Annotated in this window: 52 protein-coding genes (2 of these 52 only partly in view); 37 read left to right on the top strand and 15 right to left on the bottom strand. The window is 72.4% G+C overall.

The annotated features are described in order from the left end of the window. Positions 1–389: the 5' portion of an SIMPL domain-containing protein gene (locus ABL310_RS23145; RefSeq protein ID WP_349369349.1), read on the bottom strand. The gene continues 346 nt to the left of window position 1, outside the view; the window shows 389 of its 735 coding nt (coding positions 1–389); it begins with the start codon at positions 387–389; its stop codon lies beyond the left edge, outside the window. 260 nt (positions 390–649) lie between these two features. Here ABL310_RS23145 and ABL310_RS23140 point away from each other — a divergent pair, with 260 nt between their 5' ends. The 5 genes from ABL310_RS23140 (at position 650) to ABL310_RS23120 (ending at position 6,974) form a co-directional block, all read left to right on the top strand. Then, positions 650–3,157, top strand: a complete 2,508-nt coding sequence (locus ABL310_RS23140) for a PAS-domain containing protein (RefSeq protein ID WP_349369348.1) — start codon at positions 650–652, stop codon at positions 3,155–3,157. Positions 3,158–3,195: 38 nt separating this feature from the next. After that, a complete protein-coding gene (tsaE, locus tag ABL310_RS23135) occupies positions 3,196–4,785 on the top strand; it encodes a tRNA (adenosine(37)-N6)-threonylcarbamoyltransferase complex ATPase subunit type 1 TsaE (RefSeq protein ID WP_349369347.1) in 1,590 nt (529 codons plus the stop codon). Beyond that, positions 4,782–5,504 (top strand): nucleotidyltransferase family protein, encoded by a 723-nt coding sequence (locus ABL310_RS23130; RefSeq protein ID WP_349369346.1) that lies wholly within the window; start codon positions 4,782–4,784, stop codon positions 5,502–5,504. Before tsaE ends, ABL310_RS23130 begins: the two co-directional genes overlap by 4 nt. 105 nt (positions 5,505–5,609) lie before the next feature. Then, positions 5,610–6,521 carry a diguanylate cyclase domain-containing protein gene (locus tag ABL310_RS23125; RefSeq protein ID WP_349369345.1) on the top strand — a complete coding sequence of 304 codons (912 nt, stop codon included), beginning with the start codon at positions 5,610–5,612 and terminating at the stop codon, positions 6,519–6,521. Positions 6,522–6,620: 99 nt separating this feature from the next. Further along, positions 6,621–6,974 (top strand): RidA family protein, encoded by a 354-nt coding sequence (locus tag ABL310_RS23120; protein ID WP_349369344.1) that lies wholly within the window; start codon positions 6,621–6,623, stop codon positions 6,972–6,974. 38 nt (positions 6,975–7,012) lie between these two features. Here ABL310_RS23120 and ABL310_RS23115 read toward each other — a convergent pair whose 3' ends face one another. Next, positions 7,013–7,276, bottom strand: coding sequence for a DUF465 domain-containing protein (locus ABL310_RS23115; protein ID WP_349369343.1), 264 nt, complete (start codon positions 7,274–7,276; stop codon positions 7,013–7,015). Positions 7,277–7,417: 141 nt separating this feature from the next. Here ABL310_RS23115 and ABL310_RS23110 point away from each other — a divergent pair, with 141 nt between their 5' ends. The 9 genes from ABL310_RS23110 to ABL310_RS23070 all read left to right on the top strand — a co-directional run bounded on the left by ABL310_RS23110 (position 7,418) and on the right by ABL310_RS23070 (position 14,167). Continuing rightward, positions 7,418–7,672, top strand: a complete 255-nt coding sequence (locus ABL310_RS23110) for an AbrB/MazE/SpoVT family DNA-binding domain-containing protein (RefSeq protein WP_349369342.1) — start codon at positions 7,418–7,420, stop codon at positions 7,670–7,672. Positions 7,673–7,676: 4 nt separating this feature from the next. After that, the gene (locus ABL310_RS23105) at positions 7,677–8,084 is read left to right on the top strand and encodes a type II toxin-antitoxin system VapC family toxin (RefSeq protein WP_349369341.1); all 408 of its coding nucleotides are present in this window, start codon (positions 7,677–7,679) and stop codon (positions 8,082–8,084) included. A 198-nt stretch (positions 8,085–8,282) separates the two neighbouring features. After that, positions 8,283–8,507: a glutathione S-transferase gene (locus tag ABL310_RS23100; protein WP_349369340.1), complete on the top strand. Its 225-nt coding sequence runs from the start codon at positions 8,283–8,285 to the stop codon at positions 8,505–8,507. A 2-nt stretch (positions 8,508–8,509) separates the two neighbouring features. Then, the gene (ffh, locus tag ABL310_RS23095) at positions 8,510–10,087 is read left to right on the top strand and encodes a signal recognition particle protein (RefSeq protein WP_349372109.1); all 1,578 of its coding nucleotides are present in this window, start codon (positions 8,510–8,512) and stop codon (positions 10,085–10,087) included. Then, complete coding sequence (locus ABL310_RS23090) at positions 10,084–10,653, top strand: GNAT family N-acetyltransferase (RefSeq protein WP_349369339.1); 570 nt, start codon at positions 10,084–10,086, stop codon at positions 10,651–10,653. Before ffh ends, ABL310_RS23090 begins: the two co-directional genes overlap by 4 nt. Positions 10,654–10,676: 23 nt before the next feature. Further along, positions 10,677–11,051: a 30S ribosomal protein S16 gene (gene rpsP, locus ABL310_RS23085; RefSeq protein WP_349369338.1), complete on the top strand. Its 375-nt coding sequence runs from the start codon at positions 10,677–10,679 to the stop codon at positions 11,049–11,051. A gap of 7 nt (positions 11,052–11,058) precedes the next feature. Then, positions 11,059–11,784 (top strand): ribosome maturation factor RimM, encoded by a 726-nt coding sequence (gene rimM / locus ABL310_RS23080; RefSeq protein WP_349369337.1) that lies wholly within the window; start codon positions 11,059–11,061, stop codon positions 11,782–11,784. Further along, positions 11,781–12,518: a tRNA (guanosine(37)-N1)-methyltransferase TrmD gene (gene trmD, locus ABL310_RS23075; RefSeq protein WP_349369336.1), complete on the top strand. Its 738-nt coding sequence runs from the start codon at positions 11,781–11,783 to the stop codon at positions 12,516–12,518. The genes rimM and trmD overlap by 4 nt, the downstream gene beginning before the upstream one ends. 167 nt (positions 12,519–12,685) lie before the next feature. Further along, positions 12,686–14,167, top strand: a complete 1,482-nt coding sequence (locus tag ABL310_RS23070; protein ID WP_349369335.1) for a methyl-accepting chemotaxis protein — start codon at positions 12,686–12,688, stop codon at positions 14,165–14,167. A gap of 229 nt (positions 14,168–14,396) precedes the next feature. On the opposite strand, the gene rsmB is transcribed toward ABL310_RS23070, so the two are convergent. From rsmB to ABL310_RS23055, 3 genes are all read right to left on the bottom strand, one after another. Beyond that, a complete protein-coding gene (gene rsmB / locus ABL310_RS23065) occupies positions 14,397–15,710 on the bottom strand; it encodes a 16S rRNA (cytosine(967)-C(5))-methyltransferase RsmB (RefSeq protein WP_349369334.1) in 1,314 nt (437 codons plus the stop codon). Positions 15,711–16,019: 309 nt separating this feature from the next. Further along, positions 16,020–17,003 carry a D-erythronate dehydrogenase gene (gene denD / locus ABL310_RS23060; RefSeq protein WP_349369333.1) on the bottom strand — a complete coding sequence of 328 codons (984 nt, stop codon included), beginning with the start codon at positions 17,001–17,003 and terminating at the stop codon, positions 16,020–16,022. A 26-nt stretch (positions 17,004–17,029) separates the two neighbouring features. Then, a complete protein-coding gene (locus tag ABL310_RS23055; protein ID WP_349369332.1) occupies positions 17,030–17,785 on the bottom strand; it encodes an SDR family oxidoreductase in 756 nt (251 codons plus the stop codon). 280 nt (positions 17,786–18,065) lie between these two features. Here ABL310_RS23055 and ABL310_RS23050 point away from each other — a divergent pair, with 280 nt between their 5' ends. The 5 genes from ABL310_RS23050 to ABL310_RS23030 all read left to right on the top strand — a co-directional run bounded on the left by ABL310_RS23050 (position 18,066) and on the right by ABL310_RS23030 (position 26,736). Continuing rightward, positions 18,066–19,040: a TAXI family TRAP transporter solute-binding subunit gene (locus tag ABL310_RS23050; RefSeq protein WP_349369331.1), complete on the top strand. Its 975-nt coding sequence runs from the start codon at positions 18,066–18,068 to the stop codon at positions 19,038–19,040. 138 nt (positions 19,041–19,178) lie between these two features. Continuing rightward, the gene (locus tag ABL310_RS23045) at positions 19,179–21,893 is read left to right on the top strand and encodes a TRAP transporter permease (protein WP_349369330.1); all 2,715 of its coding nucleotides are present in this window, start codon (positions 19,179–19,181) and stop codon (positions 21,891–21,893) included. 35 nt (positions 21,894–21,928) lie between these two features. Further along, positions 21,929–22,366, top strand: a complete 438-nt coding sequence (locus tag ABL310_RS23040) for a universal stress protein (protein ID WP_349369329.1) — start codon at positions 21,929–21,931, stop codon at positions 22,364–22,366. A gap of 67 nt (positions 22,367–22,433) precedes the next feature. Beyond that, on the top strand, positions 22,434–23,585 hold the full coding sequence (locus tag ABL310_RS23035) for an efflux RND transporter periplasmic adaptor subunit (protein ID WP_349369328.1): 1,152 nt from the start codon (positions 22,434–22,436) through the stop codon (positions 23,583–23,585). Between the two features lie 4 nt (positions 23,586–23,589). Beyond that, entirely contained in the window at positions 23,590–26,736 is a 3,147-nt protein-coding gene (locus ABL310_RS23030; protein WP_349369327.1) for an efflux RND transporter permease subunit, read from the top strand. 251 nt (positions 26,737–26,987) lie between these two features. On the opposite strand, the gene ABL310_RS23025 is transcribed toward ABL310_RS23030, so the two are convergent. Next, positions 26,988–27,869 (bottom strand): methyltransferase domain-containing protein, encoded by an 882-nt coding sequence (locus ABL310_RS23025; RefSeq protein ID WP_349369326.1) that lies wholly within the window; start codon positions 27,867–27,869, stop codon positions 26,988–26,990. Positions 27,870–28,134: 265 nt separating this feature from the next. Between ABL310_RS23025 and ABL310_RS23020 the strand changes: the two genes are divergently transcribed. The 8 genes from ABL310_RS23020 to ABL310_RS22985 all read left to right on the top strand — a co-directional run bounded on the left by ABL310_RS23020 (position 28,135) and on the right by ABL310_RS22985 (position 33,075). Then, entirely contained in the window at positions 28,135–28,431 is a 297-nt protein-coding gene (locus ABL310_RS23020; protein ID WP_349369325.1) for an acyl carrier protein, read from the top strand. Between the two features lie 26 nt (positions 28,432–28,457). Beyond that, positions 28,458–28,919 (top strand): 3-hydroxyacyl-ACP dehydratase FabZ family protein, encoded by a 462-nt coding sequence (locus ABL310_RS23015; RefSeq protein WP_349369324.1) that lies wholly within the window; start codon positions 28,458–28,460, stop codon positions 28,917–28,919. Continuing rightward, on the top strand, positions 28,916–30,046 hold the full coding sequence (locus tag ABL310_RS23010; protein ID WP_349369323.1) for a beta-ketoacyl-ACP synthase: 1,131 nt from the start codon (positions 28,916–28,918) through the stop codon (positions 30,044–30,046). Before ABL310_RS23015 ends, ABL310_RS23010 begins: the two co-directional genes overlap by 4 nt. A 31-nt stretch (positions 30,047–30,077) precedes the next feature. Next, on the top strand, positions 30,078–31,361 hold the full coding sequence (locus tag ABL310_RS23005) for a beta-ketoacyl-ACP synthase (protein WP_349369322.1): 1,284 nt from the start codon (positions 30,078–30,080) through the stop codon (positions 31,359–31,361). A gap of 16 nt (positions 31,362–31,377) precedes the next feature. Next, positions 31,378–32,133: an SDR family NAD(P)-dependent oxidoreductase gene (locus ABL310_RS23000; RefSeq protein ID WP_349369321.1), complete on the top strand. Its 756-nt coding sequence runs from the start codon at positions 31,378–31,380 to the stop codon at positions 32,131–32,133. A gap of 120 nt (positions 32,134–32,253) precedes the next feature. Further along, on the top strand, positions 32,254–32,406 hold the full coding sequence (locus ABL310_RS22995) for a hypothetical protein (RefSeq protein WP_349369320.1): 153 nt from the start codon (positions 32,254–32,256) through the stop codon (positions 32,404–32,406). Further along, the gene (locus ABL310_RS22990) at positions 32,397–32,774 is read left to right on the top strand and encodes a hypothetical protein (protein ID WP_349369319.1); all 378 of its coding nucleotides are present in this window, start codon (positions 32,397–32,399) and stop codon (positions 32,772–32,774) included. Before ABL310_RS22995 ends, ABL310_RS22990 begins: the two co-directional genes overlap by 10 nt. Beyond that, positions 32,761–33,075, top strand: a complete 315-nt coding sequence (locus ABL310_RS22985; RefSeq protein ID WP_349369318.1) for a hypothetical protein — start codon at positions 32,761–32,763, stop codon at positions 33,073–33,075. The genes ABL310_RS22990 and ABL310_RS22985 overlap by 14 nt, the downstream gene beginning before the upstream one ends. A 4-nt stretch (positions 33,076–33,079) precedes the next feature. Here ABL310_RS22985 and ABL310_RS22980 read toward each other — a convergent pair whose 3' ends face one another. Together ABL310_RS22980 and ABL310_RS22975 are read right to left on the bottom strand one after the other, a co-directional pair. Then, a complete protein-coding gene (locus ABL310_RS22980) occupies positions 33,080–35,329 on the bottom strand; it encodes an EAL domain-containing protein (protein ID WP_349369317.1) in 2,250 nt (749 codons plus the stop codon). Positions 35,330–35,355: 26 nt separating this feature from the next. Next, positions 35,356–36,621, bottom strand: coding sequence for a methyl-accepting chemotaxis protein (locus tag ABL310_RS22975; RefSeq protein ID WP_349369316.1), 1,266 nt, complete (start codon positions 36,619–36,621; stop codon positions 35,356–35,358). A 387-nt stretch (positions 36,622–37,008) separates the two neighbouring features. Here ABL310_RS22975 and ABL310_RS22970 point away from each other — a divergent pair, with 387 nt between their 5' ends. Together ABL310_RS22970 and ABL310_RS22965 are read left to right on the top strand one after the other, a co-directional pair. Further along, a complete protein-coding gene (locus ABL310_RS22970) occupies positions 37,009–37,374 on the top strand; it encodes a hypothetical protein (protein ID WP_349369315.1) in 366 nt (121 codons plus the stop codon). Positions 37,375–37,440: 66 nt separating this feature from the next. Continuing rightward, complete coding sequence (locus ABL310_RS22965; protein ID WP_349369314.1) at positions 37,441–37,983, top strand: VIT1/CCC1 transporter family protein; 543 nt, start codon at positions 37,441–37,443, stop codon at positions 37,981–37,983. A 3-nt stretch (positions 37,984–37,986) separates the two neighbouring features. Here ABL310_RS22965 and ABL310_RS22960 read toward each other — a convergent pair whose 3' ends face one another. Further along, a complete protein-coding gene (locus ABL310_RS22960; protein WP_349369313.1) occupies positions 37,987–39,129 on the bottom strand; it encodes an iron-containing alcohol dehydrogenase in 1,143 nt (380 codons plus the stop codon). Between ABL310_RS22960 and ABL310_RS22955 the strand changes: the two genes are divergently transcribed. Continuing rightward, positions 39,128–40,909 (top strand): GMC family oxidoreductase N-terminal domain-containing protein, encoded by a 1,782-nt coding sequence (locus ABL310_RS22955; protein WP_349369312.1) that lies wholly within the window; start codon positions 39,128–39,130, stop codon positions 40,907–40,909. The genes ABL310_RS22960 and ABL310_RS22955 overlap by 2 nt on opposite strands. Before the next feature lie 43 nt (positions 40,910–40,952). Here the strand turns inward: ABL310_RS22955 and ABL310_RS22950 are convergent, their stop codons facing one another. Continuing rightward, complete coding sequence (locus ABL310_RS22950) at positions 40,953–44,411, bottom strand: indolepyruvate ferredoxin oxidoreductase family protein (RefSeq protein ID WP_349369311.1); 3,459 nt, start codon at positions 44,409–44,411, stop codon at positions 40,953–40,955. A gap of 151 nt (positions 44,412–44,562) precedes the next feature. Between ABL310_RS22950 and ABL310_RS22945 the strand changes: the two genes are divergently transcribed. Then, entirely contained in the window at positions 44,563–45,030 is a 468-nt protein-coding gene (locus tag ABL310_RS22945; RefSeq protein WP_349369310.1) for an Lrp/AsnC family transcriptional regulator, read from the top strand. A 55-nt stretch (positions 45,031–45,085) separates the two neighbouring features. Here the strand turns inward: ABL310_RS22945 and phbB are convergent, their stop codons facing one another. Together phbB and ABL310_RS22935 are read right to left on the bottom strand one after the other, a co-directional pair. Further along, positions 45,086–45,811, bottom strand: coding sequence for an acetoacetyl-CoA reductase (phbB, locus tag ABL310_RS22940; protein WP_349369309.1), 726 nt, complete (start codon positions 45,809–45,811; stop codon positions 45,086–45,088). A gap of 84 nt (positions 45,812–45,895) precedes the next feature. After that, positions 45,896–47,071, bottom strand: a complete 1,176-nt coding sequence (locus ABL310_RS22935; RefSeq protein ID WP_349369308.1) for an acetyl-CoA C-acetyltransferase — start codon at positions 47,069–47,071, stop codon at positions 45,896–45,898. Positions 47,072–47,348: 277 nt separating this feature from the next. On the opposite strand from ABL310_RS22935, the gene phaR reads away from it, so the two are divergent. The 5 genes from phaR to lptB all read left to right on the top strand — a co-directional run bounded on the left by phaR (position 47,349) and on the right by lptB (position 51,301). Further along, complete coding sequence (gene phaR, locus ABL310_RS22930) at positions 47,349–47,963, top strand: polyhydroxyalkanoate synthesis repressor PhaR (protein WP_349369307.1); 615 nt, start codon at positions 47,349–47,351, stop codon at positions 47,961–47,963. Between the two features lie 100 nt (positions 47,964–48,063). After that, positions 48,064–48,678, top strand: coding sequence for a ribonuclease H-like domain-containing protein (locus tag ABL310_RS22925; protein WP_349369306.1), 615 nt, complete (start codon positions 48,064–48,066; stop codon positions 48,676–48,678). Positions 48,679–48,830: 152 nt separating this feature from the next. Then, positions 48,831–49,523, top strand: coding sequence for an LPS export ABC transporter periplasmic protein LptC (lptC, locus tag ABL310_RS22920; protein WP_349369305.1), 693 nt, complete (start codon positions 48,831–48,833; stop codon positions 49,521–49,523). A gap of 38 nt (positions 49,524–49,561) precedes the next feature. After that, positions 49,562–50,113: an LptA/OstA family protein gene (locus ABL310_RS22915; protein ID WP_349369304.1), complete on the top strand. Its 552-nt coding sequence runs from the start codon at positions 49,562–49,564 to the stop codon at positions 50,111–50,113. Positions 50,114–50,440: 327 nt separating this feature from the next. Beyond that, positions 50,441–51,301: an LPS export ABC transporter ATP-binding protein gene (gene lptB, locus ABL310_RS22910; RefSeq protein WP_374730416.1), complete on the top strand. Its 861-nt coding sequence runs from the start codon at positions 50,441–50,443 to the stop codon at positions 51,299–51,301. A gap of 10 nt (positions 51,302–51,311) precedes the next feature. Here lptB and ABL310_RS22905 read toward each other — a convergent pair whose 3' ends face one another. Next, positions 51,312–51,941, bottom strand: a complete 630-nt coding sequence (locus ABL310_RS22905; RefSeq protein ID WP_349369303.1) for a DNA-3-methyladenine glycosylase 2 family protein — start codon at positions 51,939–51,941, stop codon at positions 51,312–51,314. A gap of 53 nt (positions 51,942–51,994) precedes the next feature. Here ABL310_RS22905 and gluQRS point away from each other — a divergent pair, with 53 nt between their 5' ends. After that, a complete protein-coding gene (gene gluQRS / locus ABL310_RS22900; RefSeq protein ID WP_349369302.1) occupies positions 51,995–52,888 on the top strand; it encodes a tRNA glutamyl-Q(34) synthetase GluQRS in 894 nt (297 codons plus the stop codon). A 10-nt stretch (positions 52,889–52,898) separates the two neighbouring features. On the opposite strand, the gene ABL310_RS22895 is transcribed toward gluQRS, so the two are convergent. Next, positions 52,899–53,813: an AEC family transporter gene (locus ABL310_RS22895; RefSeq protein WP_349369301.1), complete on the bottom strand. Its 915-nt coding sequence runs from the start codon at positions 53,811–53,813 to the stop codon at positions 52,899–52,901. Between the two features lie 15 nt (positions 53,814–53,828). Next, a protein-coding gene (locus tag ABL310_RS22890; RefSeq protein ID WP_349369300.1) for a M23 family metallopeptidase crosses the window boundary here: on the bottom strand, positions 53,829–55,353 show its 3' portion. It continues 692 nt past the right edge of the window; only the last 1,525 of its 2,217 coding nucleotides appear in the window; its start codon lies beyond the right edge, outside the window; its stop codon occupies positions 53,829–53,831.

Here is a 55,353-nt window from a genome sequence, read left to right as displayed (position 1 = left end):
CGCAGCACGATCTGCAGCTGGTGCGTCGCCGTGTAGGGCGGCACGGCGCGGGGCTCGCCGTCGCGATCGAATTCCTGCGGGGTCTCGTAGACCTGGAAATTGGCGGTGAGCACGTCCTCGCGCGCCACGCCGCGGGCTTCGATGGCGGCGAGCGCCTCCTCGGTGGCGACGCGATTGGCCTCGACCACCGCGGCGACGGTCTCGCCCCGGTTCGTCACCGAGACGAAGACGCGCGCGAAGTCCGGCGCGCGCTCGACCTCGCCCATCCCGGTCACGGCGATGCGCCCGGGCGCGGTCGCGTCCTGCGCGCGAGCCGGACCCGCGAGCGGCGCGAGGGCGAGGGACGCCGCCACGAGAGCGGCGAGGGCGGGGAGGGTGATGAAGCGCATGACGGGCCTTTCTCGACGAGACGCTGCGACATCCTGGCCGGCTTTGTGGCCGATGCGAGGCGCGCCGGCGGTGCGTGCGGTTGCGGCAGCTGCGTCCTACCGCGTGAGTCCTTCCGGCGACAGTCGGCTTAATCCGCTCTTAACCCTCTTCCTGGCGGAGTCGAGGGACGGTTAAACTGCGTGCGAATCGTGCAGCGTCGCCCCGATCGCCCGGCTTTCCGGGAGGGCGCGCGCGTGGACGGACGGGGGCGATGCGGCGGATGGACGAGGGTCACGGGCATAACGGGCGAGAGCGCGCGCGCGGCGGCGCCCCGGCGCGACGCGCGGCGCTCGCGACCACCGCCCTCGCCGGCGCGCTGGCGAGCCCGTTCCTGGCCACGCCCGCGGCCGCCCTCGACCTCGGCGGCCTCGCGGCCCGGCTCGACCCGCAGAACGCCATCAGCTTCGCCTTCGTCGCCGGCTCCCTGATCTTCGCGCTGACCACGGCCCTGTTCCACCGGGTCGAGCAGCGCCGCTGGACCGCGCGCGAAGCCGGCCTGCGCGCCGAGCTCGCCGACCTGCGCGCCGCCGCCGACCGGGCCGAGACCGTGATCGGGGCCGAGAGCCAGATCGTCGTCTCCTGGGACGGTCGCGACGCCGAGCCGCGCGTCGACGGCGACCCGAACGCGCTCGGCGCCGCCGCCGCCGGCCGGCGGCTCCTCGCCTTCGGCTCCTGGCTCGGCCCCGCCGACGCCGGCGCCCTCGACAACGCGCTGGCCCGCCTGCGCGAGCGGGGCGAGGCCTTCCGGATGACGCTGCGCACGCAGCGCGACCGGTTCGTCGACGCGCAGGGCCGCGCGCTCGGCGGCCAGGCGATCCTGCGCCTGCGCGACGTCACCGGCGATAGGCTCGAGCTCCTGCGCGCCCGCGAGACGCTGGTGCGCCAGAACGACGACCTGCGGAACCTGCGCGCGCTGCTCGAAGGCATGACCCAGCCGGTCTGGCTGCGCGACGGCGACGGCCGCATCGCCTGGGCCAACCCCGCCTGGCTCGCCGCCGTGGAGGCGCAGGACCTCGACGACGCCCGCGCCCGCGGGCTGGAGCTGCTCGATCGCGCCGAGCGCGACGAGGCCGCGCAGGCGCGCGCGGCGCGCACGCCGTTCGCCAGTCGCGCGACCGCCATCGTCGCCGGCGCGCGCCGCACGCTGGACGTGGCCGAGACGCCCTCGCCCGGCGGCTTCGTCGGCATCGCGGTGGACGTCACCGAGCTCGAGGAGGTGAAGAGCGACCTCCAGCGCCAGATGCAGGCGCACGTGCGCACCCTCGACCACCTGCCGAACGCGGTCGCCATCTTCGACGCGCGCCAGAAGCTCGTCTTCCACAATTCCGCCTATCGCGCGCTCTGGGGCCTCGACCGCGCCTTCCTGGAGAGCGGCCCCTCGGAGGGCGAGATCCTCGATCGGCTGCGCGCCGAGCGCCGCCTGCCCGAGCAGGCGGACTGGCGGCGCTGGAAGGCGGACGTGCTCGCGAGCTACCGCGCCATCGAGCCTCAGGAGACCTGGTGGCACCTGCCCGACCGGCGCACCCTCCACGTCGTCGCCAACCCCAACCCGCAGGGCGGGCTGACCTATCTGTTCGACGACGTCTCCGAGCACATCTCGCTCGAGAGCCGATACAACGCCCTCATGCGCGTTCAGGGCGAGACGCTCGACGCGCTGGAGGAGGGCGTCGCCGTCTTCGGCTCCGACGGCCGGCTCAAGCTCGCCAACCGCGCCTTCCGCGCGCTCTGGCGCCTGCCCGAGCCCGAGGCCGGCGACGAGCCGCATCTGGAGAGCGTCGTCCAGACCTGCCGCGCGCTCGCGCCCGACGACGAAGCCTGGTCGCGCATCCGCGGGGCGATCGCCGGCGACGCCGAGGCGCGCACCGAGCTCGCGCTGCGGCTCGCGCGCCGCGACGGCCTGCACCTCGACTGCGCCGTCCAGCCGCTGCCGGACGGCGCGACGCTGATCGCCTTCGTCGACGTCACGGCGAGCGTCAACGTCGAGCGGGCGCTCATCGAGAAGAACGAGGCCCTCGAGGTCGCCGCGCGCCTGCGCGAGGACTTCGTCCACCACGTCTCCTACGAGCTGCGCTCGCCGCTCACGACGATCATCGGCTTCGCCCAGCTCCTCGGCGACGAGACGGTGGGCGGCCTCAACGAGCGCCAGCGCGAATATGCCGGGCTGATCATGCGCTCCTCGGGTGCGCTGCTCGCCATCATCAACGACATTCTCGACCTCGCCTCCATCGACACGGGCTCGCTCGAGATCTCGCCCGGGGCGGTCGACATCCGCGAGACCATCGAGGCCGCGGTGCGCGGGCTCGACGACCGCATCGCCGAGCAGAAGCTCGTCCTCGACGTCGACGCGCCGGACGACATCGGCTCCTTCGTCGCCGACGGCAAGCGCGTGCGGCAGGTGCTGTTCAACCTCCTGTCCAATGCGGTGGGCTTCTCCGAGACGGGCCAGACCGTGCGGCTCGCCGCGCGCAAGCGCCCCGGCGAGGTGGTGTTCGAGGTCTCGGACGAGGGGCGCGGCATCCCGCCGGAGGTGGTCGAGCGGGTCTTCGACCGATTCGAGAGCCACACGCTCGGGACCCGCCATCGCGGCGTCGGCCTCGGGCTGTCCATCGTGCGCTCCTTCGTCGAGCTGCACGGGGGACGCGTGTCCTTGACGTCGCGGCCCGGATCGGGAACGACGGTGACCTGCGTCTTTCCCGCGGACGGCCCGCAGCGCCTCGCCGCGGAATGACGGCGCTCGCGCGCGGGGCGCGCTCGAACGAGGACACGATGCCCGACACCGGCCTGATGGGGCTCCCCCCGGGACCCGACCCGCGGCTACCCGTCTGGGAGATGCTGCTCGAGGACGAGCAGGCGACGCGCGACATGGCGCGCTTCATCGCCGACGAGCTCAAGCCCGGCGATCTCGTCACGCTCTCGGGCGGGCTCGGCGCGGGCAAGACGACGCTCGCCCGCGCCATCGTCCGCGCGCTCGCCGGCGATCCCGCGCTCGAGGTGCCGAGCCCGACCTTCACCCTGATGCAGACCTACGAGACGCCGAAGGCGCCCGTGGTCCACGCCGACTTCTATCGCCTCGGCTCCTCGGACGAGCTGATCGAGATGGGCTGGGACGAGGCGATCGACGGCGCCGTCGCGCTGGTGGAGTGGCCGGACCGCGCCGCGGCGGCGCTCGGCTCCTCGCGGCTCGACATCACCCTCGACGTGGTCTCCGCCGACGGGGCGCAGGCGCGGGTGGCGATCCTCGTCGGCGTCGGCGCTTTCGGCGAGCGGCTGGTGCGGGCGCGCGCGCTGAAGGCGCTGCTCGAGCGCGCCGGCTGGACCGGCGCGCGCCGCACGCCCATGACCGGCGACGCCTCGACCCGCGCCTACGAGCGGCTGTCGAAGCCCGGCGGCGAGACGGCCGTCCTGATGATCTCCCCGCGCCGCCCCGACGGCCCGCCGATCCGGCAGGGGCGCTCCTACAGCGCCATCGCGCGGCTCGCCGAGAGCGTGCACGCCTTCGTCGCCATGGATCGCGGCCTGCGGGCGCTCGGGCTTTCCGCGCCGAAGATCTACGGCGAGGCCCTCGACGAGGGCCTGCTCCTCCTCGAGGATCTCGGCTCCGAGCCGGTGGTCGACGCGGCCGGCCCGATGCCGGAGCGCTACGCCGAGGCCGCGCGGCTCCTCACCCGTATCCACACGACGACGCTGCCGCAGGTGCTCCCCGTCGCCGACGAGATCGAGCACGTCATCCCGCCCTACGACCTGCAGGCGCTCTCCATCGAGGTCGAGCTCTTCATCGACTGGTACGCCCGCTTCCATGCCGGCCACGAGGTCTCCGGCTCGGCGCGCGCCGAGTTCCTCGCCGCCTGGAAGGAGGCGCTCGAGCCGGTCGTCGCCGCGCCGGCGACTTGGTGCCTGCGCGACTACCATTCGCCGAACCTGATCTGGCTGCCCGAACGCGAGGGCGTCGCCCGGGTGGGGCTGATCGACTTCCAGGACGCGACGCTGGGCCATCCGGCCTACGACCTCGTCTCGCTCGCGCAGGACGCCCGCGTCGACGTGCCGCCGGCGCTCGAGCTCAAGCTGCTCTCGCTCTACGCGCGCGAACGCAAGGCGCGCGAGCCGGATTTCGACGTCGCCGGCTTCGCCCGCGACTACGCCGTGCTCGGCGCGCAGCGGGCGACGAAGATCCTCGGCATCTTCGTGCGGCTGGAGCGGCGCGACCGCAAGCCCGCCTATCTCGCCCACGTGCCGCGGATCGAGGCCTATCTCGCCCGCAATCTCGCCCACCCGGCGCTGGCGCGCCTGAAGGCGTGGTTCTCCGCGCACGCGCCCGCCTTCGCGCAACCCGACCCCGCCGGCCCCGACCCGTCATGACGCCCCGCCCCGCCACCGCGATGGTCCTCTCCGCCGGCTACGGCCGGCGCATGCGCCCGCTCACCACGACGACGCCCAAGCCCCTGATCCGGGTGGGCGGCAAGGCCTTGATCGATCACGCCCTCGACCGGCTCGCCGCCGCCGGCGTCGAGAAGGCGGTCGTGAACGTGCATTACCTCGCCGACCTGGTGGAGGCGCATTGCGCGCGTCGCGAGGGCGCGCCGGCCCTCGTGATCTCCGACGAGCGCGAGCGGCTGCTCGACACCGGCGGCGGCGCCAAGGCGGCGCTGGCCCATCTCGGGCCCGGGCCGTTCCTGGTGCACAACACCGATTCCGTCTGGCTGGAGGGGCCGGCGAGCCAGATCGGCCGGCTCGTCGATTTCTACGACCCGGCCCGCATGGACGTGGCGCTCCTCCTCGCGCCGACGGCGACCTCCATCGGCTTCGACGGGCCCGGCGATTTCGAGATGGACGCCGACGGGCGTCTCGCGCGCCGCGGCGAGCGGCGCGTCGCGCCCTTCGCCTATGCCGGCGTCGCGGTGGTCTCCCCGGACCTGTTCGCGGATACGCCGGACGGGCCGTTCTCGCTCAACCCGGTCTTCGACCGGGCGTCGCGGGCCGGACGGCTCCACGGCCTGCGCCTCGACGGGGTGTGGCTGCATGTCGGCGATCCGCAGGCGCACCGCGAGGCGGAAGCGCGGATCGCGCTCGCGACGTGAGCGCGCATGGTCTTCGGTGCGCTATCAAGCGGCATTAGCGCGTTCTTAAGCGGCTTCCTCTAAGTCTACCTGGTCGCTTTCCATGCGGAATCGGGGCCGCCGCACATGCACATCGTCGTCGTGGATACGAGCCGGGTCGTCCTCAAGGTGATCGCCGGACTGCTCGAGCCGAGGGGGCATACCGTCGCGAGCTTCACCGACAGCCGCGAGGCGCTGGCCTTCGTCACCGACACGCCGAGCGTGGACGCCTTGATCACGAGCCTCGAGACCCGGCCCATCGGCGGCTTCGAATTGTGCTGGTCGGCCCGCCTGCTCGCGGAGGATCGCCGGCCGCTCTACATCATCGCGATGTCGTCGTTGAAGAACGCCCGCAACCTCTCCGAGGCGCTCGATTCCGGGGCCGACGACTTCATCTCGAAGCCCCCCTGCGCCGAGGAGCTGAACGCGCGCCTGCGCGCGGCCCAGCGCCTCACGGGGCTGCAGCGCGAGCTGATCCGCCTCGCCGAGATCGACCCGCTCACCGATCTCCTCAACCGCGGCGCCTTCCTGCACCGGCTCGGCGACGCGGCCCGCCGACATGCCCAGACCGGCCGTCTCGCGCTGGTGATGGGCGACATCGACCACTTCAAGACGATCAACGACGGCCACGGCCACGAGGTCGGCGACGCGGCGATCCGCGCCGCGGCCGAGGTCTTCGCCGCGGCCGCGCGCGACGCCAAGGGCTTCGCCGGCCGCATCGGCGGCGGGGAATTCGCGGTGGCGCTCCCGGGCAGGACGGGGCTCGAGGCCTCCGACGTCGCCAACCTCGTCCGCGGCAAGATCTCCCAGATCCGTGTCAAGGGACGCACCGGCCCGGTGAAGTTCACGGCCAGCCTCGGCGTTTCCGAATGGTCCGAGGGAGAGACGGTCGAGGGCCTCCTCAAGCGCGCCGACATCGCCCTCTACGACGCCAAGGCCGGCGGCCGAGACCGCGTGATGACGGCCTTCTCGGACGTGCATGTGGCGCGGGTGGGGTGAGGGCCTGCGCTCCTGCGCCCGGTCGCGCCTCTTGCTCCCGCGCGCGCCCCGGTCCATCACGGGCTCCCTTCGACACGTCACTCTCGGGAGACCCCATCCATGTCCGACATCACCCGCATCGATCCCGGCCCGCGCATGTCCATGGCGGTCGTTCACGGCGGCGTCGTCGCCACCGCCGGCCAGGTGGCCAAGGAGACGGCGGGCGGCGCGGTCTCCGACCAGACCCGCGAGATCCTCGGCCTGATCGACGATCTCCTCGCCAAGGCGGGCACGGACAAGACGAAGCTGCTGACCGCCAACATCTGGCTCGCCGACATCGCGACCTTCGCCGAGATGAACGCGGTGTGGGACGCCTGGATCGCCCCCGGCTGCGCGCCGGCGCGCGCCACCGTCGAGGCGAAGCTCGCCCGCCCCGACCTCACCGTCGAGATCGCCGTCACCGCGGCCGTCTGAGGCCGTTCGCGCCGGGCGCGCTCTAGGCCGGGCGCCCTCTAGGCCGGGCGCCCTCGGCCCGGCCCCTCTTCGCGCAGGCGCTGGGCGATGGCGTCGCGCAGCACGACGCGGTGCTCGCGCAGCACCTTCTCCTCGTCGTCCGTGCGCAGCTCCTCGCGGGCGTCGATCCTGCCGATCTCCCGATCGACCTCCTCGTAGCGCGCGACGATCTTGTCGAAATGCGGATCGACCCGCCGCACGGCCTCGATCCGGTCGAGATCGACGGCGAGTTCCCGGTTGAGCGGATGCGGACCCTGGTCCATGGCGGCCTCCGTGTCGGCGTGGGTTTCGCGGGAAACGACGCGGGGGCGGGTGGGGTTCGGGGGGGCGGGGCGGCGCTTGCGGGGGGCGGGGGAACACGCCATCTTGTGGGCGTCCAAGAGCGAAGTGCGAGGCGCACCGTCATGAGCGAGATCACGAGCCGCGTCACGGCCGAAGGCGCCGTTACGATCCCGGCGGACTTGCGGGCTCGGCTCGGGCTGGAGCCCGGCAGTCATGTCGCCTTCGACTCCACGGACGATGGCCGGATCGTGCTGAGGAAGGTGGACCCGGACGTCGCTCGACGCGTCGCACGCTATCGCGGACACGCGGGCCCCGGCCTTTCCACGGACGAGTTGCTGCGGCTGACGCGCGGGCGGGCGCCCGGCGATCCCTTCTGAGCCGATGCTCGTCGACAGCAATGTCGTCCTCGATCTGGTCACGAACGATCCCGTGTGGGGCGACTGGTCGAATGCGCGGATCGACGAAGCCTTGAGCGCCGGCCCGCTCTACGTCACCGACGTCGTCTACGCGGAACTCGCCGTGCGTTATGAGCGGGTGGACGAGCTGGACGACATGCTGGCCGGGGTCGGCGTTCAGCTCGCGCGGACGCCGCGTGCTGCATTGCACGTCGCCGCGCAGGCGTTCGGCCGCTTTCTCGCCAGTGGCGGGCGCCGCACGAGCGTCATTCCCGACTTCTTCATCGGCGCGCACGCCGCCGTGGAGAACTGGCCGCTTCTCACGCGCGACCCGAAGCCCTTCCGCCGCTACTTCCCGGACGTCCGCCTGATCACCCCGCCCGCACATCCTTGACTCTCCCCCCGTCCCCCTGTACCTCCCTCCCCCTCAGCTCTTCGTCCTGGACGAACGCTCATCCGCCGACCGGTCCCGCGAGGCCGGAGGTCAACGCCCGACAGCGCGTCGCGCCCTCGGGCGCGATCGGCGTTGCGTTTCGGGCGGGGAGCGGTGGCGAGGCGGGGCGCTTGCGCCCATATCGGGCTCGGGGTGAGCATGACGGACGACACGCGCGAGCGGCTTACGATCGAGGACGCGGTCAACGCGACCTGCCCGTGGTCGGGGGACCCGATCGCGGCGGATTCGCTCACGCGCTATCGCGGGCGCGTCGTCGGCTTCTGCAATCCCGGCTGCCGCGACAAGTTCGAGGCGGCGACCCGGCATTTCGACGCGGCGATCGACGAGGACGCCGCGCCGCTCCTCGCGAAAGGGCTCGAGTGACCATGTTCGAAGGCCTGTCCGACCGCCTCTCCGGCATTCTCAACGGCCTCACGCGCCGCGGCTCGCTGTCCGACGCGGACGTCAACGAGGCCCTGCGCGAGGTGCGCCGCGCCCTGCTCGAGGCCGACGTCGCCCTCGAGGTGGTGCGCTCCTTCACCGATCGCGTGCGCGAGCGGGCGGTCGGCGCCGAGGTGGTGAAGTCGGTCACCCCGGGCCAGATGGTCGTCAAGATCGTCAACGACGCGCTGGTCGAGATGCTCGGCGCCGAGGCCGAGACCATCGACGTGCGCGCCACGCCGCCGGTGCCGATCCTGATGGTCGGCCTCCAGGGCTCGGGCAAGACCACCACGACCGCGAAGATCGCCAAGCGGCTGACGGAGCGCGAGAAGAAGCGCGTCCTGATGGCCTCCCTCGACACGCGCCGGCCCGCCGCGATGGAGCAGCTCGCCGTCCTCGGCCGGCAGGTCGGCGTCGACACGCTGCCCATCGTCGAGGGCCAGAGCGCCGTGCAGATCGCCAAGCGCGCCATGCAGGCGGCGCGCCTCGGCGGCTACGACGTCGTCATGCTCGACACGGCCGGCCGCGTGACGGTCGACGAGCAGCTGATGGCGGAGGCCGCCGACGTCGGCAAGGCGGTGGACGCGCACGAGGTGCTCCTCGTCGCCGACGCCCTCACCGGCCAGGACGCGGTCAACACGGCGCGCGCCTTCGACGGCCGCATGGGCCTCACCGGCATCGTGCTCACCCGCATGGACGGTGATTCCCGCGGCGGCGCGGCGCTCTCCATGCGCGCCGTCACCGGCAAGCCGATCAAGCTCATCGGCACGGGCGAGAAGGTCGACGCGCTCGAGGAATTCCACCCGAGCCGCGTCGCCAACCGCATCCTCGGCATGGGCGACATCGTCTCGCTGGTCGAGAAGGCGGCGGAGACGCTCGACCAGGAGAAGGCGCTGCGCATCGCCGAGAAGATGCGCAAGGGCAAGTTCGACCTCGAGGACCTGCGCGACCAGCTCGGCCAGATGGAGAAGATCGGCGGGCTCGGCGGGCTGATGGGCATGATGCCGGGCATCGGCGCCATGAAGAAGCAGCTCGAGGGCGCCAACCTCGACGACCGCATCATCAAGCGCCAGCGCGCCATCATCGATTCGATGACGCCGGCGGAGCGCAAGACCCCGGACATCCTCAAGGCCTCGCGCAAGAAGCGCATCGCCGCCGGCTCGGGCGTGAAGGTCGAGGACGTCAACAAGCTCCTCAAGATGCACCGCCAGATGGCGGACGTCATGAAGATGATGGGCAAGAACAAGAAGGGCGGGCTCGGCGCCGCGCTCGGCAACATGTTCGGCATCGGCGGCGGGGGCATGGGGGGCGGCATGCCCGAGCCCACGCCCGAGATGATCGCGGAGATGCAGAAGAAGATGGGCCAGGGCGGAGGCGGCGGCCTGCCGCCGATGCCGCCGGGTCTCGGCGGCAAGCCCGGCGCGCCGGGGCTTCCCCCGGGGCTCCCCGGCCTGCCCGGCCCGAAGGGCGGCGGCCTGCCTGGCCTCGGCGGCGGCTTCCCGTTCGGAGGCAAGAAGAAGTGAGCGACGTCGCGCTCGAGATCCCGCGGCTCGAGACCGAGCGGCTCGTCCTGCGCGCCTGGCGCCAGGCGGATTTCGAGCCGTTCGCGGCCTTCTACGCCGACGAGGAGAGCGCGCGCCACGTGGGCGGCGTGCACGACCGTATCGCCGCGTGGCGGCGGATGGCGGGCTATGCCGGCCATTGGCAGCTGCGCGGCTACGGCTTCTGGGCGCTGGAGGACAAGGCGTCGAGGGCCTATGCCGGCTATTGCGGCCTGTGGTTCCCCGAGGGCTGGCCGGAGCCGGAGATCGGCTGGGGCCTGCTGCCGGCCTTCCGCGGCCGCGGGTACGTGACCGAGGCGGCGCGCCGGGTGCGCGACTACGCCTATCGAGACCTGGGGTGGACGACGCTGATCTCGTCCGTCGACCCCGACAACCATGCCTCCGCGCGCGTCGCCCAGCGTCTGGGCGCCCGGCGCGACGGCACGTTCGACCTGCGCGGGGAGGTGATGGACATCTGGCGCCATCCCGGACCCGACGCGATCGACCCATCGTCCGAGACGCGACGCGCATCGGAAACGACTCACTAGACCTCATCCAGGAGAGAACAGACATGGCCCTCAAGATCCGCCTCACCCGCGGCGGCGCGAAGAAGCGCCCCTATTACCGCATCGTCGTCGCCGACGCCCGCTCGCCGCGCGACGGCCGCTTCATCGACCGCATCGGCTCCTACGACCCGATGAAGCCGAAGGACGCCGCCGATCGCGTCGTCGTCGACGTCGAGAAGGCCAAGGCCTGGCTCGCCAAGGGCGCCCAGCCCACCGACCGCGTGCTGCGCTTCCTCGATCAGGCCGGTCTGATGAAGCGCCCCGAGCGCAACAACCCGGAGAAGGCCAAGCCCGGCAAGAAGGCGCAGGAGCGCGCCGCCGAGCGCGCCCAGCGCGAGGCCCAGGCGGCCGAGGCCGCCGGCGGCGAAGCCTCGGCGTGATCGCGTGATGCGCGGCGGGCGCCGGGGAGAGGGATCGCGGCGCGGGCCGGCGGGACGCGCTCCCGGGCGCGGGCCGCAGGCCGATCTCGGCCGGCCGCCGGCGCGCGCGGAGCCCGCCGCGCCGCCGCCCGACAGCGTGCTTTCGGGCGTGCGCGTCGGCGAGCTCGGCCGCGCCCACGGCGTGCGCGGCGAGGTGCGGGTGAAGTCCTTCACCGAGGACCCGCTGACGCTGGGCCGGCTCGGGCCGCTGACCGCGGCCGACGGCCGCCGCATCGTGATCGAGGATCTCCGCCGCGCCCCCGGCGGCGCGCCGGACATCCTGATCGCCCGCATCGACGGCGTCGCCGACCGCAATGCGGCCGAGGCGCTCACGCGGCTGCCGCTCTACGCCCCGCGCGCGGCGCTCGGCTCGGCCGACGCGCCGGACGAGTGGCTGGTCGAGGACCTGATCGGGCTCGAGGCCCGCGACGCGGCCGGGACCAGCTACGGGCGCATCGTCGCGGTCCCGGATTTCGGGGCGGGCGACCTGCTGGAGATCCTGCCTCCCGGCGCCCGCACCAGCGTCTACCTGCCCTTCACGAAGGCCTTCGCGCCGCATGTCGACGTCGCCGCCGGCCACGTCGTGATCGCGCCGCCGGAGGACTTCCTCGCCCCGCCGAAGCCCGATGAGGCGCGGGAGGAGGAGAAGGCCGCGGCCGGGAGCGACGCCGACGCGGACGGAGCCGGCGGGTGAGCGCGCCCGGCGAGAGAGCCGCCGCGCCGGATGCGGCGCCCTGGCGCGCGAGCGTGCTGACCCTCTATCCCGAGATGTTCCCGGGCCCGCTCGGGCTCTCCCTGTCCGGCGAGGCGCTGGCGCGCGGCGCCTGGACGCTCGAGGCCCGCAACATCCGCGATTTCGGCCGCGGCCGGCATCGGTCGGTGGACGACACGCCCGCCGGCGGCGGCCCGGGCATGGTGATCCGCGCCGACGTCCTCGCCGAGGCGCTCGACGCCGCCGCGCCCCCCGACGACCCGCGCCCGCGGCTGCTGATGAGCCCGCGCGGCCGGCCGCTGCGGCAGGACTTCGTGCGCGAGCTCGTCGCCGGCCCCGGCGCGCTGATCGTCTGCGGGCGCTTCGAGGGCGTCGACGAGCGGGTGATCGAGGGCCGCGGCCTGATCGAGGTCTCGATCGGCGACTACGTGCTCTCCGGCGGCGAGATCGCCGCCATGGTCCTGCTCGACGCGGTCGTGCGCCTCCTCCCCGGCGTGATGGGCGCGCACGCGTCGGGCGAGGAGGAGAGCTTCGAGGGCGGGCTCCTCGAATATCCGCACTACACCCGCCCGCGGGACTGGGAGGGGCGCACGATCCCGGACGTGCTGCTGTCGGGCAACCACGCCGCCATCGCGCGCTGGCGCCGCGAGCGGGCGCGCGCCCTCACCCGCGCCCGCCGGCCGGACCTCCTGCCGGACGACGACGCGAGCCGCTGAGGCACGACGAGCTCACCAGCGACGATCGGTTAACGCGCGTTTACCGCTCGGCGCGCCTGCTCGCGCGGCCGAGACCGTTTCGCCGGCCCTGCCGTTAAGCGCATCGGCGTAGCGTGGTTCTCGGCCGATCCCCCGCGGTCGCCCCAGAGCCCTTCCGGAGCACGCCCATGCTCGCCGCGCTGAAGCCCCGCCAAGCCAATGCCGCCGACGTCGATTTCCGCCGCATGGCCGACGCCCTGCCGAGCGCCGTCATGCTCTGCGAGATCGCGAGCTTCGACATCGTCTACGCCAACCCGCGCTCGGTGGCGCTGCTGGAGACGATCCGGCACGCGCTGCCGGTCGACCCACAGCGGATCGTCGGCGCCTCGCTCGACGTCTTCCACAAGGCGCCCGAGCGCCAGCGGCGCATGCTGGCGGACCCGAAGAACCTGCCGCACACGGCCAGAATCGAGCTCGGCGCCGAGCACCTCGCTCTCGAGATCACCGCGCTCCACGACGCGCGCGGGCGCTATCGCTGGGCCGTGCTGACCTGGAACGTGGTCACGGAGGCGGTGGAGCGCGAGCGCCAGACACAGCGGCTGCTGACCATGATCGACGACATGCCGATCAACGTGATGACCTGCGACCCGCAGACCTACGTCATCGACTATCTCAACAAGGCGAGCCTCGCGACGCTGAAGCGGATCGAGGCGCATCTGCCGATCGAGGCCGACACGGTGCTCGGCTCCTCCATCGACGTCTTCCACAAGCGCCCGACGCATCAGCACCGCATGCTCTCCGAGCCCGAGAGCACGATGCCGATGAGCTCGAACATCAAGGTCGGGCCCGAGACGCTCAACCTGAAGATCTCCGCCATCCGCGACGCGGCCGGCGCCTATCTCGGGCCGATGGTGACCTGGTCGGTGATCACCGACAACGTCCGCCTCGCCGCCAGCGTGGAGGAGGCGGTCTCGGCCATGGCGCGCACGTCCGAGGATACGGGACGCTCGGCGGAGTCCATGGCGAATACCGCGGAGCGGGCGCAGTCCATGGCGGCCTCGGTGAGCGCCGCCACCGAGGAGATGGCCGCCTCCATCGCCGAGATCGCGACGCAGGTGACCTCGGCCTCCGGCATGGCGAGCGCCACGCGCACCCGCGCCGGCGATGCCGACGGCGTCGTCCAGACCCTCGCCCACGAGGCCGCCGACATCGGCTCGATCACCGAGACCATCGAGAGCATCGCCGCGCAGACGAACCTGCTCGCCCTCAACGCCACCATCGAGGCCGCCCGCGCCGGCGCGGCCGGGCGCGGCTTCGCCGTCGTCGCCGCCGAGGTGAAGCAGCTCGCCACCCAGACCGCCAAGGCGACGAGCGAGATCCGGATGCGGATCGAGAAGATCCAGGGCATGACCGGGGACACGGTGGAGGCCATCAAGACCATCGTCTCCGAGATCGGCTCCCTGTCCTCGATCTCCTCCCAGATCGCCGCGGCGGTCGAGGAGCAATCCGCCGCCGTGCGGGAGATCAACGACCACATGAGCGGCGTCAACGACGCCGCCCGCGACACCGGCGGCGCGGCCGACGACGTCCGCCGCGTGGCCGGCGACCTCGACGCGACGGCCAAGCGCCTCACCGAGGAGGTGGCGCGCTTCCTGAAGACGCGGGATTGAAAGCTCGTCCGGCGCGAGGGTCCGTCATCCCGGACGGCGAAGCCGATCCGGGACCCGTACCCGCGACATCGGCTTCGAGCGCGCGTGCCGCGCTCGTCGCGTCACGCTCCGGTTCAGGTCGCGCGACGCGGCCTGAAGGCCGCGAAACAGGCTCCTGTGTCTCTGGGTCCCGGGTCGCCGTTCGGCGCCCGGGATGACATCGAAGGGCCGGCATTCCCGATCGTGAGCCTCACGCGCGCCGGACGAAGCGGGCGGCGAAAAATCCGTCGACGCCCGGCGCGTCCGGGGCGAGGCCCAGATGCGGCAGGGCGCGCAGGTCGCCCTGGGGGTCGATCAGATCCGCCGCGCCGCCGATCTCGTCGGGGCGGAGGGGATCGCGCACGAAACCCGGATGGCGCGTGAGGAAGGCCGCCGCCTGCGCCTCGCCCTCCTCGGGCTCCAGCGAGCAGGTGCAGTAGACGAGCCGCCCGCCCGGCTTCGTCAGCCGCGCGGCCTTGTCGATCAGGCGCTGCTGCAGGTCGGCGAGCCTGACGATGTCCTCGGCGGTCTTGGTCCAGGCGACGTCCGGGTGCCGGCGCAGGGTCCCGGTGGAGGAGCAGGGCGCGTCGAGCAGGACGGCGTCGAAGAGCTCGGCCTCGTCGAGCGCCAGCGCGTCGACGGCGCGGGTCTCGGCCGCGAGCCCGAGGCGGGCGAGGTTCTCGGAGAGCCGCGCGAGGCGCTTGTCGGAGCGGTCGACGGCGAGGACCGACGCGCCGGCGGTCGCGAGCTGGGCGGTCTTGCCGCCGGGCGCGGCGCAGAGATCGGCGATCCGCTCGCCGGGCCGCGGTGCGAGGAGCCGCGCGGGCAGCGCCGCGGCGGCGTCCTGCACCCACCAGGCGCCCTCGTCGTAGCCGGGAAGCTCCGGCACGGGCGTGCGGGCCGCGATCCGCAGCGTGCCCGTCGGCAGGAGCCGCGCGCCGAGCCGCTCCGCCCAGCCCTCCGGGTCGGCCTTCACGGTCAGGTCGAGCGCCGCCTCGCCGCGATTGGCGCGGGCGATCGCGGCGGCGCGCGCCTCGCCGTAGGCGGCCGTCCAGCGCGCGGCGAGCCAGTCCGGCGTGTCGCGGAACGGGTCGGCGTCCGCCTCGGCGAGGATCGCCTCGCGCTCGCGGGCGATCCGGCGCAGGACGGCGTTGACCAGGCCGCCGGCGCGGGCGAGGCGCGGGTCCTCGCGGGCGAGATCGACGGCGGTGCCGACCGCCGCGTGGTCGGGCACGTCGAGAAACAGGATCTGCGCCGCGCCGACCACGAGGAGCGCCTCGACGCGGGGATCGCGCATCGGCTTCTCCAGGCGCTCGGCGAGGGCGCGCCGGATCGTCCCGAGCCGGCGCAGGCCGGTGACCGCGATGGCGCGGGAAAGCCCCAGATCGCGCGCGTCGAGCGCCGCCGCGGGCGCCCGCGCCGCGAGGACGTCGTCGAGCGCCCGGCGCACGCGCAGGGTCTCCTCGACGACGGCGAGAGCGAGGCGGCGGGCGCCGAGGCCCGCCGGAGGATGGGTGTCGGCCACGGTGACAGGGGTCCTTCGAGACGGCTCGGATCGGGGCCGCCTCAGAGCAGTTGGTATCGGGGACGGCGTTCAGCGTCATCCCGGGCGCCGAACGGCGACCCGGGACCCATTCACGCCAACGATCGTGTCGCAGCCTTCAGGCTGCGTTTCGCCGCTATATCGGCCGACACGTGGCGCGACGAGCGCGGCATGCGCGCTCGAGCCGACGTCGAGCGTATGGGTCCCGGATCGGCTTCGCCGTCCGGGATGACAGCTTCGCGCGTGATGGGCTCGTCTACGAGATCACTCTAGCCGACCCCGCCGCCGGCGTCACCCCGGGATGCGGCCGCCGAGCTCGTCCTCGATGTGAACGCGGATGATCTCGTCGAACGAGCGCTCCGCCGTGAAGCCGAGCGCCTCCGCGCGGCGGGCGTCGAAGCTGCGCGGCCAGCCGGCGACGATGCGCGCGATGGTCTCGTCCGGCTCCCGGCGGATGCGCTTCGCCACGGCGGGACCGGCGACGCGCTCCAGGGCGGCGAGCTGCTCGCCCACCGTCACAGAGACGCCCGGCATGGTGAGGTTCCGGCGCGGGCCGATGGCCTCGCCGTCGATCGTCGCCGCATGGAGCAGGAACCCTACCGCCGAGCGCGGCGAGGCGTGCCAGTGGCGCACGTCCTCCGAGACGGGGAGCACGCCCTCCTCGCCCGCGAGCGGCTCGCGGATGATGCCCGAGAAGAAGCCCGAGGCCGCCTTGTTGGGCCGGCCCGGCCGCACGCAGATCGTCGGGAGGCGGATGCCGACGCCGTCGAGGATACCGCGGCGGGTGTAGTCGGCGAGCAGCATCTCGCCCATCGCCTTCTGCGTGCCGTAGCTGGTCAACGGGGTGAGGAAATGCTCGTCCGGGATCGGCTCGGGCAGCGGCGCGCCGAAGACGGCGATCGAGGAGGCGAAGACGACGCGGGGGCGGTAGTCCTCGCCGGCCGACCGGATGGCGTCGAAGAGCGCGCGCGTGCCGTCGAGATTGATGCGGTAGCCCTTGTCGAAATCGGCCTCGGCCTCGCCGGAGACGATGGCGGCGAGGTGGACGATCACGTCCGGACGCCCCTCGACGAGGCGCGTCGCGGTGGCGGGATCGCCGATGTCGGCGGCGAGCGTCTCGACGGCGAAGGGCGCGCCCTCCGGCGCCGCCGGCGCGACGACGTCGTGGAGCGTGGCGCGGGCGATCGCGCACCCGCCGAGGCGACCCTCGGCGACGAGGCGGCGCACGAGCTTCGCGCCGATCATGCCGGCGGCGCCGGTGACGAGAACGTGCATGGCTTTTCGATCCGTGTCGGGAGGGGTCAGAGCGTCCAGCCGCCGTCGACCACCAGCGTCGTGCCGGTGGTGAAGGCGCTCTCGTCGGCGGCGAGGTAGACGGCCGCGGCGGCGATCTCCTCCACCGTGCCGAGCCGGCCCATGGGCTGGCGCGCCACGAAGGCGGCGCGCACCGCGGCCTCGTCCTGGCCGCCGCGCGCCTGGGCGGCGATGCGGTCGTCGAGGGAGGGAGACTGGATCGTGCCCGGGCAGATGGCGTTGCAGCGCACGCCCTGCTTGATGAAGTCGATCGCCACCGCCTTGGTCAGGCCGATCACGGCGGCCTTGGTGGCGCCGTAGACGTAGCGATTCGGCGCGGCCTTGAGCGAGGAGGCGCCCGACGAGATGTTGACGATCGAGCCGCCGCCGCGCTCCAGCATGCCGGGCAGGAAGGCCTTGATCGTGCGGTGCATCGACTTGACGTTCAGGTCGAAGGAGAAGTCCCACTCGCGCTCGTCGCAGTCGAGCACCGTACCATGGGCGACGAACCCGGCGCAGTTGGCCAAGACGTCGACCCCGCCGTAATCGCGGGCGATCTCGGCGGCGAGCGCGTTCACGGCCTGCGTGTCGCGCGCGTCGAGCTTCGCCCGGCGCGCCGCGTCGAGGCCCTCGAGCTGCTCGGGCTCCAGGGTCGTCGCGATCACCACCGCGCCCTCGCGGGCGCAGGCCTCGGCGATGGCCCGCCCGATGCCCTGTCCCGCCGCGGTCACCAGGGCGATCTTGCCCTCCAGACGTCCCGCCATCGCGTTCTCCTCCCGTCCTCGGTGCTTTCGTGCATACTGTAGCGCCTGAGCGCCGCAGAGGAAGCGGGCCGAGCGCGCAGCCTCGCGTGCGACGACGCCTGATCTCGCTGCGGATCCGGCCGTGAACCGCGCCGTTTCCAGAAAGGGCGCGAGCCGATGTTGGCATCGCGTGCGGGCATGGTCTAAGACTCGCGTCCGCGTGGAACATCACCAAAACGCCCAACCACGCGGGCGTGTAGCCAGTCGAACAGACGGAGACACGGTAATGCACGGAAGAATTATGTCGAAGACCGCTCTCGCGGCCGCGGCCCTGGCGCTGTCGGTCGGCGGGCTGTCGGCGGGCGCGCAGGCGCAGGATCAGCAATTCATCTCGATCGGCACCGGCGGCGTGACCGGCGTCTATTACCCGGCCGGCGGCGCCATCTGCCGCCTCGTGAACCAGACCCGCCGCGAGCACGGCATCCGCTGCTCCGTCGAGTCGACCGGCGGCTCGGTCTACAACGTCAACGCCATCCGCGGCGGCGACCTGGAATTCGGCGTCGCCCAGTCCGACGTCCAGTACCAAGCCTACAACGGCGAGGGCCGCTTCGCCGAGCAGGGGCCGCAGGAGAACCTGCGCGCCGTGTTCTCGCTGCATCCCGAGCCGTTCAACGTGCTCGCCCGCGCCGAGGCCGGCATCGAGACTTTCGACGATCTCGAGGGCAAGCGCGTCAACATCGGCAACCCGGGCTCGGGCCAGCGCGCCATCATGGACATCCTGATGGAGCGCAAGGGCTGGACCAACGACACCTTCGCGCTCGCCTCCGAGCTGGCGCCGGCCGAGCAGTCCGCCGCCCTGTGCGACAACAACATCGACGCCTTCGTCTACAGCGTCGGGCATCCGAACGGCTCGATCCAGGAAGCCACCGCCACCTGCGACGCGAAGCTGGTGGACGTGACGGGCGAGGTCGTCGACACGCTGGTCGACGAGTTCCCCTACTACTTCACGGCCGAGGTCCCCGGCGGCCTCTATCCCGGCAACGAGGAGCCGACGAGCACGTTCGGCGTCGGCGCGACGCTCGTCACCTCGGCGGACGTCTCCGAGGAGGCCGTCTACACGCTGGCGAAGTCCGTCTTCGAGAACTTCGACAACTTCACCGGCCTGCACCCGGCGCTCGCCAACCTGCAGCCCGAGATCATGATCTCGAGCGGCCTGTCGGCCCCGCTGCATCCGGGCGCCGAGCGCTATTATCGCGAGCGCGGCTGGCTGCAGTGAGCCGCACGCGCCATCACCCGCGCAGGCGGGTCTGAGCGACGATCGCCGCCCCCGGGCCCGCACGGGACCCCGGGGGCGGCGAGCCCGTTTCCTTCGCGACGTCCGGGCAGTGCGGACGTCGCAGGCGTGAGGCGTTCGATGAACGACGAGACCAGATCGGCCGCGGTCCAAGGCTCCTCCAACGGCAGCTCTTCCAAGAGCGAGCTCGACGATCTCGTCGCCCAGGTCGACACCGGCGCGCGCAACCCGCGCGGACCCGTGGGCCTCGCCGTTACCGGCCTGGCGCTGGCCTGGGCGCTGTTCCAGCTCTACATCGCCTCTCCCGTCCCGTTCCTGCTCTCGCAGCTCACGGGCCTGCCGCTCGTCCTCAACGACGCGCAGATCCGGCCGATCCACCTCGGCTTCGCGCTGTTCCTCGCCTATTGCGCCTATCCGGCTTTCGCGCGCTCGCCGCGCGACCGCATTCCGCTGATCGACCTCGCGCTCGCGGCGGCGGCGACCTATTGCGCGCTCTACATCTTCATCTTCTATCGCGAGATTTCCGCGCGTCCCGGCCTGCCGACGACGGCCGATCTCGTCGCCGCCGGCGCCGGGCTCGTGCTCCTGCTCGAGGCGACGCGCCGCGCGCTCGGCCCGCCCCTCGCGATCGTCGCGATCGTCTTCCTGCTCTACGTCTTCTTCGGCTCGGCCGCGTTCCTGCCCGACATCATCCAGTGGGGCGGCGCCTCGTTCTCCCGCGCCATGGACCAGATGTGGCTGACCTCGGGCGGCGTCTTCGGCGTGGCGCTCGGCGTCTCGGCGAGCTTCGTCTTCCTGTTCGTGCTGTTCGGCTCGCTGCTCGACAAGGCGGGGGCGGGCAACTTCTTCATCAAGCTCGCCTTCGCGCTGCTGGGCCACCTGCGCGGCGGACCGGCCAAGGCGGCGGTGCTGTCCTCGATGATGACGGGCCTGATCTCGGGCTCCTCCATCGCCAACGTGGTCACGACGGGCACCTTCACCATCCCGCTGATGAAGCGCGTCGGCTTCTCGCCGGAGAAGGCGGGCTCGGTCGAGGTGGCCTCCTCGGTGAACGGCCAGATCATGCCCCCCGTCATGGGCGCCGCCGCCTTCCTCATGGTGGAATACGTCGGCATCCCCTACACGGCGGTGATCACCCACGCCTTCCTGCCGGCGGTGATCTCCTACATCGCGCTGCTCTATCTCGTGCACCTCGAGGCCTTGAAGAACGCGATGCCGGCCCTGCCGAAGCGCGTGGTGCATCCGCTCCAGATCACGCTCCTGCGCACCGGCATCACCGTCGCCTCGATGCTGATCCTCGCCGGGCTGACCTACTTCACCATCCGCGGCGTGCAGGCGATCCTGCCGGCTGTCTCGACGCCGGTGCTGCTCGTCCTCGTCACCGCCGTCTATGTCGGCCTGATCTGGCTCGCCTCGCGGGAGCCCGATCTCGAGATCGACGATCCGAACGCCCCCGTGGTGGAGCTGCCCATCGCCACCGACGTGCTCAAGACCGGGCTGCACTACCTCTTGCCCATCGTCGTGCTCGTCTGGTTCCTGATGATCGAGCAGCGCTCGCCGGGCCTCTCGGCCTTCTACGCCGTGGTGCTGCTCGTCGTCATCCTGCTCACCCAGAAGCCGCTCAAGGCGCTGTTCCGGCGCGTGCGCGGCGCGCAGGTGGGCGCGGCCTTCAAGGAGGGCGTGCTCGACCTGACGCAGGGCCTCATCCTCGGCTCGCGCAACATGATCGGCATCGCCTGCGCCACGGCGACGGCCGGCATCATCGTCGGCGCGGTGACGCTCACCGGCATCGGCCAGGTGATGGCGGAGTTCGTCGAGTTCCTGTCGGGCGGCAACATCCTGCTGATCCTGGTCTTCACCGCGCTGATCTCGCTCGTGCTCGGCATGGGCCTGCCGACGACGGCGAACTACATCGTCGTCGCGACCCTGATGGCGCCCGTCATCGTCGAGCTCGGCCAGGCCAACGGCGTGATCATCCCGCTGATCGCGGCGCACCTGTTCGTGTTCTATTTCGGCATCATGGCCGACGTGACGCCACCCGTGGGCCTCGCCTCCTTCGCGGCGGCGGCGGTGTCGCGGGGCGATCCGCTCAAGACCGGCTTCACGGCGTTCTTCTACTCGTTGCGCACCGTGCTGCTGCCGTTCATCTTCGTATTCAACACCAATCTCCTCTTGATCGACGTCGGCTGGGTGCAGGGGATCTGGGTGTTCGTGAAGGCGACGGTCGCGATGCTCCTGTTCGCGGCGGCGACGCAGGCCTACTTCCTGGTGCGAAGCCGCATCTGGGAGACGGTGGCGCTGCTTCTCGTCGCCTTCCTGCTGCTTCGGCCCGGCTTCCTGATCGACCAGATCGCGCCGCCCTACGAGCCGCGTCCGGCGACCGAGATCGAGGAGGCCATCGCCGCGACGCCCGAGGGCGGCATCGTCCGCATCGGCATCTCAGGCCCGCGCTTCTCGGATCTCGAGGTCGAGGAGCGCACCATCGCCTTCACGCTGCCGGACGCGGACCTCGACCCGGCGACGCGGCTCGAGCAGGCGACGGGGCTCCTCTACGTCGTCGAGGGCGACCGCGTGCTGCTGGAGGAGCCGTTCGACCCCCGCAGCCCCGGCGGGCGCGCGCTGGGCCATCTCGACTTCTACGCCGACGAGCCGGTCATGGTCACCGCCGTGGAGGTGCCGGTGGAGCAGCCCGCGCGGGCCTGGTCCTACCTGCCGGCGCTGATCCTGTTCGGGCTCGTCTGGCTCGCCCAGTCGCGCCGCCTGAAGCGCGAGGAGGCGGCCGGCGCGAAGAGCCGGGGCGAGGCGACGCAGGCGGGCGAGGGGGCGCGGGCCTGACGGCCGCACGGCACAGGACAAGGAGGGCCGGTCCCATGTACAAGAACATCCTGCTCGCGGTGGATCTCGGCCATCGGGAGGCCGAGCAGCGCGCCGTCGACACGGTGGTGGAATACGCCCGCGCCTTCGGCGCGACGGTGCACCTCCTCAACGTCGTGCCCGATTACGGCATGGCGCTCGTCGGCGGCTTCTTCCCCGAGGGCTTCGAGAAGCAGGCGCTGGAGAGGGCGAACCAGGAGCTGCACGCCTTCGCGGCCGAGACGATCCCCGCCGAGATCCCGCACCGGACCATCGTCGGCCACGGCGGCATCTACCGCGAGATCCTGCACTACGCCGACGAGACGAAGGCCGACCTCGTGGTGATGTCCGCGCACCGGCCCGAGCTCGAGGATTATCTGCTGGGCCCCAACGCCGCGCGGGTGGTCCGCCACGCGAAGACGTCCGTACTGGTGGTGCGGCCCGCGCCGGCGTGACATAGATACGGTCCAGCGTGGAGAGGGCGATGTCGCCCGGGACGCCGCGCTGCGAGGTCATGCGCCCATGGCGCTCTGGAAACAGGGGCTCGTCGCCCTCCTGCTCGTCGTCGCGGCCCTCGCCGGCTGGGCGACGCTCTCGCCCGCGACCGCGCCGGCGGCGATCGTCGACGTGGCGAAGCGCGTCGGCCTGCCCGTGCCTGAGGCCGCGCCCGAGGCGGCCGGCGGCGGCTTCCGCCGCGGCGGCTTCGGCCCGACGCGGGTCGTCGTCGGCGACGTGGGCGCGGCGCGCGAGGAGACCCGGCTCTCGGTCATCGGCACCGCCGAGGCCGCGCGCTCCGTGACGCTTTTCGCCCCGGACGACGGGCTCGTGCGCGAGATCCTGTTCTCCCCCGGCGACCGGGTCGCGGCCGGCGCGCCGCTGCTGCGCCTCGACGACCGGGCCGAGCGCATCGCGCTGGAGAGCGCGCGCATCACGGCCCGCTTGGCGCGGGACCGCGCGGCGCGGCTCGAGAGCCTGGCCGAGAGCCGCTCCGCCTCCGCCGTGCAGCTGGAGGAGGCCCGCGCCGCCCTCGCCGAAGCCGAGACGCAGGTCGCCGCCGCCGAGCTCGCGCTGGAGCGCCGCACGCTGGAGGCGCCCTTCGCCGGCCGCCTCGGCCTCGCCGCCGTCGAGATCGGCCAGCGGGTGACGACGCAGACGCCGGTCGCCCCCCTGGACGATCGCGGCCGCATCCTCGTGCGCTTCTCCGTCCCCGAGCGCCTCGCCGCCCGCGTCTCGCGCGGCGATGCGGTCTCGGCCGAGACCGCCGCCTATCCGGGCGAGACCTTCACCGCGACGATCGTCGAGATCGACAGCCGCATCGACCCCGAGAGCCGCGCGCTCACGGTCCGGGCCGAGATCGCCAATTCCGACGACCGGCTGCGGCCGGGCATGAGCGTCTCCGTCACCCTCGCCTTTCCCGGGGCCGAGCGCGTCGCCGTGCCGGCGCAGGCGCTGCAATGGGATCGCGAGGGCGCCTATGTCTGGCGCGTCGCCGACGGCGCGGTGACGCAGGTGCGCGTGGCGCTCACTGGTCGCGACGACGGCGTCGCCCTCGTCGAGGCGCCACTCGCGCCGGGCGAGCAGGTGGTGCTCGAAGGCGTCCAGCGTCTGCGCGACGGGGCCGAGGTGGAGATCGCCGGCGACGCGCCGTCCACGCGCCCCGGCGAGCGGAGCTGAGGCCATGAGCGCCGCGAGCCGCGCCGCCGACATCGCCTCGCTGTGCGTGCGCCGCCCGACGCTCGCGGCGGTGATGAGCCTGATGATCGTGCTCGCCGGCCTCGCCGCGCTCTTCGGCGTGAGCGTACGCGAGCTCCCCGACGTCGACCGGCCGGTCGTCACCGTCACCACCCAGTTCCCCGGCGCCACCCCCGCCGCCATCGACGCGCAGGTGACCCGCGTGGTCGAGGGCGCCGTCGCCCGCGTGCCCGGCCTCGTCTCGGTCTCCTCGTCGAGCGCGCGGGGCCGCAGCCGCATCGTCGCGGAGTTCGGCGAGGACGTCGATCTCGACGTCGCGGCGAACGACATGCGCGACGCCGTCTCGGGCATCCTGCGCCGCCTGCCGGAGGACGCGGAGGACCCCCGCGTCGTCAAGGCCGACGCCGACGGCTCGCCGATCATGCGCCTCGCCGTCACCTCCGACCGGCACGCCATCGAGGAACTCTCCGCGCTCGCCGAGCGCCTGGTCTTCGACAGGCTCGCCGCGGTGGACGGCGTCGCCGACGTGCAGGTCTACGGCCTGCGCGAGCCGGTCTTCCGCGTCACCCTCGATGTCGCGGCGCTGAATGCGCGCGGCCTCACCATCGCGGACGTACGCCGGGCGCTGGAAGGCGTCCTTTCCGACGCGCCGGCGGGCGACCTGCGCATGCCGTCCTCCACCGTTCTGGTCGAGGCGGGCGCGGCGGCGCGCTCGGTGGACGAGATCGAGGCGACCTTCGTCGACCGCGGCGTGCGCATCCGCGACGTCGCCTCCGTCTCGCTCGGGCCGGCCGAGGACGAGATGGTGCTGCGCTCCGACGGGCAGGTGGGGCTCGGCGCCGGCATCCTGCGCCAGGCGCGCTCGAACACGATCGCCATTTCGGAGGCGGTTCGCGCCGCGGTCGACGAGCTGAACGTGTCGCTGCCTGAGGGCATCACCGTCGCCGTGCGCTCGGACGACGCGGTCTTCGTCGGCGGCGCCGTGAAGGAGGTGCTGCGCACGCTGTTCGTGGCCACGGGCCTCGTCGTGCTGATCATCCTCCTGTTCTTCCGCTCCTGGCGCGCGACGCTGATCCCGGCGATCACCGTGCCGATCGCGATCGTCGGCACGCTGGCGGCGATCTACCTGATGGGCTTTTCCGTCAACGTGCTGACGCTGCTCGCCCTCGTCCTCGCCACCGGCATCGTCGTCGACGACGCCATCGTCGTGATCGAGAACATCGAGCGCCGCCGGGCGGAGGGCATGGGCGCGCGCGCCGCCGCGGTGCTCGGCACGCGCCAGGTGTTCTTCGCCGTCGTCGCGACGACGCTGACGCTGGCGGCCGTCTTCGTCCCGATCTCGTTCCTGCCCGGCCAGGCCGGGCGGCTCTTCGCCGAGTTCGGCTTCACGCTCGCCGCCGCGGTCGTGCTCTCCTCCTTCGTCGCGCTGACGCTGGCGCCGATGCTCGCCTCGCGGCTCCTGAAGGACGAGGCGCCGATGGCGGAGGGCGCACCGCGGCGGAGCCGCCTCGATCCGCTCGGCACGGTCGGCGGCTGGTTCGCCCGGCTCTACCGCGCGCTCCTCGCCCGCGCGCTCGGCGCGCCGCTCGTCGTCCTGACGCTGTCCGCGATCTTCGCCGTCGGCGCCTGGATCGCCTGGGCGAGCCTGCCCGAGGAGCTGACACCGCCGGAGGATCGCGGCTACGTGCTCCTCGTCGTCTCCGCCCCGCAGGGCGCCTCGCTGACCTATACCGACCGCAAGGTCACCGAGATCGAGGCGATCCTCCAGCCCTACGTCGAATCCGGCGAGATGGAGAGCGTCCTCGCCGTGATCGGCACCTGGGGCCGCTCCAACCGCGCCTTCATCGCCGCCCCGCTGGTGGACTGGGCCGAGCGGGAGCGCGACCAGCAGACCATCGTCTCCGAGATCAACCGGCAGCTCGGCTCCGTCGTGGGCGTGAGCGCCCGCGCCATCACGCCGAACTCCCTCGGCATCCGCGGCGGCGGGCAGGGGCTGCAGATCGCCGTTCTGGGCGAGGACTACGACGCCATCACCGACACGGGGCTCGCCCTGGTCGACGCGCTGCGCCGGGAGATGCCGGCCCTGCGCAACCCGGCGCTCGAGCTCGACGTCACCCAGCCGCAGCTTTCGATCCGGCTCGACACCGCCCGCGCCGCCGATCTCGGCGTCGACCCCGCCGACGTCGCCCTCGCGCTCCAGACGGCGCTCGACGGTCGGCGCGTCGGCGACGTCTTCGTCGGCGACCGCGCGGTCGAGGTGCGGCTGCGCACGCCGGAGGGCGCGGTCTCCCAGCCCGACGACCTCGCGCGGATCCTGCTGCGCGGAAACGGCGGCGCGCTGGTTCCGCTCTCCGCGCTCGCCAGCCTCGACGAGGAGAGCGTCTCGCCCTCGCTCGAGCGCGAGCGCCAGCGCCGCGCGATCACCGTGGAGGCGGGCCTGCCCGACGACCTGCCCCTGCGCCGCGCGATCGAGGAGGCCCGCGCGATCGCGACCCCGCTGCTGGCGCCGGGCCAGACCATCGCCTTCCTCGGCGAGGCGGCGGCGCTCGAGGAGACCTCGCGGGGCGTCGCCATCACCTTCGCCTTCGCGCTGGCGATCGTGCTCCTCGTGCTGGCCGCCCAGTTCGAGAGCCTGGCCTCGGGCGTGGTGATCATGATCGTCGTGCCCTTCGGGCTCGGCGCCGCGGCGATGGCCATGGCGCTCACCGGCACGAGCCTCAACATCTACAGCCAGATCGGCCTCGTGATGCTGATCGGGCTGATGGCCAAGAACGGCATCCTCATCGTCGAGTTCGCCAACCAGCTGCGCGATGCGGGCGCGAGCGTCCGCGACGCGGTGGAGGAAGCCTCCGCCGTGCGCTTCCGCCCGGTGATGATGACGCTGATCTCCACCGTGCTCGGCGGGCTGCCGCTGATCCTCTCCGACGGCGCCGGCGCCGAGGCCCGCGCGGCGCTCGGCTGGGTGGTCGTCGGCGGGCTCGGGCTCTCCGTGCTGTTCACGCTGTTCCTGACCCCGGTCGCCTACCTGGCGCTCGCCCGCTTCGGCAAGCCCCGCGCGGCGGAGGGCGCCCGCCTCGACGCGGAGCTCGCGGCGGCGGAGGCGCGGGAAGAGGGACGCGCGCCGGCTGAGTAGGCGCGGCGCTCAGGGCCGCGCGCGCGTCCCGCGACCTCGGTGCGTCACGGAGGGAGGGACGCGGCGTGAACGCCGCTCGGGACACGCCGCGGATCTGGGTCCCGGACTGCCTTCGGCATCCGGGATGACAACCACCCGTGTCATCCCGGGCGCCGAACGGCGACCCGGGACCCAGAACCTCCATCGCATGTCGAGCGTGCGCGAAAGCGCGCGCGCCCCGCGACCGCAATGCCGGCATCTGGGAAGACGCGTCACCCCCGCCCCGCCTTCTCCCCCGCGGAGATCTCCCGCGTGCCCAGCGCGTCGGCGAGGCGCATCTTCGCGGAGCCGGGCCGCAAAGGCTTCTGCTGGCTCTCGTGGGGGGCCCAGCCGGAGAGCCAGACGAGCTCGAAGGTGGCGCGCACGCGACCGTCGGGATCGCCATAGCGCTCGGCATAGATCTCCGCGAGGCGCAGGATCGTGGCGCGCTTCGTCGGCGTGCGGCGGCGCTCGGCCAGCGCGTTGGTCAGCCCCATGGCGCGCAGGTCGCGGATCAGGCCGAAGACGTCGTCGTAGCGCACGGTGAGGACGTCGGAATCCACCACCGGCAGGGCGAAGCCCGCGCGCTGGAGCAATGAGCCCAGATCGCGCACGTCGGCGAAGGGCGCGACATGGGGGGAGACGCCGCCCTCGATCTCGGCCTCCGCCGCGGCGAAGCTCTGGCGCAGCTCGAACAGCGTCGAACCGCCGAGCAGGCCCGCCATCAGCAGCCCGTCGGGCGCCAGCGCGCGCCGGGCCTGGATCAGCGTGCCGGGCAGGTCGTCGACGCTCTGCAACGCGAGGAGCGAGACGATGAGGTTCGCGCGCTCGGCGGCGAGCGGCAGGGCCTCCTCGTCGGCGACGATCGCGCCCGGCTCCGGCAGCGGCGCGAGGCGGATCACGCGCTCGACGCCCGGCCGCCGCGCGAGCATCCGCGCCGCGTGCGGCGTCGGCGTGCCGAGATCGACGCAGACGGGAAATTCCCGCAGCACCGCGGCGAGGCGGTCCTCCAGGTCCTCCGCCGCGCGGGCGACGAGAAAGTCGGCATAGCCCCGCGCCCGCGCCCTGGCGAGGCGCGCGCGCACGAGCGGGCGATCGAAGACGAGTGCGCTCAATCCGGCCTCCCTGACGCGCTGCCGCCGCGCCCGATCCGGACGCGCTCGGCCTCCTTCACCTAACCGCCCGCGCGCCGCCGGGGAACCCGGGGCGCATCGCCGCGCCCCGGCCCGGCGACGGCGGTGGACGGCAAGGCCTTACGCGGTTGCCGGGCGCGGGTCTTCCGTGTAAGGGAGGCACTTCGAGAAAGCCCGCAGACGAGGGCCGTCCCAGCGGGCGCACGCGCCCGCCGCCGGGGACGTCATCAGGAGCAGAAGCGTCGCGATGTCCACCACCTTCGACAAAGTCGCCGACATCATCGCCGACACGGCCGACATCCCGCGCGAGGAGATCACGCCCGAGAGCCACGCCATCGACGATCTGGGCATCGACTCGCTCGCCTTCCTCGACATCGCCTTCGCCATCGACAAGGCCTTCGGCATCAAGCTTCCGCTCGAGCAGTGGACGCAGGAGGTGAACGAGGGCAAGGCGCCGGCCGAGGAATACTTCGTGATGAAGAACCTCGTCACGCGCATCGACGAGCTGGTGGCCGCCAAGGGGGCTGCTCCGGGCGCCGCCTGAGCGCCGCGCGGGCCGGGAACGGGCGCATGCGGCTCGAATATTTCGAGATGATCGACCGGGTCGAGGCGCTGGACGAAGCGGCCAAGACCCTGCGCGCGCGCTCCGTCGTGCCGACGGAGAGCCCGGTCTTCGAGGGGCATTTCCCCGGCCACCCGCTGGTGCCTGGCGTGCTCCTCACCGAGACCATGGCGCAGGCCTCCGGCTATCTCGTGCTCGCGCTGATGGGCTACACCCACATGCCGTTCCTGATGGCGGTGGACAAGGCGCGCTTTCGCACCTTCGTCGAGCCGCAGGCCGTGCTCGACATCGAGGCGACGCTCGTGCACGAGGGCTCGGGCTACGTCGGCACCAAGGCGAAGATCGCGGTGGCCGGCCGGCCGATCTGCGACGCCGAGCTGCGCTTCCGGATCATGCCCTTCCCGCCCGGTCTCGACGACCAGATGCGCGCGCACGCCGCCCGCATCGGCTTGACGGAGCACTCCTCATGAGCGACCGCGACGTCGTCGTCACCGGCATCGGCCTCGTCTCCTGCCTCGGCGAGGGCGTCGAGCCGCATCTCGCGGCGCTCGCCGGGGGCGCGCAGGGACCCTGGGAGACCGAGCGCTTCGCGCCCTATCCCGTGCGTCCCGCGCCGGCGCTCGAGCTCGCGACGCAGATCCCCAAGAAGTCCGACCAGCGGCAGATGGAGCCCTGGCAGCGCCTCGGCGTCTACGCCGCGGGCGCGGCGCTCGAATCGGCTGGCGTGAAGGAGGACCAGGCGCTCAAGGACGAGACGCACGTCATCGTCGCCGCCGGCGGCGGCGAGCGCGACTACGACGTCGACGGCCAGGTGCTCACCGCCATGCGCACCGCTCCGCAGCCCGACGTGCTCCTGAACGAGCGGCTGATGTCGGACGTGCGCCCGACCCTGTTCCTGGCGCAGCTCTCGAACCTGCTCGCCGGCAACATCGCCATCGTCCACGGCGTCACCGGCGCCTCGCGGACCTTCATGGGCGAGGAGCAGGCCGGCGTCGACGCGATCCGCATCGCGCATGCCCGCATCCGCTCGGGGCAGAACGAGATCTTCCTCGTCGGCGGCTCTTTCAATGCCGAGCGACCCGATTTGCTGCTCTCCTACGCCATGGCGAACCTGCTCTGGACGGGCGCGCCGACGCCGGTCCTCGAGCGGCCCGCCCCGGGCGGCTTCGTGCTCGGCTCGGGCGGCGCCTTCCTCGTGCTCGAATCGCGCGCCCACGCCGAGGCGCGCGGCGCGCGGGTGTTCGCGACGATCGCCGATGTCGGCGTCGCGCGCACGACGCGCGCCGCGGGCGACGTCGAGGCCGTGCTCCCGCGCCTGTGGGAGGAGGTCGGCGTCACGCCCGGCGCGCGGGTGATCTCCGGCGCGCTCGGCCTCTCCGCGACCGATCTCGAGGAGCGCGCGGCCCTCGCCCGGCTCGCGCCGGGCGCCCGCATCGACGCCACGCAGGATCTCACGGGACACCTGATGGAGGCCCACGCCCCCGCCGGCGTGGCGCTGGCCGCGGCCCTGATCGCCGCCGGCGAGACCGGCGAGGCCGCCGTCACCAGCATCGGCCACCGCCGCGGCGAGGGCCTGATCCGGGTCGTGGCGGGGTGAAGGACCAAGGGACGAGCCGAGGGAGCAGCGCATGCCCGAGCCGATGACCACGGACCGTTTCGGCCGCCCCCTCGTCGCCGTCACCGGCATGGGGGTGATCACCTCGCTCGGCGAGGGCAAGGCCGCGAACTGGGCCGCCCTCACCGCGGGGCGCTCCGGCATCCACCGCATCACGCGCTTTCCGACGGAGGGCTTGCGCACCACCATCGCCGGCACCGTCGATTTCGAGGGCGCGGAGGACTTCTGCGCGCCGAAGCTCTCCGAGCGCCTCGCCACGACCGCCGCGAACGAGGCCGTCGCACAGTCCGGCCTGCCGCTCGGCGACTTTCCGGGCGCGCTCTTCGTCGCCGTGCCGCCGGTCGAGATCGAATGGCCGCAGCGCCGCGCGCTCGCCGAGGCCTCGGGCCAGGCGGGCGACGTCACCTATACGGACCTCCTGAAGGCGGCGGCCACCGGCGAGTTCCAGGCCTGGCACGACCTCTTCCTGTTCGGCACCGTCGCCGACCATCTCGCCGACCGCTTCGGCACCAAGGGCTCGCCGATCTCGCTCTCCACCGCCTGCTCGTCGGGCGCGACCGCGATCCAGCTCGGCGTCGAGGCGATCCGCCGCGGCGAGGCGCCGGCGGCGCTGTGCATCGGCACCGACGGCTCGGTCCATGCCGAGGCGTTGATCCGGTTCTCGCTGCTCTCGGCGCTCTCGACCCAGAACGAGATCCCCGAGGAGGCGGCAAAGCCCTTCTCCAAGAACCGCGACGGTTTCGTCATGGGCGAGGGCGCGGCGGCGCTGGTGCTCGAGAGCGCGGAGCACGCCCATGCCCGCGGGGCGGAGATCCTCGGCTACGTGCTCGGCGCCGGCGAGAAGGGCGACGGCTTCCACCGCACCCGCTCCTCGCCGGACGGCGCGCCGATCGTCGCGGCGATCGCGGCGGCGCTTCACGACGCGGGCGTGACGCCGGACGCGATCGACACCGTGAACGCCCACGGCACCGGCACGCCCGAGAACGACAAGATGGAGTCGATGGGCCTGATGGCGGTTCTCGGCGAGCGCATGAAAAGCGTGCCGATCTCCTCCAACAAGTCGATGATCGGCCACACCCTCACCGCCGCCGGCGCGGTGGAGGCGGTGGTCTCGCTGATGACCATCCGCGAGGGGGTGATCCCGCCCACGATCAACTACCGCGTCCCGGACCCGGCCATTCCGCTGGACGTCGTGCCGAACGAGGCGCGCGAGGCGAGGGTGACCCGCATCCTGTCGAACTCCTTCGGCTTCGGCGGCCAGAACACCTGCCTCGTGCTTTCCGCCGAGCCGAGCTGAGCGCACGGAGGCGACGATGACCGACCGCACCCGCATCCTCGTCACCGGCGGCGCCAAGGGCGTCGGGGCGGCGATCGTCCGCGCCATGGCGGCGCAAGGCCACGACGTCGTCTTCACCTACCGCTCCTCCGCCGATCAGGCGCAGGCGCTGGCGGGCGAGGTGGGCGCGGCGCATCCGGGCGTCACGGTCGAGGCGCGCCCGCTCGACCTCGCCGACAAGGCGGCCGTCGAGGCCTTCTGCGAGACGATCGAGGGCGAGGCCTTCTTCGGCTTCGTCCACAATGCCGGCCAGTCCTACGACGCCCTCGCGGCGATGATGGCGCAGGACAAGGCCGAGGCGGCCATGCAGGTGAACTTCTTCGCCTTCACCCGCCTGTGCAAGGCGCTGATGCGCCCGATGCTGCGGGCGCGGGCCGGACGCATCGTCGGCATCGGCTCGATCGCGGCGCTCCAGGCGACGCAGGGCAACTCGGCCTACGCCGCCACCAAGGGCGCGTTGATCGCCTATGCCCGCACGCTCGCCATCGAGACGGCCAAGCGCGGCGTGACCGTCAACGTCATCGCGCCGGGCTTCGTCGACACCGACATGCTGGCGCCCTACGCCCCCTATCGCGAGAGCATGGAAAAGCAGATCCCCGCCGGCCGCTTCTGCCGCCCCGAGGAGGTCGCGGGCCTCGCCGCCTTCCTGATGACGCCTCCCGCCGCCTACATCACCGGCGCGACGCTCCCCATCGACGGCGGGCTCACCGCGATGGTGGGGGTGCATCGGTAAGGCGCGGCGCACCATAGCAGCTTGGCATAGGCGACGCTTCTGCTACTCTGGCGCTGCTTTCTTGCGGCGGGGGCTGACTTGCAGGCGACGGAGCCGAACGGGGCGTTCTTGAATTGGGTCGTGTTCGTCGCGACCGATCCGTTCAGCGTCGGATCCGCCACATGGATTTCTCTCGTCATCACGACGGTGGGGCTCGCGTTCGCGCTCTGGCAGCTGAACAGGACCCGTCGCGCCGCCGAGGCCGCGCGGGACGCCGCGTCCGGATGCGGCTGACGATCGTCGCGCGCGAGCGGCTCATCGAGCTGAACAATGCTCTTTCGCTGCTGGAAACAGGACAGGACAAGATCGCAAGGCGCGAATACAAGCTCGCCCTCCTGTGCCTCGACATCAGCCGCCGGGACTGCGCGCGCGTCGTCGAGATGCTGGTGGACGGAAGCCCGGAGCGGCGAGCGTTGCGTCGCGCTGTGAGGCGGATGGCCGCCCTGTCCGAGGCCGTGATGATCGACGACGACCGAGGTGAGTTCACACACGCGGTCGAGCGCGCGACCGAGGCGCGTGCGATCGCCGAAATCCTCCATGCACAAGCCGCGCGCCTGCGCTATATATACGACGCCGAGGGAATAGCCGATGAAGCTCGCTGACCTTTTGCCGACGATTGCGGAGAAGTCGCAGGCCGGAAAGCTGGCCTGGGAGGAACTCGGGACGGATGTCTTCACGGCATCGTTGACGTCGCGATACATGATCGAGGTCCGCCGGGATCGCGGCCGGGTGACGCTCGCGCTGTTGAACGATCATGGCCGTCAGCTCGAAAGTGTCGGCGACGACTACTACCTGAGCGAGGATTCGGCTTCAGTCCCCCGCATTTTCGACATCGCCCGAAGGCAAGCGCTCGCCGTGGACGACGCCCTCTCCGAAGCCAAGCGGGCTCTCGAGTCCTTGTGATGGCTCACCCGGCCGCCGCCAGGGACGACGGTCGCATGCGCTCCAGATAGGTCCCGATCTCCTCGGGCGGCAGCGGCGGCGCGAACAGGTATCCCTGACCGACGTCGCAGCCCATCCGCGCGAGCGCCGCGCGCTGGGCCGGGGTCTCGATACCCTCGGCCACGACCTCGAGCGCGAGACCGTGCGCGAGGTCGACGATGCCGCCGACGAGCGCGTCCGCATCGGCGTCGCGGCCGATCCCCTCGACGAAACCGCGATCGATCTTGAGTCGGTCCACGGGGAAGCGCCGCAGGTGCGCCAGCGAGGCGTAGCCGGTGCCGAAATCGTCGAGGGCGATCCCCACGCCGAGCGCCCGCAGTCGGGCGAGGGTGCCGCCGATCTCGGCTGCCGCGCGGTCGAGGAGCACGGTCTCGGTGATCTCGATCTCGAGCGCGGCCGGGGTGAGCCGGTGACGGGCGAGCGCGGCGGACACCTCCTCGACGAAGCGCTCGTCCTTGAGCTGCGCGGCCGCGACGTTGACCGCGACGCGGCCCGGCGCGGCGCCGGCGTCGATATGCCGGCGCACGAGCGCGAGCGCCCGATCGAGCACGACGCCGCCGACCGCGCCGATCAGGTTCGCCTCCTCGGCGATCGGGATGAAGGCCGCGGGAGGGACGACCTCGCCGCCGCGCCGCCAGCGCGCCAGGGCCTCGAAGCCCGCATGGCGCGCATCGCGCAGCGTCACTTGCGGCTGGAGCGCGACGACGATCTCGTCGCGCACGAGCGCCTCGCGCAGGCCGGCGACCAGAGCGCGCCGGCGCGTCTCGCTCTCGCGCAGGGCCGGCGCGAACAGGCGGAAGCGGCCGCGCCCCCCGGTCTCGCGGCCGCGCGCCTCGGCGGCCGCCTTCGCTTCGTAGAGGGCGAGATCGGCCGCCTTCATCGCGGCGTCGGGCGTCGCGCCGTGCTCGGGAAAGAAGGCGCAGCCGAGGCTCACGGAGGGAAACAGGGTGCGGCCGGGCAGGTCGAGCGGCGCGCCGAGCTGGGCCAGCAGCCTGCCGAGCAGGTCCTCCGCCGTCCGGGGCCGGGTCACGCCCGGCAGGATCAGGGCGAACTCGTCGCCGCCCAGCCGCGCGACGACGTCGCCGCGCCGCACCCCGGCGCGCAGGCGCTCGGCGACGGCGCCGAGCAGCGCGTCGCCGACGTCGTGGCCGTGCGTGTCGTTGACGGCCTTGAAGCCGTCCACGTCGACGACGACGAGGGCGCCCGGCTTGGTGCGACGGTCGTCGCACAGCATGCGCTCGAGCCGCTCGCCGAAGGCGGCGCGGTTGTACAGGCCGGTGAGGGCGTCGCGCTCGGCGCGCTGCTTCACGGCGAGCTCGGCGCGCTTCAGCGCGGTCACGTCGGAGGAGACGCTGACGATGTGCCCGCTCGGCGAGCGCCGCTCGCGAACCTGCAGCCAGCGCCCGTCCGAGAGCTGGCGGATATGGCGCCGGCCGGGCCTGCGATGCTCGCGCAGCCGCGCGTCGAGCCACGCCGCCGTCTCCGAAGGCGAGCGGCCGACCTCCGGGAAGCGACCGTCGGCGAGGCAGCGTTCCGCGATCTCGCGGAACGTCAGCCCGTCGCTCGCCCCTGCCGGGCCGGCGCCGTAGAGCCGCCGAAAGGCGCGGTTGGAGAGGACCAGACGGTCTTCCGCATCGAAGGCGGCGACGCCGTCGGGGATCGCGTCCAGGATTTCCCGCACCAGCGTCTCGGCCCGGGCGCGCCGCCGCGCCTCGTCGGCGAGCGCCGCCTCGGCCTGCTTGCGCTCCGTGATGTCGTAGCGCACCGAGACGTAGCTCTCGATGCGCCCGTCCGCCCCGCGCCGCGGCACGATGGTGGTGTCGACCCAGTAGAGCCGCCCGTCCTTGGCGCGGTTGCAGATCTCGCCGTGCCAGATGCGCCCGTCCGCGATGGTGCGCCACATCGAGACGAAGAAGCGGCGCGGGTGGTGGCCCGAGTTGAGGATGCGGTGATTGCGGCCGATCAGCTCGTCGCGTCGGTAGCCGCTGATGCGGCAGAACAGATCGTTGACGAGCGTGATCGCGCCACGCCGATCGGTGACGGCGACGATCGCCTGGCGGTCGAGCGCGGCGCGAAAGGCGTCGAGCTCCGAGGCGTAGCGGGCGAGCTCGATCTCGACGGAGCCGGAGGCCGGCGCGCTCCGCTGCTCCGGCTCCGTCGGCGCGCGCTCGGGCGAGGGGATGTCGTCCCGCACCGGATCTCTCATCGCGTCCATGACCATCCGCCGCTCCAGCGCTCGCCTCAGATTCGCCTGACGTCCTCGAGGAAGCGGGCCACCGCCTGCGAGACCCGGTCCGATTGGCGCTCGACGTCGCCGATGGCGTCGAGCACGCTTTCCGCGGCGCCGCCCGAGCGCTCGGCGATCGAGTGGACCTGCGCCAGCGACTGGCTCACCGAGCCCGTGCCGGTCGCCGCTTCGCTGACGTTCCGGGCGATCTCGCTCGTCGTCACCGCCTGCTGCTCCACCGCGGCCGAGATCGCCATCGACGACTGGTCGACGCGCTCGATGATCTCCGACACGCGGCCGATGGCGCCCACCGTCTGGTCCGTCGCGGCCTGGATCGCGGCGATCTGGGCGGCGATCTCCTCGGTGGCCTTGGCGGTCTGGCCGGCGAGCGTCTTCACCTCGGCGGCCACCACGGCGAAGCCCTTGCCGGCCTCTCCGGCGCGCGCCGCCTCGATCGTGGCGTTGAGGGCGAGCAGGTTCGTCTGGCCCGCGATGGTCTGGATGAGGGACACGATCTCGCCGATGCGGCGCGAGGCCTCCGCCAGCGCCTCGACGTTCTGCGAGCCCTCGCGGGCGGCCGCGACGGCGTCCTGCGTGACCTTGCCCGCCTCGGCGACCTGCCGGCCGATCTCGGCGATGGAGGTGTCGAGTTCCTCGGCCGCCGCCGCGACGGCCTGCACGTTCGCGCTCGCCTCCTCGGCGCCCGTCGAAGAGCTCGCCACGGAGCGGGACGTCTCGGCCGTGGCCTCCTGCACCTCGCCGGCGGCCTGGCGCATGGCGCCGCTCGCGCCGGCGACGTCTTCCAGCGCCGCGCGCATCGTCTCCTCGAAGGTCTCGACCGAGCGCGTGAGGCTCGTGATCACCGACCACGTGAGCGCGGCCGCGATATAGCGCCCTCGCCCGTCGTAGACGGCGGACACGTGCAGATCCATGCGCTCGGGACCGAGCTTGATCTTGGCCCGCCAGGGCAGGCGGTTCGGATCGGCGACGATGGCGCGCTGATGCGCCGGGTTCTTGTGGAAGACGTCGAAGGAGGTGCCCACCATCGCCATCGGGTCGACGCCGGCGGGGAGGTGATCCTGGATGCTCGTCAGGGTCTCGACGCTGCGCCGGTTGGCGTAGGTGATCGTCCCGGTCTGCGGGTCGAGGGCGAGAACGTTGACGGGCAGGGCGTCGAGCAACGCCGTCGGGTCCGGCGCTGGAGGGTGCACGGCCTCCGGCGCGGAGGCGTGCGCGTGCGTTGCGCGCGCCGGGCGGCGCGCGAGCGTAAACAGGGCCATGTCGTCCAACTCCAGTCTCGCGACCTCTCGTCGCGATCGTCATGAGCTTCCGGTCCGCCGGCCTGCTGCGGCTTCATTGTCTCGACCGTAACGTACGAAAACGTACATAATGCTCCCTAAGAAACGCTTAATTCCTCGGATGGGAATTTCCTCGCAAGACAATGTGCTTTCGTGCGCAGCGGTGATCGCTCCGTGACTGGCGCCGACCTTACGGAAACTCGGTTAACGCCGTCACGGCATGCCGCGGGTGGTGGGAATGCGCGCCCATCGCTTCCGATCCGGAGCGAACTGACGCGATCCCCAGCGCGGAACGGATGCGACCATGGCCCCGCCGCAGCCGCACGTGACTTATGTCAACGGCAAAGGATTCGTTCGGGAGACTGGGTCTTGCTCCGCTCGTTCTGGCGCCGCCGTCCCACCAGGTTCAACGCACTTCGCCTCGCCGACGCTTTGCTCGACACGCACGGCGAGGAGGCCTTCTTCGTCGCCCACACCGCGGCCTGGGAGGCGCGCGGCGAGGGCGCGCGGCTCGAGGCGCGGCTCTGGCGCATGGTGGCCGAGGAGATCACGGCGACGCTGCGGCGCCGGGCGATCGTGCGCGCCGTGTTCGCCGTCGCCGCGCCCGCGCCGCCGACGGCGGTTCCCGCCCGGCCGAGCGCCGAGGTGATCGTCTTCCCCGCGCCGCCCCGCGCCGGGCCCTATCGTGTCCTCACCGGGCTCGCGACCCCGATCGACGCCGTACGGACGGGTTGAGGCGCAGACGCGGCGCATCCATCCGCCGAGCGCGGCGTTCCCCTTCGGACACATCACGGAGGACGCATGCGAGAGGACCGCGAGCGGCGGACCCCGAACGGGGTCGCGCGCTGGATCCGCACCTATCTGCCGGAGCTCGTCTACGGCGCGAACGACGGCGTCGTGACGACGCTCGCCGTCGTCTCGGGCGTCACGGGGGCGCAACTCTCCGCGACCGTGATCCTGATCCTCGGCTTCGCCAATCTCCTCGCCGACGGCGTCTCCATGGGCGCGAGCGACGTCCTGTCCGAGCGCTCGAAGCCGGCGGAGGAGGATCGCCCCTCGCTGCGGGAGGCCTCGAAGAACGGGCTCGCCACGTTCTCGGGCTTCCTCGCCGCGGGCGTGGTGCCGCTCCTCGCCTATCTTCTCCCGGTCCCCGGCTCGGCCTTCGCCTGGGCCTGCGGCCTCTCGGCCGTGACCCTGTTCGGCATCGGCGCCGGACGGTCCTTCTTCTCCGACCGCGGCTGGCTGCTCGCCGGCCTCGAGATGCTCGCCATCGGCGCGCTGGCGGGGAGCGTGGCGTATGGGGTCGGGCTGCTCGGGCGTTTGGTGACGGGGGGTGGGGGGTGAGCCTCACCACGCCGCCCGGTAGATCCCCCACGCGTCCGCCCGGGTCACCTCCCGCGGGTTGTTCACCAGAAGCCGCGTCTGCCCCATCGCGTCGTCGGCCAGGAGGTCGAGCGCGTCTTCCGGGACGCCGACGTCGCGCAGGCGGGGCGCGAGGCCGATCGCGGCGGAGAGGGCGTCCAGCCGGGCGATGAAGGCGTCCGCGTCGGGCGGGCAGTCGGGGAAGGCGCAAGGGCCGAGCTCGGCATAGGCCCCCGCGGCGGCGGGGAGGTTGAAGCGCATCACGTGCGTGAGGACGAGGGCGTTCGAGAGCCCGTGCGGGATGCCGAAATGGCCCCCCAGCGGATAGGCGAGCGCGTGCACGGCGGCGACGGGGGAATTGGCGAAGGCCTGTCCCGCCAGCATCGAGCCGAGCAGCATCGCGCCGCGGGCCTCCCGGTCGGCGCCGTTGCGGCAGGCGGTCTCGATCGCCCCGCCGAGCAGGCGCAACGCCTCGCGGGCGAGCGCCTTCGAGACCGGGTTGGCGTTGGCGGACGCCGAGGTGTAGGCCTCGATGGCGTGGACCATGGCGTCGACGCCCGTCGCGGCGGTGACCGGGGCGGGGAGGCCCAGCGTCAGGTCGGGGTCGAGGAGCGCCACGTCCGGCAGGAGGACGGGGGAGACGACGCCCATCTTGGTGTGCGCGCCGGTGGTGACGATGGAGATCGGCGTCACCTCGGAGCCTGTCCCGGCGGTGGTCGGCGCGAGCATGAGCGGCAGGCGCGGGCCCCTGGCGTTGCCCACCCCGTAGGCGTCGGCGAGCCGCTCGCCCGAGCCGGCGATCAGCGCGACCAGCTTCGCCACGTCGAGCGAGGAGCCGCCGCCGAGCCCGACGATCCCGGTCGCGCCGTGCGCCCGCGCCGCGGCGATGGCGGCCGCGACGACGCTCTCCGGCGGATCGGCCACCACGTCCGCGAAGGTGGCCACGGCGATGCCGGCCGCCTCGAGCGCGGCGAGGGCGGGGGCGACGAGGCCCGCCCGCACCAGGCCCGCATCGGTGACCACCAGCACGCGCGGGCCGAGCCGCTCGGCGCCGAGCGTCCCGATCCGCTGCGCGGCGCCCGCTCCGAAAACGATCGACGGCGTGGTGGCGAAGGTGAACGGGGTCATGCGGGGCCTCCTCGTGCGCCGCGCGAGCCTGCCGCGGGGCGGGCGGGCGCGCAAGAGCGCGGGGCGCCCGGGCGCGCCGCCGCGCGGCGCTTGCGCACATGCGCATCGCCACGCCGTGCGCGAGACGCTAGGATCGGCGCACGAACGGGGTGAGGACGAGAGCGTCGCCGTGCAGGATTTCGGGACTTTCGATTACATCGTCGTCGGCGCGGGCTCGGCCGGCTGCGTCGTCGCCAACCGGCTCTCGCGGGACCCGTCGGTCCGCGTGCTGCTGCTCGAGGCCGGCGGCAAGGACGACTGGATCTGGTTCCACATCCCGGTGGGCTATCTCTACGCCATCGGCAATCCCCGCGCCGACTGGATGCTCAAGACCGAGCCCGTGCCCGGCCTCAACGGCCGGCAGCTCAGCTATCCGCGCGGCAAGGTGATCGGCGGCTCGTCCGCCATCAACGCGATGATCTACATGCGTGGCCAGGCGCAGGACTACGACCGCTGGCGCCAGATGGGCCTCGAGGGCTGGGGCTGGGAGGACGTGAAGCCCGTCTTCCTGCAGCACCAGGACCACGCGCGGCCGGACGCTCATCACGCGGGCGGCGGGGAATGGCGCGTCGACTATCCGCGGGTGCGCTGGACGCTGCTCGACGCCGTGATCGACGCCTGCGTCGCCGCAGGCATCCCGGCGACGGACGACTTCAACCGCGGCGACAATGCCGGAGTGGGCTATTTCCAGGTCAACCAGAAGGGCGGCCGGCGCTGGTCGTCGGCCCGCGGCTTCCTGAAGCCGGCATTGTCGCGCCCCAACCTGCGGCTCGAGACCGGCATCCACGTCGAGCGCGTCGCGGTCGAAGGCGGGCGGGCGACGGGCGTCGTCTTCACCCAGGGCGGCGAGACGAAGCTGGCGCGCGCCGCCGGCGAGGTGATCCTCTGCGCCGGCGCGGTGAACTCGCCCCACATCCTGGAGCTCTCCGGCGTCGGCGACGGCGCGCGCCTGCAGGCGCTCGGCATCGAGACGCGGCATCATCTGCCCGGCGTCGGCGAGAACCTGCAGGACCATCTGCAGCTGCGGCCGATCTACAAGGTCGAGGGCGTGCGCACCCTCAACGAGGACTACCGCAAGCTCTGGCGCAAGGCCTGGATGGGGCTCGAATACGCGCTTTTCCGCCGTGGGCCGCTGACCATGGCGCCCTCGCAGCTCGGCGCCTTCGCCCGGTCCTCGCCCGACTACGAGACGCCCAACCTGCAATTCCACTTCCAGCCGCTCTCCCTCGACAAGTTCGGCGAGGAGCCGCACCCCTTCCCCGCCTTCACGGCGAGCGTCTGCAACCTGCGCCCGACGAGCCGCGGCACGATCCATGCGCGCAGCCCGGATCCGCGCACGCCGCCGGCGATCCAGCCGAACTATCTCTCCACCGACGAGGATCGCCGCGTGGCGGCGGACGCCATCCGTCTCACCCGCAAGATCGTCACGGAGCCTCCGCTCGCCCGCTTCCGGCCGCAGGAATACCGGCCGGGCCCCGATTTCGAGGGCGACGAGAACCTGGCCCAGGCGGCCGGCGACATCGGCACCACCATCTTCCACCCGGTCGGCACGGCGAAGATGGGCGTCGACGCCGACCCGATGGCGGTCGTCGACGCGCGCCTGCGCGTGCGTGGGATCGAGGGCCTGCGCGTCGTCGACGCCTCGGTGATGCCGACCATCACCTCGGGCAACACCAACTCGCCGACGATCATGATCGCGGAGAAGGCGTCGGCGATGATCCTGGAGGCGCGGCGCGGGTGAGTTCGGCGCCGTCGCTGCGTGAGCGGGGGCGTTCGCCGCCGCGTCACGCCGCCCGGGCCCGCCCCTCCCCGCGCTCCAGGGCCGCCAGCCGCCGGTCCACGTCGGCGCGGATCTTTGCGACCGCCTCCTCCTTCACCGGGCCGAAACCGCGGATGTCCATCGGGGCGGCGAGGATCGCCTCCCACTCCGCGGCGTTGCCCGCATCCAGCGTCTCGGCGCAGCGGGCGAGGAGGCCCTCGTACCAGGCGATGAGGCCCCGCTCCATGCGCCGCTCGGCGGTGTAGCCGAAGAGGTCGAGCGGCGTGCCGCGCAGGCGCTTCATGCGGGCGAGCGCGGCGAAGGGCACGCGGATCCACGGGCCGAAGGCGCGCTTGAGCGGGCGCCCGCGCGCGTCCTTGCCCGCGGGCAGGAGCGGCGGGGCGAGATGGTGCTTCACCGTGAAGTCGCCCTCGAAGGTCTCCCGGAGCTTCGTGTCGAAGCCGGTCTGCGTGTGCAGGCGGGCGACCTCGTACTCGTCCTTGTAGGCCATCAGCTTGAACAGCGCGCGCGCCGCCGCGGCGAGCAGCGTCTCCTCGCGCTCCTTCGGCAGGCGGGCGCGCAGGGCCTCGAGCCGGGCGCGGTAGCGGTCGGCGTAGGCCGCGTCCTGGTATTCGGCCAGGAAGGCGGCGCGGCGCGCGATCAGGTCGTCGGCCGATTCCGGGCCCTTCTTCGCCTCGGTCGGCCGCAGCAGCCCGTCGAGCGCCTCCGGCCGCTCCGCCATCACCCGGCCGAGCGCGAAGGCCGCGCGGTTCCGCGCCTGCGCGACGCCGTTGAGCTCGATCGCCTGCGACAGCGCCTCGAAGGACACCGGCACGAGGCCCTTCTGCCAGGCGAAGCCGAGCATCATCACGTTGGCGTAGACGCTGTCGCCGAGAAGCGCCTCCGCCGCCTGGTTCGCGTCGAAGGCGGAGACGTTGTCCGCGCCCACGACCTCGGCCACCGCCGCCTCGCGGGCGTCGACCTTCAGGCTGGCGTCGCGGATGCGCACGATGTCGCCGGTGGGCATCTCGGCGCGGTTGAGCACGACCTTCGTGCCCGGCCGGTAGCGGGTCGAGGCCTTGGCGGAGGAGGAGACCACCACGTCGCAGCCGATCACGGCGTCGGCGGAGGCCTCGTCGATGCGCACCTGGTTGATGGCGGCGGGGGTCTCCGCCAGCCGGATGTAGCTGAGCACCGGCCCGAACTTCTGGGCGAAGCCGGTGAAGTCGAGCACGCTCGCGCCCCGGCCCTCGAGATGCGCGGCCATGGTGATCAGCGCGCCAACCGTGACGACGCCGGTGCCGCCGACCCCCGTCACCAGGAGGTCGAAGGGCGTCTCGAGCGCCGGGAGCGCAGGGGCGGGGAGGTCGGCCGCCAGGCGCTCGGCGTCGAGGCCCGCGCCGCCGGACTTGCGCCGCGTCGCGCCCTCCACCGTGACGAAGCTCGGGCAGAAGCCGTCGAGGCAGGAGAAGTCCTTGTTGCAGGTGGAGAGATTGATCCGGCGCTTGCGGCCGAACTCCGTCTCCACCGGCTCGACGCTGAGGCAGTTGGAGGCGACCGAGCAGTCCCCGCAGCCCTCGCAGACGAGCTCGTTGATCACGGCGAAGGTCTTGGGGTCCTCCATCGTGCCGCGCTTGCGCCGCCGGCGCTTCTCGGTGGCGCAGGTCTGCTCGTAGATCAGCACCGAGACGCCGGGGACCTCGCGCAGCTCCCGCTGCACGGCGTCGAGCGCGCGGCGGTGATGCAGCGTCACGCCCTTGGGCAAGTCGGCGAGGTCGAACTTTCCGGGATCGTCCGAGACGAGCGCGATGCGCGCGACGCCCTCGGCGCGGGTGATGTGGGCGATGGCCTGCACGCTCACCGGCCCGTCGACGGGCTGGCCGCCGGTCATGGCGACGGCGTCGTTGTAGAGGATCTTGTAGGTGATGTTCGCGCCCGCCGCGATCGCCTGGCGGATCGCCATCGAGCCGGAATGATACCAGGTGCCCTCGCCGAGGTTCTGGAAGACGTGGCGGCGGCCGGTGAAGCGCGAGGAGGCCGCCCAGTTGACGCCCTCGCCGCCCATCTGGATCAGCGAGGTGGTCTGCCGGTCCATCCAGCTCGCCATGAAATGGCAGCCGATGCCGGCCATGGCCTGGCTGCCCTCGGGCACCTTGGTCGAGGTGTTGTGCGGGCAGCCGGAGCAGAAATAGGGCGTGCGCGTTGCGCCCGGCACGGCGAGGGCGGGACCGGTGCTCTCCAGGATCGCCGCCGCGCGGGCGGAGAAGTTCCGGCCCTCGAAGATGCGGTCGAGCCGCTTGGCGATCAGCGGGACGAGGAGGCGCGGCGAGAGCTCGCCCGTCCAGGGCACGAGGCGGTCCTCGTTCTCGTCGCGCTTGCCGACCATCCGATGCGGCTTGTCGCCCGGATAATCGTAGAAATATTCCTTGAGCTGGCTCTCGACGATGCCGCGCTTCTCCTCGACGACGAGGACCTCCTGCTTGCCGCGCACGAAGTCGAGCGCGCCGCGCTTGGCCAGCGGCCAGACCATGCCGACCTTGTAGACGTCGATGCCGAGCCGCCGGCACTCCGCCTCGTCGAGGCCGAGAAGGCGCAGCGCCTCCATCAGGTCGAGATGGCCCTTGCCGGTGGAGACGAAGCCGTATCGCGCGTCGCGGACACCGTAGAGCGCGCGGTCGATCGGGTTCGCGTCGGCGAAGGCCCAGACGGCGTGCTTCTTCGCCTCCATGCGCTCCTCGATCTGCGGTCCCGGCAGGTCCGGCCAGCGATAGTGCAGGCCGCCGGGGGGCACGCGGAACTCGGGGATGACGAAGCGGCGGTCGGGCGGGATCTCGACGGACTGGCCGCTCTCCACCGTCTCGGAGACCGCCTTGAAGCCCACCCACATGCCGGAATAGCGCGAGAGCGCGTAGCCCCATTCGCCGAAGCTCAGATACTCGGCCACGCTCGCCGGGTTCAGGGTCGGCATGAACCAGGCCATGAAGGCGACGTCGGACTGGTGGGGCATCGAGGAGGAGACGCAGCCGTGGTCGTCGCCGGCCACCACGAGCACGCCGCCGCGGGGCGAGGAGCCGTAGGCGTTGCCGTGCTTGAGCGCGTCGCCGGCGCGGTCGACGCCGGGGCCCTTGCCGTACCACATCGCGAAGACGCCATCGACCTCGGCGTTGGGGCTCGTCTCCACCTGCTGCGAGCCGAGCACGGCGGTGGCGGCGAGGTCCTCGTTGACGGCGGGAAGGAACTCGATCCGGTCCGAGGCGAGCCGCTCCTTCGACTTCCACAGCTCGAGATCGAGCCCGCCGAGCGGCGAGCCGCGATAGCCCGAGACGAAGCCGCCGGTCCGCAGCCCGGCTTCGCGGTCGCGGCGGGCCTGGTCGAACAGGACGCGCACCAGCGCCTGCGTGCCGGTGAGGAAGACGCGGCCCTCCGGCAGCGTGTAGCGGTCGGCGAGCCGGTACTCGGCGAGACGGGCGGGATGGAACGTCATGGGACGCCTCCTCGGGAGAGATCCTCTAGCTTTCAGGATACCCTCGGCGGCGTGGTAGAAGTGTCCAGAATGCCCTTCAGGAAAGGCGATCCTGGTAGCGTCTTTCAGGGAGGGCGCTATGCTCGAAACGTCTTTTCACGCGAGAGCCGCCATGCCGGACCAGCCCCTCGATGCCCAAGACCGCACCCTGCTGCGTCTCCTCCAGGAGAACGGGCGCATCTCGAACCAGGAGCTCGCGGACGCCGCGGCGATGTCGACCTCCGCCTGCTGGCGGCGGGTGAAGGCGCTGGAGAGCGAGGGCGCCATCCGGCGCTATGCCGCGCTGCTCGACCCGGACGCCTGCGGCTTTCGCTTCCACGCCGTGGTGCACGTCCAGCTCGCCCGCCACGAGGAGCGGCTCGTCGAGGAATTCGTGCGCGCCATCGAGCGCCGGCCGGAAGTGCTCGACTGCTTCGCGACGACGGGCGAGGCGGACTACCACCTGCGCGTTCTGTGCGCCGATCTCGACGCCTACAACGATTTCCTGGAGCGCTTCCTGTTCCGCCTCTCGGCGGTGAAGAGCGCGCGGACCAACCTCGTGCTCAAGGAGATCAAGCACACGCCCGACCTGCCGCTGTGAGGCCGGGTTCCGGAGAGGGCGGCGGCAGCCGCGAGCCGCCGCCGCCCTCGTCCGCTCAGGCCATGTATTGGCCGCCGTTCGCCGAGAGCGTCGAGCCGGTGATGAAGCCGGCGTCGTCGGAGGCGAGGAAGGCGACGCAGCGCGCGATCTCCTCGGCTTCGCCGAGGCGGCCGACGGGGATCTGCGGGATGATCTTCGAGTCGAGCACGTCCTTGGGCACCGCCATCACCATCTCGGTGCCGATATAGCCCGGCGCGACCACGTTGACGGTGATGCCCTTCGCGGCGTTCTCCTGCGCCAGCGCCTTGGCGAAGCCGATCACGCCGGCCTTGGCGGCCGAGTAGTTCGACTGGCCCATCTGGCCCTTCTGGCCGTTGACCGACGAGATGATGATGATGCGCCCGAACTTGCGCGCCTGCATGCCCTCGATCACCGGGCGGGTGACGGTGAACATCGAATCGAGGTTGGTGCGGATCACGTCCGACCATTGCTCGTAGCTCATCTTGTGGAACATGCGGTCGCGGGTGATGCCCGCGTTGTTGACCAGCACCTCCACCGGGCCGACCTCGGCCTCGATCTGCTTCATGCCGGCCTCGCAGGCGGCGGCGTCGCCCACGTCGAACTTGAAGACGGCGATGCCCGTCTCGGCCTTGAAGGCGTTGGCCTTCTCGTCGTTGCCGGCATAGGTGGCGGCCACCGTGTAGCCGGCCTCCTTCAATCCCTTCGAGATCGCGGCTCCGATGCCGCGGGTGCCCCCGGTGACCACTGCGACGCGTGACATGGCGTTTCCTCTCTGGACAGGTCTTCTCGAATGGCGCCGGACACGCCTCCCATGCGCGCCCGGCCCGTGTCGTCCGTGCGCCGCTCAGCGCTCCAGGCACATGGCGATGCCCATGCCGCCGCCGATGCAGAGCGTGGCGAGGCCCTTCTTCGCATCGCGCTTGCCCATCTCGAAGAGCAGCGTGGTGAGCACGCGCGCGCCGGAGGCGCCCACCGGGTGGCCGATGGCGATGGCGCCGCCGTTGACGTTCACGATCTGCGGGTCCCAGCCCATGTCCTTGTTGACCGCGAGCGCCTGGGCGGCGAAGGCCTCGTTGGCCTCCACGAGCTCGAGGTCCTGCACCTTCCAGCCGGCCCGCTCCAGCGCCTTGCGCGAGGACGGGATCGGGCCCGTGCCCATGATCGCCGGATCGACGCCCGACGTCGCCCAGGAGGCGATGCGCGCGAGCGGGGTGAGCCCGCGGCGCGCGGCCTCGTCGGCGGACATCAGCACGAGGGCCGCGGCGCCGTCGTTGATGCCGGACGCGTTGCCGGCGGTGACCGTGCCCTCCTTGGAGAAGGCGGGCTTGAGCTTGCCGACCGCGTCCATCGTGGTGCCGTGGCGGGGATACTCGTCGTTCTCGACCACGACGTCGCCCTTGCGGGTCTTCACCACGTAGGGGACGATCTCGTCCTTGAAGCGCCCGGCCTTCTGCGCCGCCTCGGCCTTGTTCTGCGAGGCGACGGCGAACTGATCCTGCTCCTCGCGGGTGAGCTGCCAGCGCGAGGCGACGTTCTCGGCGGTGTTGCCCATGTGGTAGCCGTGGAACGCGTCCATCAGGCCGTCCTTGAGCATCGTGTCGACGAGCTTGAGCTCGCCCATCTTGGTGCCCGCGCGCATGTGGGCGGCGTGGGGCGCCATCGACATGCTCTCCTGGCCGCCGGCGACGACGATCTTGGCGTCGCCGGTGGCGATCTGCTGCATGCCGAGCGCCACCGCCCGCAGGCCCGAGCCGCAGAGCTGGTTGAGGCCGAAGGCGGTCGCGCCCTCGGGCACGCCGGCCTTCATCGCGGCCTGGCGGGCCGGGTTCTGGCCCTCGCCGGCGGAGAGGATCTGGCCGAGGATGACCTCGTCCACCTCGCCGCCCTCGACCTTGGCGCGCTCGAGCGCGCCCTTCACGGCGGTCGCGCCGAGCTCGTGGGCGGGCACCATCGCGAAGGCGCCGTTGAAGGCTCCCACGGGCGTGCGCGCGGCGGAAACGATGACGATGTCGGTGGCCATGGCGATCCTTCCTGTCGGTTCGAGCGTCGGGCGAAGGTCGCCGACGCCTGGTTTGGGATCGATCAAAACGGAGCGCGCGCTCCAGTCAAGGCCGTGCAAGCACGCACGTCCCGCCCCGCGCCGCAACGCACGCACCGTTCCGCCGCGGCGCAAAATAGCTGTTTCGGAGGCGGCGCGAAGCTTCTAAGGTCCCCTCAGGGGAGACGCCGCGTGCGGGGACACCAGACCAATTGACGAGACCCGCGCGGGAAACGGTCAGTCGAGTGACGAGGGCGCCATGGCCAGCGACGAGAAGCAGCCGACGGTCATCAAGAAGTACGCCAACCGGCGTCTGTACCACACGGGCACGTCCACCTACGTGACGCTCGAGGATCTCGGCGCCATGGTGAAGGCCGGCGAGGACTTCCAGGTGACCGACGCCAAGACGGGCGAGGACATCACCCGCACGGTGCTGACGCAGATCATCTTCGAGCAGGAGAACAAGGAAGGCGCGCAGAACCTCCTGCCCGTCGCCTTCCTGCGCCAGCTGATCCGGCTCTACGGCGATTCCATGCAGGCCATGGTGCCGACCTATCTCGAATTCTCGATGGACAGCTTCCTGCGCGAGCAGGCCAAGCTGCGCGAGCAGATGACGAGCGCCTTCGGCGGCAAGGCCTTCCAGGCCATGGACGAGCAGGTGCGCGCCAACATGAACCTGTTCTCCGACGCCATGCGCATGTTCTCGCCCTTCCCCGGCGTGCGCGCCGAGGCGGTGAAGAAGCACGCCGAGGGCAAGCCGGAAGGCGTCGTCGGCGAGCCCGCGGGCGACGACGCCGCGCGCGAGCTCGAGCAGCTCAAGGCGCAGATGGCCGAGATGCAGGCGAAGCTGCGCGAGATCGCCGGCAAGGAGTGAGCGGCGCCCGGCTGGGCGCTCGCCCCGCCATTTGACATTCCGCCGCGCGGCGTGGAACACCGGACGCTCCCGATCGCAACGAGACGAGCGCACGACGAGGATGACCGTCCGGCTTCACCGCGGGGACCTGCCCGCCGACTACCAGCCCGGCCCCGCCATCGCGGTGGATACCGAGACGCTGGGCCTCAACCCCCTGCGCGACCGGCTGTGCGTCGTCCAGATCTCCCGCGGCGACGGCGACGCCGACGTCGTGCAGATCCTGCGCGACGGGCCGCGGCCGGAGCGGCTCGCGGCGGTGCTGGGCGATCCCGGCGTGCTCAAGATCTTCCACTACGCCCGCTTCGACCTCGGCGTGATCCTTCACGCCCTCGGCGTCGACGCGACGCCGGTCTACTGCACCAAGATCGCCTCCAAGCTGACGCGCACCTACACGGATCGCCACGGGCTCAAGGACCTGGTGCGCGAGCTCCTCGGGCAGGAGCTCTCGAAGCAGCAGCAGAGCTCGGACTGGGGCGCGGACACGCTGACCCAGGCGCAGGTGGACTACGCCGCTTCCGACGTGCTGCACCTGCACGCGCTCAAGGACCAGCTCGATCTGCGGCTCGCCCGCGAGGACCGCGTCGCCCTCGCGCAGGCCTGCTTCGATTTCCTGCCGACCCGCGCCCGGCTCGATCTCCAGGGCTGGCCCGAGACCGACATCTTCGCTCACAGCTGAGCGGCCGGCGCGGCGTCGCTTCGCAGGGCGATTGCGGGCCGCGCGCCGGCGCGGCATAACGCCCGTCGGGTCGGCCTCATCTTCGCCACCGCCGCGGGCGACGAGGCGCGGATCGTTCGAGGCCGCGCCCGGCCTCCAGGGGAGGAGAGCGCGTGCACGCGGACCACGCAGAGGCGAGAGCGCCGATCGCCACGCGCCGACCCGCGCCGTCCGACCGCGGGCGGCGCAGCTACGCGCGCGCCCTGCGCCATTCACGCCGCGTGCGCTTCTTGAAGATCGCGATCCCCGTCGGCGCGGTGGGCGCGGTGGCGCTCGTCGTCGCGATCACGCTGTTCAACCCTTTCGCCTCCGTCGGCGGCCTGTCCATCGGCCCCGTCAACGTTTCCGGTACGCGCATCGTGATGGACAGCCCGCGCATGTCGGGGTTCCAGGACGACACGCGGCCCTACGAGGTCACCGCCAGCGAGGCCTCCCAGGACGTGCGCGAGCCGCATCTCGTGGACCTTCTCGACCTGCGCGCGCGCGTCACCGCCGACGACCGCGGCAACATCGTCAGCGTCGAGGCGGCGAAGGGGCGCTTCGACACGCAATCCGAGATCCTCGTCCTGAACGAGAACGTGCGCGTCACCTCGACGCTGGGCTACACCGCCGACCTCGCCACCGCCACGATCGATTTCGGGGCGGGGACGGTCGTGTCGGATCGCCCGGTGCGGGTCGGCACCGACTTCGGCCTGGTCGAGGCCGAGGGCCTGTCCTTGTCGGACGGCGGGGAAGTGATCACTTTCACGGGGGGCGTGCGCAGCACGTTCAACCTGCGCCGCAGCGGATCCCGGGGCGGGCCATGAGCGCCGCCGTCCCGTATCGCCAACCGGAGGCTTTCGTCTTGCGTCCTCTCCTTCGTTCGATCCTCCTCGCGGCGGGCGCGCTCGCGCTGACGGCGGGCGGCCTCGCCGCCCAGACCGGCGCCGAGCAGCGCAGCGGCGCCTTCGCCGGCCTCGGCTCCGGCTCCGAGGAGCCCATCCGCATCGACGCCGACCGGCTCGACGTGTTCGAGCGCGAGAACCGCGCGGTCTATGCCGGCAACGTCGTCGCCGTGCAGGGGGACACGACCATGCGCTGCGCGACGCTGACGATCTTCTTCGTGCGCGGCGACGACGGGCAAGGCCCGGCGGAGGGCGCCGAGGCGATCGACCGAATCGAGTGCGACGGCCCGGTCACGATCCTCTCCCAGGACCAGGTGGCGACCGGCGCGCAGGCCGTCTACGATCGCCGCCAGGGGCAGGTGGTGCTGACGGGCGACGTCGCCCTCAGCCAGGGGCAGAACGTCACGCGCGGCGAGCGGCTGGTCTACGACGTCGATGCCGGGGTGGCGAACATCGAGTCCGGCGGCTCCCAGCGCGTGCGCGGGCTTTTCGTTCCGGGTGGCGCGCAGTAGGACCGTCGCGGGCGCGCGGAGGGGCCGGCTTGGACCGGAGGGGCTGATTTGGACCAGAGGCGACCGAATCCGGACGCGACAGCGCCGGCGCAGCCGGCGGAGGACCGTGCGTCCCATGCGGGCTACGCGGACCCGGCCGGCTGGGTCGATCCCGGGCCGGGCGACGGCGCGGCCTACGACGACGGCTATGCCGACGCGCAGGGCTGGCGCCACGAGGACGGCTACGCGGAGCCCGGATACGAGGAGCCCGGATACGGAGACGCCGCATCCGGCGCGCCTGCGCACGGCGCCCCCGACCCCGATTGGAGCGTGTTCGACGACGAGCCCGTGCCCGCCGCGCCGCCGCCCCCGCCGCGCCCCGGGCTCCTCGCGCGGTTCAAGGGCCTGTTCGCCCGCAGCCCCGAGGACGACCTCGACGGCTCGCGGGAGGCGCCCGCGGAGCTCCCGTCCACGATCCTCGGCGGCCCCGGCGTGCTCGCGGTCAAGGGCCTGCAGAAATCCTATCGCGGCCGCATGGTCGTCAACGATGCCGGGCTCATGGTCCGCAACGGCGAGGCCGTCGGCCTGCTCGGGCCCAACGGCGCCGGCAAGACCACGATCTTCTACATGATCACCGGCCTCGTCGCGGCCGATCGGGGCATGATCAGCCTCGACGGCAACGACGTGACGGCCATGCCGATGTATCGCCGCGCGCGTCTCGGCATCGGCTACCTGCCGCAGGAAGCCTCGATCTTCCGCGGGCTCAACGTCGAGGACAACATCCGCGCCGTGCTCGAGGTGGTGGAGCCGAACCGCAAGCGCCGCGAGGAGAAGCTCGACGAGCTGCTCGACGAGTTCAACATCGCCCGCCTGCGCAAGTCGCCCTCGATCGCGCTCTCGGGCGGCGAGCGGCGGCGCTGCGAGATCGCGCGGGCGCTCGCCTCCGACCCGTCCTTCATGCTGCTCGACGAGCCCTTCGCCGGCATCGACCCGATCGCGGTGGGCGACATCCAGAACCTGGTGCGCCACCTGACGAAGCGCGGCATCGGCGTGCTGATCACCGACCACAATGTGCGCGAGACGCTCGGGCTGATCGACCGCGCCTACATCATCCATTCCGGGCGGGTGCTCACCGAAGGGCGGCCGGACGAGATCGTGGCGAACCGCGAGGTGCGCAAGCTCTATCTCGGCGAGGATTTCCGGCTCTGACGCCCCCCGTTCAGCGCCCGGTCGCGCGGCGGTAATGCGCCCACAGCACCTTCGCCGCGACGCCGCGCCAGGGACGCCAGGCCTCCGCCATCGCGGTGAGCGCCTTGGCGCTCGGTCGCTCGGGAAGCCCGTAGACGAGCCGCGCGCCCTCCTGCAGGGCGAGGTCGCCGGCCGCGAAGGCGTCGGCATGGCCGAGGCAGAACAGGAGATAGATGTCCGCCGTCCACGGCCCGATGCCGTGCACCGCGACGAGCGCCGCGTGCGCCTCCTCCGCCGGCATGGCGCCGAGGGCGTCCAGCGGCAGCGCCCCCGAGACGATCGCCGCGGCGACGGCCCTGAGGGTACGGATCTTCGGGCCCGACAGGCCCACCGCCCGGAGCGTCGCCTCGTCGGCGTCGCGCACGTGCTCGGCCCGCATCTCCGGGAAGGCCGCCGCGAAGCGCCTGTTGATGGCCTCCGCGCTCGCCGTCGAGACCTGCTGCCCGATGACGATCCAGGCGAGGCCCTCGAACCCCTCCGGCCGCTTGCGCAGCGCCGGTACGGAGCCCTCCGCCACCGCCCGCGCGAGGGCGGGATCGCGGGCGGTCAGCGCCGCGAGCCCCGTCTTCAGGCGCTCCTCGCTGTCGAGACGCGCGTGCATCGCCTATCTGTACCTCCGTAGACCGCCGCCTCGTTGATCGCCGAGCCAGCCCCGTGACGCAACCCGTCTTCCGCTTCGCGCCGAGCCCCAACGGCCGCCTGCATCTCGGACACGCCTTCTCGGCGCTCGAGAACGCACGGCTCGCGGCGCGCTTCGGGGGGCGTCTGCTGCTGCGCATCGAGGACATCGACACGACCCGCTGCCGCCCGGAGCTCGAGGCGGCGCTCGTCGACGATCTCGCCTGGCTCGGCCTGCCCTTCGAGCCCGATCCCGTGCGCCAGTCCGAGCGGTTCCCCGTCTACGAGGCGGCCGCCGCCGGCCTGCGCGCCCGCGGGCTGCTCTATCCGTGCGCCTGCTCGCGCAAGGAGATCGCCGCCGCCATCGCCGCGCGGGAGGCCGAGACGGGCCGCCCCTGGCCGCGCGATCCCGACGGCGCGCCGCTCTATCCGGGAACCTGCCGCGGCCGCGACCCGGACGCCGTCCTGGCGGAGGCGGCGCGGGAGGGCCGCCCCGTCGCCTGGCGTCTCGACATCGGCCGAGCGCTCGCCGCCGCGCCCGGGCCCCACCTCTACCAGCGTTTCGCCGAGGACGACGCGACCGAGACGGTTTCGGCCGACCCCGCCCGCTGGGGCGACGTCGTGCTCGTGCGCAAGGAGACGCCGACGTCCTATCACCTCGCCGTCGTCGTCGACGACGCGGCGCAGGCCGTCACCCACGTGGTGCGCGGCCGGGACCTCGAGGCGGCGACCGACCTGCACGTCCTGCTCCAGCGCCTCCTCGGCCTGCCGACGCCCCTCTACCGCCACCACGGGCTCGTCCGGGACGAGGCGGGCGCGAAGCTCGCGAAGAGCCTCGGCTCGCGACCCTTGGCCGAGCTGCGGGAGGCGGGATGGTCGCCGCAGGACGTGCGCGCCGCCCTCGCGGGCGCGGCGCCCTCGTCGGATTGAGACGGCACGATCACCCCGCGACCAGCGCCAGCCACCCCGCCATGGTCACCACCGCGAGCGCCGTCGACAGGGCCACCGCGCTCGACGCCAGCGCCACGCCGGACTTGTAGGTCTGCGCCAGGAGGTAGGCGTTGATGCCCGACGGGCAGGCCGCGAACATCACCGCGATCGGCACCCACTCCTCCGGCACGGGGAAGACGAAGGTCGCGAGACCCCAGACGAGGAGCGGGTGCAGCGCGAGCTTGCAGGCGGTGATGGCGGAGGGCAGCGGCAGGCCGGCCTCGAGCCCGTAGCGGGCGAGGGCGATGCCCATGGCGACGAGCGCCGAGGGCGCGGCGGAGGCGGCCAGCATGTCGAGCATCCGCCACAGCGGGTCCGGCAGCTCTCCGGCCACGGGCCGGATCAGCACGCCGGCGGCGATGCCGAGGATGATCGGATGGGTCGCGAGCTTGCGCGCGATCGTCGCGAGCGAGGCGCCGCGGCCCTCCACGAGCAGCGTCGCCGCGCTCATGGTGATCGGAAGGTGGATCGCGACGAGCAGGAACAGCGGCACGGCCGCCGTCTCGCCGAAGGCGCCCAGGATCAGCGGCACGCCGATCAGCACCGTGTTCGACTGCGCGGCCGAGAAGCCGGCGACCACCGTCTCGACGCCCACCGTGCCGAAGGCGTGCCGGGCGAGCAGCCCGGCGACGAGCCAGGTGAGGCCGAGCGCCACGAAATAGGAGGCCCAATAGCCCCAGGGCTCGGCGAGCGGCAGGTCGCCCCGCGCGAGCGTGCTCAGGATCAGGCAGGGCAGGGCGATGGAGAAGACGAACTGCGCGAGGCCCGCCCCGGCCTTGTCGTCGATGATCCCGCCCTTGCGGGCCGCGAAGCCGACGAGCACGAGCCCGAAGATCGGCAGGACGATCGCCAGGGCGTCGAGCATGCGGGCGGCTGCGGGTCAGTCGCGGAGCGTCTGGGCGAGCCGCGCGGGCCCGCCGGCGCGATCCAGCAGGCCCTCGACCTGCTCGCGCTGGCGCACGAAGTCGGCGAGCGCGCGCCCGTCGAGCTCGCGCGAGCGCGGCACGCGGATCTTCAGGGGATCGACGAAGCGGCCGTTGACCTTCACTTCGTAGTGCAGGTGCGGGCCGGTGGAGAGGCCGGAATTGCCGACATAGCCGATCACCTGGCCCTGCGTCACGCGCACGCCCGGCTCGATCCCCGTGCCGAACTTCGACATGTGGGAGTAGGTGGTGAGATAGCCGTTGGCGTGCTGGATCTCGACGCGCCTTCCGTAGCCGCCCTCCCAGCCCGCCACCGTGACGGTGCCGGCGCCGGCGGCGAAGATCGGCGTGCCGATCCGGTTCGCCCAGTCGACGCCGGTGTGCTGGCGCGCGTATTTGAGGATCGGGTGGCGGCGCATGCCGAAGCCGGAGGTGAGCCGCCCCTCGGCGATGGGCTTGCGCATCAGGAACTTCTTCAGCGAGCGGCCGTCCGGGTCGAAATAGGCGACCGTGCCGTCCTCCGGCGAGTGGAAGCGGAAGACCCGGCTCGTCTCCCCGCCGATGGTCAGCGCGGCCGAGAGGATCTCGATGGGCGCGTCCGGCTCGGGGCGGGTGAAGAACACGTCGATGGCGTCGCCCGGCTGGACGCGGCGCTGGAAGTCGAGATCGTAGGCGAAGACCTGGACCAGTTCCTCGATGGTCTCGCGCGAGAGGCCGTGCTTGGCGCCGGTCTCGAACAGGCTCTCGTAGAGCCGTGCGCCGCCCTGGCCCTCCGCCTCGGCGACGGCCGTCTCGGGCGCCTCGGGTTCGCGCGGCACGTCGACCGCCACGAAGCGGTGCGCATCGTCGACGGCGGCGATGGCCTCGACCCCGTTCTCGCCGTAGAGGACGATGCGCAGGAGCCGGCGCGGGTCGCCCGGGCGGTCGGGCGGCTCGACCAGGAGCCGCAGCGGCTGGCCCGCGGGCAGCGCTCCGACGCGCTCCGCGCCGCCGAGCGCGGAGACCGCGCCGGCCACGTCCTCGGCGGCGATGCCCTGCGCGGCCAGCAGATCCGGCAGGGTCTCCTCGCGCCCGAGGGCGAGGGCGACCTCCTCGAGCGCGTCGTCGGCCTCGTCGGGGTCGCGCTTGGGCAGGGTCGAGACGTTCTCGGGGATGACGCGCACCTCGATCGAATCGAAGGCGGCCTCGTCGATGGCGGCGTAGGCGGACAGCCCCGGCACCGCCGCGGGTCCGCTGACGGTGCGCCCGAGCAGGGCTTGGGCGGGCAGGGGGATGGCGCGGCGCTGCCCGGCTGCGAGCATGATTCGCCGCTCCTCGCGGACCTGGGCGAGAGCGTCCGCGTCGGAAAGGGCCGGCGAGACCGGTCCGAGGGCCGCTTCGGCGAACGGTCGGCGCAGGACCGTGACGTCCGCCTCCTCCGGCTCGAGCTCGACGGGCATGGCGGCGACCGCGGCGGCCTCCTCCTCGCCGTCCTCGGCGAGG

This window comes from Salinarimonas sp., assembly GCF_040111675.1.
Classification (GTDB): Bacteria; Pseudomonadota; Alphaproteobacteria; order Rhizobiales; family Beijerinckiaceae; genus Salinarimonas.
The sequence above is the reverse complement of the archived record's forward strand: the minus strand, read 5'-3'. Positions and strand labels throughout refer to the sequence as shown.

Bases quoted from the DNA above. Each gene is read 5' to 3' on its own strand.
- ABL310_RS23140 (WP_349369348.1), top strand. From the start codon at position 650: ATGGACGAGGGTCACGGGCATAACGGGCGAGAGCGCGCGCGCGGCGGC.
- tsaE (WP_349369347.1), top strand. From the start codon at position 3,196: ATGCCCGACACCGGCCTGATGGGGCTCCCCCCGGGACCCGACCCGCGG.
- ABL310_RS23130 (WP_349369346.1), top strand. From the start codon at position 4,782: ATGACGCCCCGCCCCGCCACCGCGATGGTCCTCTCCGCCGGCTACGGC.
- ABL310_RS23125 (WP_349369345.1), top strand. From the start codon at position 5,610: ATGCACATCGTCGTCGTGGATACGAGCCGGGTCGTCCTCAAGGTGATC.
- ABL310_RS23120 (WP_349369344.1), top strand. From the start codon at position 6,621: ATGTCCGACATCACCCGCATCGATCCCGGCCCGCGCATGTCCATGGCG.
- ABL310_RS23115 (WP_349369343.1), bottom strand. From the start codon at position 7,276: ATGGACCAGGGTCCGCATCCGCTCAACCGGGAACTCGCCGTCGATCTC.
- ABL310_RS23110 (WP_349369342.1), top strand. From the start codon at position 7,418: ATGAGCGAGATCACGAGCCGCGTCACGGCCGAAGGCGCCGTTACGATC.
- ABL310_RS23105 (WP_349369341.1), top strand. From the start codon at position 7,677: ATGCTCGTCGACAGCAATGTCGTCCTCGATCTGGTCACGAACGATCCC.
- ABL310_RS23100 (WP_349369340.1), top strand. From the start codon at position 8,283: ATGACGGACGACACGCGCGAGCGGCTTACGATCGAGGACGCGGTCAAC.
- ffh (WP_349372109.1), top strand. From the start codon at position 8,510: ATGTTCGAAGGCCTGTCCGACCGCCTCTCCGGCATTCTCAACGGCCTC.
- rpsP (WP_349369338.1), top strand. From the start codon at position 10,677: ATGGCCCTCAAGATCCGCCTCACCCGCGGCGGCGCGAAGAAGCGCCCC.
- rimM (WP_349369337.1), top strand. From the start codon at position 11,059: ATGCGCGGCGGGCGCCGGGGAGAGGGATCGCGGCGCGGGCCGGCGGGA.
- ABL310_RS23070 (WP_349369335.1), top strand. From the start codon at position 12,686: ATGCTCGCCGCGCTGAAGCCCCGCCAAGCCAATGCCGCCGACGTCGAT.
- denD (WP_349369333.1), bottom strand. From the start codon at position 17,003: ATGCACGTTCTCGTCACCGGCGCCGCCGGCATGATCGGCGCGAAGCTC.
- ABL310_RS23055 (WP_349369332.1), bottom strand. From the start codon at position 17,785: ATGGCGGGACGTCTGGAGGGCAAGATCGCCCTGGTGACCGCGGCGGGA.
- ABL310_RS23050 (WP_349369331.1), top strand. From the start codon at position 18,066: ATGTCGAAGACCGCTCTCGCGGCCGCGGCCCTGGCGCTGTCGGTCGGC.
- ABL310_RS23045 (WP_349369330.1), top strand. From the start codon at position 19,179: ATGAACGACGAGACCAGATCGGCCGCGGTCCAAGGCTCCTCCAACGGC.
- ABL310_RS23040 (WP_349369329.1), top strand. From the start codon at position 21,929: ATGTACAAGAACATCCTGCTCGCGGTGGATCTCGGCCATCGGGAGGCC.
- ABL310_RS23035 (WP_349369328.1), top strand. From the start codon at position 22,434: ATGGCGCTCTGGAAACAGGGGCTCGTCGCCCTCCTGCTCGTCGTCGCG.
- ABL310_RS23030 (WP_349369327.1), top strand. From the start codon at position 23,590: ATGAGCGCCGCGAGCCGCGCCGCCGACATCGCCTCGCTGTGCGTGCGC.
- ABL310_RS23020 (WP_349369325.1), top strand. From the start codon at position 28,135: ATGTCCACCACCTTCGACAAAGTCGCCGACATCATCGCCGACACGGCC.
- ABL310_RS23015 (WP_349369324.1), top strand. From the start codon at position 28,458: ATGCGGCTCGAATATTTCGAGATGATCGACCGGGTCGAGGCGCTGGAC.
- ABL310_RS23010 (WP_349369323.1), top strand. From the start codon at position 28,916: ATGAGCGACCGCGACGTCGTCGTCACCGGCATCGGCCTCGTCTCCTGC.
- ABL310_RS23005 (WP_349369322.1), top strand. From the start codon at position 30,078: ATGCCCGAGCCGATGACCACGGACCGTTTCGGCCGCCCCCTCGTCGCC.
- ABL310_RS23000 (WP_349369321.1), top strand. From the start codon at position 31,378: ATGACCGACCGCACCCGCATCCTCGTCACCGGCGGCGCCAAGGGCGTC.
- ABL310_RS22990 (WP_349369319.1), top strand. From the start codon at position 32,397: ATGCGGCTGACGATCGTCGCGCGCGAGCGGCTCATCGAGCTGAACAAT.
- ABL310_RS22985 (WP_349369318.1), top strand. From the start codon at position 32,761: ATGAAGCTCGCTGACCTTTTGCCGACGATTGCGGAGAAGTCGCAGGCC.
- ABL310_RS22980 (WP_349369317.1), bottom strand. From the start codon at position 35,329: ATGGACGCGATGAGAGATCCGGTGCGGGACGACATCCCCTCGCCCGAG.
- ABL310_RS22975 (WP_349369316.1), bottom strand. From the start codon at position 36,621: ATGGCCCTGTTTACGCTCGCGCGCCGCCCGGCGCGCGCAACGCACGCG.
- ABL310_RS22965 (WP_349369314.1), top strand. From the start codon at position 37,441: ATGCGAGAGGACCGCGAGCGGCGGACCCCGAACGGGGTCGCGCGCTGG.
- ABL310_RS22955 (WP_349369312.1), top strand. From the start codon at position 39,128: ATGCGGGGCCTCCTCGTGCGCCGCGCGAGCCTGCCGCGGGGCGGGCGG.
- ABL310_RS22960 (WP_349369313.1), bottom strand. From the start codon at position 39,129: ATGACCCCGTTCACCTTCGCCACCACGCCGTCGATCGTTTTCGGAGCG.
- ABL310_RS22950 (WP_349369311.1), bottom strand. From the start codon at position 44,411: ATGACGTTCCATCCCGCCCGTCTCGCCGAGTACCGGCTCGCCGACCGC.
- ABL310_RS22945 (WP_349369310.1), top strand. From the start codon at position 44,563: ATGCCGGACCAGCCCCTCGATGCCCAAGACCGCACCCTGCTGCGTCTC.
- phbB (WP_349369309.1), bottom strand. From the start codon at position 45,811: ATGTCACGCGTCGCAGTGGTCACCGGGGGCACCCGCGGCATCGGAGCC.
- ABL310_RS22935 (WP_349369308.1), bottom strand. From the start codon at position 47,071: ATGGCCACCGACATCGTCATCGTTTCCGCCGCGCGCACGCCCGTGGGA.
- phaR (WP_349369307.1), top strand. From the start codon at position 47,349: ATGGCCAGCGACGAGAAGCAGCCGACGGTCATCAAGAAGTACGCCAAC.
- ABL310_RS22925 (WP_349369306.1), top strand. From the start codon at position 48,064: ATGACCGTCCGGCTTCACCGCGGGGACCTGCCCGCCGACTACCAGCCC.
- ABL310_RS22905 (WP_349369303.1), bottom strand. From the start codon at position 51,941: ATGCACGCGCGTCTCGACAGCGAGGAGCGCCTGAAGACGGGGCTCGCG.
- ABL310_RS22895 (WP_349369301.1), bottom strand. From the start codon at position 53,813: ATGCTCGACGCCCTGGCGATCGTCCTGCCGATCTTCGGGCTCGTGCTC.